We start from the raw sequence: 56,645 nt of genomic DNA, 5'->3' as shown, positions 1-56,645 counted from the left end.
CAGAGCTGGGACACCGCGTACAGGGTGATCCGCGAGGTGGCGAGGGGCGACGGATCCATCGGGCAGCTTCTCGGCTACCACTACCTGTGGGCGTGGGCCGCCAGACTCGTCGCCACCGACGAGCAGATCGCCGCGGTCGAGGAGCTCTACACCGTGGGCAACCTGCTGTTCGGCGGCGCGGTGAACCCCCGAGACAGCGACCTGACCGTGACCGAGGATGGCGACCAGCTCGTCTTCACCGGCCGCAAGTCGTTCTCCACCGGCGGCCAGGTCTCCGACCTCACCGTTCTCGAGGGAGTGCTCGACGGCACGGACACCCACATCTTCGCGATCGTGCCGACGGCGCAGCCCGGCATCGTCTTCGCCGGCGACTGGGACAACCTCGGCCAGCGCCTCACCGAGTCGGGATCGGTCGAGATCACGGGCGTGCGGGTCGACTGGGCCTCCGCCGCCGGTTTCGTGGGCAAGGTCTTCCAGCCGCTCACCTACAACACGCTCAACGTGCCGGCAATCCAGCTGGTGTTCGCCAACTTCTACCTCGGCATCGCGCAGGGCGCGCTCGAGACGGCGACCGCCTACACGCGCTCCAAGTCGCGGGCCTGGCCGTACGGCGGCGACGACAAGCAGCGCGCGAGCGACGAGTGGTACATCCTCGAGGGCTATGGCCAGCTGCAGTCGAAGCTGTGGGCGGATGAGGCGCTCATCGACCGGGCCGGCGCGGAGATCAGCGCCGTGCTGCACGACGCGCGGGAGAACCTCACCGAGCGCCGCCGGGGCGAGATCGCGGTGCAGGTCGCCGCCGCCAAACTCCGGATCGTCGAGGACGGCCTCGAGACGACGACGAAGGTCTTCGAGCTGACCGGGGCTCGGGCATCCGCCAACGCCGTCGGGCTCGACATCTTCTGGCGCAACCTGCGCACGCACAGCCTGCACGACCCGCTGCCGTACAAGAAGCGCGAGGTGGGCCAGTACGTGCTGCTCAATGAGGTGCCGGAACCGAGCTGGTACACCTAACCACCAACAAACCACCGAGCGGGGCGTCGCGGCGAACGCGGCGCCCCTCGCGGGCGGCACCAGCATACCTGCGGGAGAATGAGGGCATGGTCGCCTCCTCCCTTTCCGGCGGAGTCGGTTCCGCCGTGGTGCAGCTCGCCCGGCGGCGAGGAGCCCACGTGACCGGCACGGCCAAGCACGGCCAAGCACGACCAGGTGCGTGCCCTCGGCGCCGACGAGGTGATCGGGCGCGACGTCGACCCGGTCGCCGTGCTTGGCGCGAACAGCGTCGACATCGTGATCGACAACGTTGCCGGCCGCGGTTTCCCGGCGATGCTCGACCTTCTGAGGCGAGGCGGAACCTTCGTCTCCTCCTGGGCGATCGGTGGCCCCATCGTCGACCTCGACATGCGAACGTTCTACCTGGAGGACCTCACCCTGGTCGGCTGCACGGCCCGGGAGGAGCCGGTGTTCCCGGACCTGGTCTCCAGTATCGAACGCGGAGAGATACGGCCCCTCCTGGCGAAGAGCTTCCCGCTCCTGCAGATCGTCTCCGCCCAGCAGGAGCTCCTGGAGAAGTCGCACGTGGGAAACTCCGCGCTCGTGCCTCCCGGTCCTCCGTTCTAGGACCGCTGCGTGGCCGCGACTATCGCGGCGATTTGAGCCGGCACCGACTCGTCCTGCAGCGAGGTGGTGTCGCCGAGCGCACGGCCGTCCACGATGTCGGCGAGCAGCCTTCGCATGATCTTGCCGCTGCGGGTCTTCGGCAGGTCGGGCACCACGAAGACATCGCGGGGCCTGGCGATGGCCCCGATTTCGGTCGTGATGTGGGCACGCAGCCGTGCGGATATATCCTCCGGGAGGTCGGCCGAGGCGATGACAAAGGCCGCGATGGCCTCCCCCGTCGTCGGGTCGGACACGCCGACGACCCCGGCCTCGCCGACGAGCGGATGCGACACGAGCGCCGACTCGATCTCGATGGTCGAGAGCCGGTGGCCGGACACGTTGATCACGTCGTCGACCCTCCCGAGCAGCCAGATGTCGCCGTCGCCGTCGTACTTGGCACCGTCCCCGGAGAAGAAGTAACCCTGGCGGGCGAACCGGGTCCAGTAGGAGTCGCGGTAGCGCCCGGGGTTTCCCCACACCGTGCGCGCCATGCCGGGCCAGGTGCCGTCGATCACGAGCAGCCCGCCGGAGCCGTGCGGCACCTCGCGGCCGTCGCCGTCCACGACGAGTGCGCGCAGGCCGGGCAGGGCGCCGAGAGCCGACCCCGGCTTGAGCGTGGAGATGCCGGGCAGCGGCGCCATCACCGCGGCCCCCGTCTCCGACTGCCACCAGGTGTCCACGATCGGGGCGCGCCCCCCCGCCGATCTTCTCGTGGAACCAGACCCATGCCTCGGGATTGATGGCCTCGCCCACCGAGCCAAGGAGGCGGATGCTCGACAGGTCGTGGGCATCCGGGACCCCCTCCGGGAACCAGGTCATGAACGTGCGGATGAGCGTCGGGGCGGTGTAGTAGGTCGTGACGCCGTAGCGCTCGATGATCTCGAAGTGGCGGGCCCGGTTCGGCGTGTTCGGAGTGCCCTCGTAGATCACCGAGGTGATGCCGTTGGAGAGCGGCCCGTAGAGAACGTAGCTGTGGGCCGTTACCCAGGCAAGATCCGCAGTGCACCAGTACACGTCGGTGTCCTTCGCGTCGAAGACGGCCCAGTGGCTCCAGGACGCGTGCGTGAGGTAGCCGCCGGAGGTGTGGACCAGCCCCTTCGGCTTGCCCGTCGTGCCCGAGGTGTAGATGATGAACAGCGGCGTCTCCGCGTCGAAGAACTCCGGCTCGTGCACCTCCGGGGCCGTGTCGACGACGTCATGCCACCACACGTCCCTGCCCGGTGTCCACGGCACGTCGCCGCCTGTGCGGCGCACCACCAGCACGTGCTCCACGGACTCGACGCCCTCCACCGCGACATCCACCGCCGCCTTCACGGGCACCGCGGCCCCGCGCCGGTACTGCCCGTCGGTGGTCACGACGAGTTTCGCCCCGGTGTCTTCGATCCGGAAACGCAGCGCCTCGGCCGAGAAGCCGCCGAAGACGAGGGAGTGGATGGCGCCGATCCTGGCGATCGCGAGGGTGATGATCACGGTCTCCGGGATCACCGGCAGGTAGACGACCACCCGGTCGCCCTCCACGATCCCGAGCGCGGTGAGGGCGTTCGCCGCGCGGGACACCTCGCGCTGCAGCTCGGCGTAGTCGATGCTGCGGCGGTCCCCTGGCTCCCCCTCGAAGTGGAACGCGACCCTCGCGCCGTCGCCGGCGGCGACGTGGCGATCGACGCAGTTGACCGCGACGTTGAGCCGCCCGCCGGCGAACCACTCGGCGCGGGGAACGGATGCCTCGCCGCCGTCACTCGGCCGGGTCGGCGCCCAGGTGTGGTCGGTGTGCCACGGCTCCGCCCAGTCCAGCCGCCGCGCCTGCTCGGCCCAGAACTCGACGGGGTCGCCGGACGAGGCCTCGAGCCACTCCGCCGTGACATTCGCCGCCGCGGCGAATCCGACGGGTGCCGGGTAGCGGCGGTTCTCGGTAAGCAGGTTGCGAATCGTGTCTGACATCGCCTTCGACGCTAGCCGAGTCGCGTGCCCGGCCCGGGTGCGGATGACACGTCGGGTAACAGTGGCCCTGGCCAGCCGCTACGCGGAGTCGTCGCCGAGAAGCGCCTGGGCGTAGTTGCCGAGGGAGCGCTGGTACCGCGTCAAGTGCGGGGCGAGGGCGGTGAGCGCGAGGGACAACCCCTCCCGGTCACGGCCCAGGTCGGCGAGCGCGAGGGCGAGAAACCCGATCACCGCGTCTTCGAGCTCCTCCGAGCCGACGGCGAGTTCGGCCGTGAGCAACTCGACGCTCTCGGCGGCCCGGCCGATGTTGCGCAGCGAACTGGCGAGCTGGATCACCGCCTGCCGTCTGCGTGTGCCGTGCAGTCCGAGATCGAGGGCCTCCCGGTACAGGGGCACCGCGAGATCGGGGTGGTCGGTCGCGTCGAGGGCCCCTGCCCGCTCGAACTTGCCGACGGCACTGCCCTGCGGCAGTTCGGCGACCAGCCGGTCCATGCCGGTCAAGAACTCCTCCTCGGGGAGCTCATCGATCGACGCCCACTGTTCTGCCAACCGCTTCTCCCACTCGGCGCTGTTCATGCCGAGAGTCTGTCACAGGCCTCGCGCCCGAAGAAGGGCGGCCTCACCCTGTCGGGCGTCAGGCGCCGGCGCGCGCGCCGTCTGTGGTCCAGCAAACCACAGAGCGATCTCCAGTGGACCATGTCTGTCGAGACGGATACGAAACCCAGGATCGTCGCGACGGGGAGTCGAACCGGGCACCGCAGTCCGCGTGCGTCAGGGCGTCCAGAGTCACCTTGTCCGGGTATTCGACTCCCGCGTCGCCGGGCAGGAGCGACGTGAGGCTGAGCCGCCACTGCGGAGCCGCCGCGCAATCCGAGTAGGTGGGCGATGCGGCGAACGGACCGGAGTCGCCCGTCGAATCGACCGTGTCGAGGCACAACAGGAACGTGTCAGGGGCGGACGTGACGGCGCGCGTGAACTTTCGGATGTCGGTCGGGAGCGACGCGAGCCTCGGCCTGTCGTACGAGCTTCCGATCTCGAGAGCCGAGATGTCGCACCTCACCCAGCGCGCTCCCCCGGCCCAGGCCTTGACCGACGGAACGTAAAAGGCCGGCGCGAGCAGGTACTGGGTTTCGCGCTCCGCCGGCAGGAATGTCGACCTGGTCGACTCGCACAGTGAGTACGCCGCCGCCGCGATGTCGTCGCGCAGGTGCGGACTGCCACCGTTCGTCAGCCAGCTGCCCGTGAACTTCTCGGTGAGGGTCATCACCGCGAACGTGAAGGCCTGGTGCGGCTGCGTGCACGCGACCGGCTTGGCCCCGCTCCAGGTGGCCCACAAGCGCAATTGCGCGTGGGTCTCCTGCCAGCACTCGCCCGCCGACGGGGTCACCGATGACCCGGAGGACGCCCCGTTGATGCTGAGAGCCGTGAGAATCGTCGAACATCCGGTGAGCACGACGACCACACCCGCCGCACCGAGCGCGATCGCCCATTTTCGCCGCACAGAATTGCCCACACCGTTACCCCCGAATCGTGAGACTCACTCTGCTCTGCAGACTAGCCCAGATGCCGGGGGCTGCGGTCACCCCAGTGCGCGTGCCCCCCTTGTGAGAAGCCTTTGCCGCGACGTGCGCCGGAGCGGGAGACTTGAGGCGTTTCTGCACGAATAGTGCACGACCGACATGGGAGACATCGTGACGGAGAAGACGGCGATCGGGCCCACGGCGTGCGTAGTTGACTCACTGCACACGAGAGCCGCGAAATGATCCGCGGCTACTCGGCACAGCAGATGCGCGACGCGGAAGCACCGCACCTGGCCGCGGGCGAGCCGCTCATGCAGCGCGCCGCGGCCGGACTCGCCGATGAGGTGCGACACGCGCTGCCCGTCGGCGGGGGCCGGATGCTGCTGCCGGTGGGCACGGGCAACAACGGCGCGGACACGCTGTACGCGGGAGCCGAGCTCGCCGCCGGCGGCGCGGATGTCGCGATCGTCACGACCGGACCGCGCGTGCACGAGGACGGCTTGGCCTCGGCGCTCGCGGCCGGCGCCCACGTCGCTCCACTCGGCGAGACGGCGAGTCTCGCGGCGGGCGCCGATGTCGTCGTCGATGGAATCCTCGGCACGGGTACAAGCGCGAATCCGGCCCTCCGCGGCGACGCGCGCACCGTCGTGGAGGCGGTCCGCGGCGTGACGCCCCGACCGTTCGTGGTGGCCGTCGACATCCCGAGCGGCATCAACCCCGACGACGGCAGCGTGCCGGACCCTCTCGTGCTGGCCGCCGACGTGACGGTGACCTTTGGCGGCCACAAGGCGGGGCTGCTGCTGCCGCCCGCCGCCGGCCTCGCGGGTCGCGTGCGAGTGATCGACATCGGGCTCGGCCCGGATCTCGACGCGCTCCAGCCGACGGTGACACTGCCCGACTGACACAGCGGCGTTCGCCCCTCCGGGGTACCGCACTCCCGTTTTCGTTGAGCCAATTCGACTTGACATCATGTGCAATTGACACCTCGAAACGCGGGGCGCCCTCCCCCTGCACCGGGGCGCGGCTCATCCATCGCCAACGGCACAACGCGGGGCCGCGCAGCACACGACGCCGCGGGGCGGGAGCCACCGCCCTCCTCGAAGAACTCGACAAGCACCGGCGCAAGAACCCCGTGATCGACGCCGTGATCCTGGCCGGCGAGCGTGAGCCGGGTCGCACTCGGAATCGCCCCGACGAGGCCCTCGGCGGCTCGCGCGGCCCACGCGGGGCTCGCCCCGCGCATCATGGGACCCTCCTCACGACACTGTGAATGTTTGTCGAGAGAGTAGTCCCGTGCGCGGGATCGGCACCAGGGACTTATGACTGTCGCCATCCGCGCGCCGTCGTCGTCGGCTACCCGTTTGGTTGACGAACCGGCAGACTGGGGGCACCGTACCGAGAGGCGCCGCAATGGCAGAACAGACAGACACTCGCGTTGCCGTTTACATCGACTTCGACAACATCATCATTTCCCGCTACGACCAGCGGAGCAAACGCGGGCAGTTCCACAAGGACGAGGCTCGCAGTTTCGACGCCAGGGCGAACGCGGGAAGCGAGATCGCGAAACGGCTCGAGGATGCCACCGTCGACCTGAGCGCCGTGCTCGACTTCGCGTCGTCCTTCGGAACCATTGCCGTGAGCCGCGCATACGCCGACTGGTCGGTCGCCGTGAACGCGAGCTACCAGAAGCAACTCATCGAACGGGCTGTCGATCTCGTGCAGCTCTTTCCTACCGTCGCCTCGATGAAGAACGGGGCCGACATCCGGCTCGCCGTCGACGTGGTCGAAGACCTGTTCCGACTCTCCGACCTCACCCACGTGGTGATCGTGGCCGGCGACTCCGACTACATCGCGCTCGCCCAGCGCTGCAAGCAGTTGGGCCGATACGTGGTCGGCATCGGCGTGGCCGGCGCCACGAGCAAGGCCCTTGCCGCCGCCTGCAACGAATTCGCCGACTACGACGCGCTGCCCGGAGTCAAGTCCGCCGACGAGCAGTCCGGGCCCGCGCCGAGCGCCACACCGCCCACCGACGCCCCGACGCGCCGCGGTCGCCGCTCGAAGCCGCTGAGCGAGAAGGATGCCGCAACCGAACTCCTCGTGCGCGCCCTGCAACTCAGCCAGGCCAAGAACGACGACGAATGGCTGTCGAGCGCCGCCGCCAAGAGCCAGATGCTGCGGATGGACCCCACCTTCCAAGAGCGGTCCCTCGGCTACAAGTCGTTCACTGACTTCGTGCGGTCGCTCGAGGACCGCATCGAGCTCGACGAGAAGCATCCGTCCCGCCGGATGCGGCTGCGGCAGACGACCTGAGCGGCCAGGTCGCTCACCTGCAGCCGCGCTCGAACCTCCCCGGTCTTGCTCCCTAATCTGTGAGGTGCCCAGATTCGCCGCTCCGACCACGGATGAGGCGACACAAGCGGGCACCTCAAGAGCGAACACCCGGTGCACGGCTTCGAGCCGCGCTCTTCCCCTGGTCGATACGGCGGGTCTACCCTCGAACCGTGACAGCCGACCCGCACGCCTTCAGCGAGCCCCTCAATCGCGCCCATGCGCACGCCGTGGACTGGCTCGCGTCCGTGCCGACGCGACCAGTCGCCCCCCGCGCCACGGCTGACGAGCTCGCGAAGACGCTCGACGGGCCGCTTCCGGAGGGGCCTTCGGACCCGGCGGCCGTGGTCGACGAACTCGCCACCGTGGCCGAGCCGGGCCTCATGGCGATGCCATCCGGAAAGTTCTTCGGCTGGGTGATCGGCGGCACCCTGCCCGCGGCCCTGGCCGCCGACTGGCTCGTGACGGCGTGGGACCAGAACGCCGCCATGCGCTACGCCACGCCCGCGACGGCCGCCATCGAGCAGGCGGCCGGCGACTGGATTCTCGACCTCCTGGGCCTGCCGAGCGGCTCCGACGTGGGTTTCACCACCGGCGGCACGATGGCGAACTTCGTCGGTATCGCGGCCGGACGGCAGAGCGTGCTCGACGGCGCGGGGTGGGATCTCAACACCCTCGGGCTCGCGGGCGGGCCGCGGATCACGATATTCGCGGGGCGCGAGCGGCACGCCTCCGTCGATCTGGCCCTGCGCTATCTGGGACTCGGACTTCCCGTGCTGGTGGACGCCGACGCGGAGGGCCGAATCATCCCGGCCGCCCTCGCCGAGGCCATGCGCGACGTGACTGGGCCGGCGATCCTGTGCCTCCAGGCGGGCAATCTGCACTCCGGGGCGTTCGATCCGATGCGGGAGTGCGTGGCGATCGCCCACGAGCACGGCGCCTGGGTGCATGTGGACGGCGCATTCGGCCTGTGGGCCGCGGCGAGCCCGCTGTACCGCGACCACCTGGACGGGCTCGACACCGCCGACTCCTGGGCGACGGATGCCCACAAGACTCTCAACGTGCCGTACGACTGCGGCATCGCCATCGTGGCCAACCCCACTCCGGTGCGCGCGGCGCTCGGGGTGCAGACGAGCTACCTCATCAATGCGGACCACGGCCCGGGCGACCCCTTCGACAAGGTGCCCGAGCTGTCGCGCCGCGCCCGCGGTGTGCCGGTCTGGGCCGCGCTGCGCTCGCTCGGCCGCTCCGGCGTCGTGCGGCTCGTGGAGGGTCTCGCCGCCAACGCCCGCGCCCTCGCCGAGGGTCTCGTCCGGCTTCCCGGCGTGGAGGTGCTCAACGACGTCGTCTTCACGCAGGTGAGCCTCGCGTTCGGCGACGACGAGAACACCCGCCGGGTGACGAAGAACCTCATCGACAGCGGGCTCGTGTGGATGTCCGGCTCCCACTGGCGGGACCGCGACATCCTGCGCATCTCCGTCAGCAACTGGTCCACGGACGCCACCGACGTGTCGGACGCGATTTCCGCGGTCGAGTCGGCGATGGCCCAATAGACTCCAGCCACCAACAATGGCGACGCTTGCGAGGATGCGATGGTTCCCGACATCAACTACTGGGCAGTGATTCTGGCCACCCTCTCCACCATGATCGTCGGCTCGATCTGGTACACCCCCCGGGTGTTCGGCAGCTACTGGATGAAGGCCACGGGCGTCACCCCGAGCGGCGACGCCAGGGATGCCGTGGGTCCGATCGTCGCTACCGTGATCGTGAGCTTCATCACGTCCTGGGTGCTCGCCGGAGCAAGCTTCATCGCCTGGAAGTTCTACGGCGGCGGATTCCTCTCCAGCACGCTCGTCACCGGGATCCTGCTCTGGGCCGGTTTCACCGCCGCCCGCTTCATCACGCACGACGCGTTCGACCGGCGCCCGCGGGGTCTCACGGTGCTCAACGTCGCCCACGAGTGCGTGACGATCCTCGTGATGGCCCTCATCATCGGGGTCTGGCCGCCCGCGGGAGCCTAGCGGCTACTCGGCCAACCGCAGCGTCATGACGGCTCGACCGTGCGTCAGTCTCGCCGTCACCTCGAAGCCGGCCGACGCAAAGAGGGTGACCGTGCCGATGTAGAGGGTGTTGGGCGGCCGCCCCGGCCTCTCGGCGAGGTCGATCGGGTAGCCCTCGATCATCCGTGCGCCGTTGTCGCGCGCGAGCCGCACGGCGTGCTCGAGCAGCGTGTGCGCGAGACCGCGACCGCGGTATTCGCGGCGCACGACGAAGCAGGTCACCGCCCACACCGTGTCGTCGTCCATCGGCTCGGCGGTGCCGCGCATCACCACGGAGTTGTGCGCGAGGCGGGGCTGGTCGGTGCGCGGTGCGCTCCTGCACCATCCGGCCACCGCCCCGTCGACGTAGGCGACGAGGGGCGAGGCCGCCCGCGCGGCGGCGAGCTCGGCGCGCAACGCGTCGCGCTTCTCGTCCCGACTCATCGTGGGATACGCCGGATTGACGGCCCACTGGCACCAGCAGGTCGAGCCGTTGCCGCCGTGGGTGAGCGCGGCCTCGACGTCGGACCACGGCACATCCGTGGCCTGTTCGACGCGAATGGCGTTCATGCCGGCACGATACTCCCGAGCACCGTCATCGCACGCGCGGGCAGGCAAACGTGGTCGAATAGAGCCGATGCTCACCCCAGAACCCCCGCCGATCCGCTTCGTCGCCTCGCCAGATGGTCTCACAATCGCCACCTACGAATTCGGCGCGGTCGAACACCCGACAGTCATCGCGGTTCACGGTTTCGCCTCCGGCGCCCTGCTCAACTGGTTCTCGTCCGGCTGGGTGCGCTACCTGCTTCGCGCCGGCTTCCACGTGATCCTCCTTGACCAGCGCGGGCACGGCGCAACCGACAAGCCGCACGACCCGCACCGCTACACGATGCAGGCGCTGGTCGCGGACGTGGTCGCGGTACTGGACGCCTACCGAGTCGAGCGGGTGCACTACGTCGGCTATTCGCTCGGCGCCCGGGTCGGCTGGCACGCGGCGCTCCAACTGCCCGACCGGATCGACCGGGCCGTGCTGGGCGGCATCCCCTCCGGCGACCCCCTGACCAACTTTCGGCTCGATGAGGCGCGGGCCTTCGTCGCCGACGGCACGGAGATCGCCGATCGCCTCACCCGCAGCTACCTGACGATGGCGCAGAGCATCCCGGGCAACGACCTGGGGGCCCTGATCGCCCTCGTCGAGGGGATGCGCGGCGGCCAGCAGCCGGACCCGGCCAACCCGCCGAGGCAGCCCATCCTCTTCGCGACCGGAGTAGAGGATCGCATCATCGACGGTTCCCGCTCGCTCGCGGCCGCGGCGCCCAACGGGTCGTTCTTCGAGATTCCCGGAAGGCACCACTTCAACGCGCCAACGTCGCGGGCGTTCCGCGATGCGGCGGTTGCCTTCCTCACCGACCAGCGCGCATAACTCCGGCCGTTTCGCCGCGCCGCCACTCGCCCGTGCGGAAACGCGGGCGGAGGGAACCCCGCCGTGCACAACAGCCTGAGTTGTGCACGGCCGGCGCGGGTCTAGGCCTTGGCGACGCTCACGGTCACCGGCGTCGCGTTCGCGAAGAGGTCGAGCACGGGGCAGTGGGCGTCGACCGCCGCCCGCAGCTCCTGGTAGCGCGCGTCCGTCTCGGGTCCCGTGATGGTGATCTCGAGGCGCACCGCGGTGAAACCGGCGCGAACGGACTCCTCGATGCCGAACAGGCGGCGGGCGTCGAGGTCGCCCTCGGCCTTCACGTCGATCTCGTCCACCCGGATTCCGAGGGCCTGCGCGTAGAGGCGGTAGACAACGACCTGGCAGGAGATGAGCGCTCCGAGCGCGAACTCCACGGGGCTGGCGGCGATGTCGTCCCCGGCGAGCGCGGCAGGCTCATCCACCCGGAAGCTGTGCTTGCCGGCGGTGATAATCGATGCAACCGAGCCCTCGCCCGTGCCGCGTACTCGGTAGGTCAGCTGACCGTTCGCGACATCGGCGGCGATTCGCTCGCCCCAGGCGGTGCCGGCTTCGGTGAGCCGCGTGGCGCGCTCGTCGGCGGTGACGGAGGTTACGGGAGATGCGTCGAGGAGAGTCATGGGCCGACAGTACTGCGGATGCCGCGGCTCGCGTCGAGCGCCGCGTCACAGGGGGACTCGCGGCGTAACACCGCGCTATGCGGGCCGCCGGCGCGGGTCACCCCACCCGCCGGTTCGTGTGAGATTTCTCACCCGCCGGAGCACCGAATCCGGTCTCGTCCCCAGAATCCCGCTCTACCGTCGGATCGCGGACGGATGCCGCCCACCCGACAGAAGGACCCAGTTCATGAGCGAGCCAACGCAGTCAACCACCACCCGGGCCGAGAGGATCATTGCCGGATTGGGCATCGATTTGCCCTCCGGGTCGGCGCAACCCGGTCTCTTTCGGTTCCTGCTCGCGACGGCGGTGGCCGTGCTCGGGTCCCTCGCGGCGTGCGCCGCGCTCGTGGCCGTCGGCACGGCCGTTTTCCCCTCGACGATCGGCTACGAGCACTTCCAATTCGGCGACTACGCCAAACTGACCATCATCGGGGTCGTGATCGCGGCATTCGGCTGGCCGGTGACCACCTTCGTCTCCTCCCGCGCGCGCAAGCCATACCTCGTCCTCGCCACTCTGGTGTCGATCGTGGCGCTCGCCCCGGACGCCTGGCTTCTCTACCGCGGGCAGTCCGCCCAGGCCGTGCTTGTTCTCGTCGCCATGCATCTCGCGCTCGCCGTGATCACCTATTCATCGCTCGTGTTCGTCGCACCGCAGCGACGTGACGGCGCGGTTCGCCAGACAGCGTGACTACGCTCTAGCTGCCGGCGGGCTCCGGCACGCGGTGCAGCGCCTCCACGAGCGGCGCCAGTTCCGGAGTGCGCTCGGCCTCGGTGAGCGCCCGCTCGAGGGTTTCGTCGGCGGTGGGGCGCGCGGTCTCGAAGAGCGTGAGCAACCTCCGCGGCGAACTGCGCGCGTTCAGCTCCGGCCAGTTCTGGCTCTGGGCGGGAGCGGCGATCACCGCCGCGGCCGTCATGGTGATGGCCGTGGCGGCGACGCGCACGTCGACCAGGTCAGAAGCCCCCGAGGTCGACCTCGTCACGGTGCGACCGCCAGCCTGCGGACATCGCCCGGTCAACCGGCGATGGCCGCCGTGGCGCCCGTGGACCCAGGCAGACCGGAACCACGCCACAGCAGCCGCCGCAACAGCTGGCGTTCCCCGAGGGTCCAGACGGTGGTCGCCGCGAGGTAGAGCGTGGCCGCGAGCGGCACGAACGCCGCGAAGACCACGGTGATGAAGCCCAACCAGCTCAGCGCGCGACCGACCGACTCCGTGCCGGGGGCGGCATCCGGGTTCGGCAGCATGAGCTCGAGAGCGATCCGTCGCGACAACCACGCCACGGCGGCCATGACGGCGAACAGCCCGAGGTAGACGGCCGCGCCCGGCCACGGGGTGCCGCCGGACAGCAGGTGCACGAAAGACGTGCCGAGCGGCACCCCGAACAGGTGCTCGGCGAGCAGGCCGTTCGGATGCCCGTCGACGGTCGTGCGGAGGAACAGCGCGTACACGAGCGAGAGCACCGGCGCCTGGGCGAGGGCCGGCAGGATCCCCGCGAACTGGGACGACCTCTCGGCCTTGAAGAGCTCGGCCGTCTTTTGCTGGAGCAGCGCCGGGTTCTTCTTGTGCCTGCGCTGCAGGGCCTGCAGCTGGGGGGTCAGCCGGCGGCGCGTGCCCTCGGCCTTCACCTGGGAAACGCCGACGGGAATGAGGGCGAGACGCACGAGGATCGTGAGCGCGACGATGGCCAGCGCCGCGCTCGCGGCGCCGGCGACGGGGGTGAACAATGCGGCCAGACCCTCGACCGCCGCGTAGGCGACGTCGAAGATGGCGGCAATGGGGGCAAACGAAAAGAGGTCCATGAGAGTCCTTGCAGTCGAAACGGATGGGTGACCGGAACGGTCGCGCGGCATCCGCCTGAAAGCGGGGACTGCTACGCGGCCGGGACCAACCGCGAGGGCGCGCGGGGACGCGGACGGCCGGCGGTGCCGGGATGCTGCGGCGCCGGCATCCCGCTCAGAGCCTCGCGATGGGCGTGCGCCCGATCGCCCACGGTCATCTCCCGGGAGGCGAGGGCGAGCGACGCGTACCGAACGGCGATGAGCCCCGCGATGGCGAGGGCGGCGACGCCCGCGACGAGAACCGTCGATGGCGCCCCGGGCGCCGCAGCGAAGGCCACGAGCAGAAGGGTCGAGACCACGACCATTCGTTCGTACAGCGCGCGCATGAGTGTCCCTTGGAGGTGAGCTTTCACGCTAGCCCATGTCGTGCTCTCGCGGCGTACCCCGACGAGAGTATTCCGCTACCACCAAGCCCTACTCGCCAGGCCGGATAACATGACCAACACCAGGATGACCCCGAGGCCTATTGTTGCGCCGATCGGCAGACTGCGGCGCAGCCGTCGACCCCCCGGCGCCACAGTGTTCGCGTCGAAGTTCTCAGTGCGTTCGTCCCGATACCGCACCGACCGCGACAGCGTCTTCGCCCCGACGGTGTCAACGATTCGAAGCACTCGACCGTACGTCGAACGAGCCAGCAGATCGAACGGCTTCGGAGAGTAAACGTACATCCAGTCGTCGATCACTTCCACGTCGTAGGAGGAGGCTTCGTCCACGAGGAGTGCCATCAGGTCGGGCGTGAAGAGGTAGAGAGCGTCGCGCTCGTAGCCCCTCGGAGCAAACAGGGTGAAGGAGATATTGAAATCGCCCTCGAGAGCCAGAAGCTGTTTGCTCCGGAAGCTGGCAGGCAGATTACTTCCCGCGAAGCGATGCCGATTCGCCTTGGCTTCGAGCACCATGTGCGGCAGTCTTCGGTCGAGCCGGATCGCGAAGTATCCCCAGTGTCTCAGTGCCCTCTGTCCAACACCATTGCCCGAGTACTGGTGGTTTCCGATCTCGAAGTAGCGCCCCGACCTCGCAGAGAGGCAGTCATAGGCCAGGCGCGAATCCCCCACGTTGAAGATCGCCCCGGCCAGGGGCGGATTCGTGCGCTCGGGAACGAAACCCCAACCATTGGCTTGAGCGAAGAAAGCCAGCCGGTACCACGCCCTCCAGCGGTTGGAGAAGTTCACGTCGCGTCGGACGATGTCGAAGAGCAGCCGCGTCGCCACTACGGCCCCGGCGAGTGTCATGCCGCCGACCAAGAACAGGAGGACCCACCGGGCGGCGGGCGGTGCGGCGACGGCCGCCGGTGCGAGCGCGATGAACAGCATGAGCGCGAGCGCGAGCACGATGGAGCCTGCCCCGAGCGCGACCAGGACGACGATCACCGACCTCACGGTTCCGACGACGGTGTTCGGATAAGGAGTCGGCAACGCGCGAGCCCACCGCGTGAAGTTCGAGAGGTCGCTTCGCGACATCCGCGAGGTCAACGGCGCGAAGTCGATGTTCGACCCACTAATTTGAGGGCCTATCGTTTCGGCTGGCATCCTCCGATGGTCCCAAGTCTTCGGCCATGCGGCACGCCCCAGTTCGGGGAAAATCGCGCTCCGTCATGTCGATTCCGGGCTCCCCCGACCGTCGTAGTGACGAGTCGGCAACACGGCCGACCCGCCGATTCAAGGAGGAACAGATGTCCAATTTCGTTCTGGCGTTTCGCAGCAAGCCCGATGTGATGGCGACCGAGGAGGAGATCAGCGACTGGAACGCGTGGTTCCAGCAGCTGGGCGGCAGCGTGGTCGACATGGGCAATCGCATCGGCGAGGTGAAGCTGCTCGGCGAGGGAGCGGGCGCGAACCAGATCTCCGGCTACTCGGTGATCGACGCGTCCGACTTCTCGGGAGCGGTCGAAATCGCGAAGGGTTGCCCCGGCCTCAAGTACGGCGGCAGCGTCGAGGTGGGCCAGCCCATCGCGATGTGAACTACGCGACACCCGCGGATGCGCAACGGCCGGCTGGTTGCCCAGTCGGCCGTTGCGCCGTTCGCATCGCTCGCTCAGTCGGCCCATTCGCTCAGTCGGCTCGCTCAGTCGGACCATTCGCTCAGTCGGCGAGGATGAGATAGAGGGCGCGACGGGTCTCGTCGAGCTTCTCGATGGCGGCCGCGCGCTGTGCGTCGGTCGCCGAGTGGCGAAACTGCTGAACCACTCCCATGAGCTTGCCGACGCTCTCGAAGAACTGTCCGCCCGACTCGCTCTGGCCGGGGGTGGCATCCCAGGCCTTGGCGAAGTCGTCCTCATGCTCGGCCACGTGGGCCTTTCCGGCATCCGTCAGCTCGAACTCGGTCTTGCGACCGTCACCGTTGGAGACGATGAGGTCCTCGTCGACGAGCTGCTGCAGGGTGGGGTAGACCGAGCCCGGGCTCGGTCGCCAGGCTCCGCCGGTCTTCTCGGCGATCGCCTTGATGAGGCCGTAGCCGTTCGACGGACCCTCCGCCAGCAGCGAGAGGATCACCGAGCGGATGTCGCCCTTGCTGGCGCGACGCGGGCCGCGCGGGCCGAACCCGCCACCGAACCCCGGACCGAAGCCAGGGCCGCCGAAGCCACCGGGGCCGAAGCCGCCGAAGCCCGGACCGCCGGGGAAGCCGTGGCCTCGTCCGCCGCGCTGGGAGGGGTCGTGGTGGAAGCGACCCGATGGGTCGTGATGTGTTTCGTGTGTGTAGTGGTTGCGTTTCATGATCGCAGACACCCTTTCTGTCTGCTCAGGTCTATTCACTGAGCCATCGCAGAACTTCTGCGATGTGTTTACGATATATCGTTAAGACGAAAAGTACAAGCGGATGCCTCAAATCGCGCAAAGGATTCGCCCGAGGCTCCCTCGAGGGCTCCCGCTAGGCGATGAAGCTGAAGTGCTCCACGACCGGAAACTGGTGGTACGAGTCGTGCAGCAGGGTGCTCCACACCCGGAACGCCGGCGAAATCGTGAAGCCGGCCCCCCGCATCCGGGAGTTCTCCCACTGCACGATGAGCAGGTGCGTCGTCGGCGTCTCGACGCCGCGCGACAGGGTGAGCCCGAGGAATCCGGGGCTCGACTCGATGAGCTTTCGGGCCGCGGCGAAGGCCCGCTCGAAGTCGGCCTCCTCTCCCGGTCCAACGGGTATCAGGGCGTGTTCGACGATCATGGGGGCCTCCGGGTGCGGTTCGGGTAACGCGCTTCAAGGACTTGAGCGAACGCTACACCTGCCGCGCCCCGAGCGCGAGAGCCAGTGTCCCCGCGCGTACGACGCCGACGTCTTACGGCTGGTCGGGCTCCCGCTCCGGTTCGGTCTCGGGTTCGGGCTGGGGCGCCGGTTCAGGTCCCCATTCCGGCTCGGTCTCGATCTCCGGTTCCCGTCCCGGTTCCGTCTCGGTCTCCAGTTCGGCGAGCGCCTCGAGCGCTGCCTCCACCTCGGCGAGGGTCGGCAGGTCCGCGCCCGCTCGGGACACGGTGATGCCGGCAGCGGCCGCCGCCCGCCGCCCCATCTCGAGTAGTTCGGCCTCCGACACGGCGGCTGGGTCGATGTCGAGAAGAGAGTAGACGAGCGACGCCATGTAGGTGTCCCCCGCACCGATGGTGTCGACCACCGTCACCGTCGCGGACGGCACCTCGACTCGCAATTCCCTGGTCGTCAGGATGGATCCGGCGCCGCCGAGCGTCACAATCGCGAGGCGAGGTCCCAGGGCGAGCACCTGGGGCAGCACCTCGTCGACCGTCAGGTGCGGGTAGAGCCAGGCGGCATCCTCATCGCTCAGCTTCACGACACTCGCGAGGGAGGCCATCGCCTCGAATCGGCCGATGTTGTCGTCGCGGCTGCCAATGATGCTCGGGCGGATGTTGGGGTCGTAGGTGACGATCGTGCCCGTCGCGGCGGCCTTGAGCAGCGATCGCACGGTGTCCGCCCCCGGCGCGAGGAAACTGGCGATCGACCCGGTGTGGAGCACGCGCGATGGCGGCGTCGAGGCGTCGGCGGGGAGGCTCCAGTCGAGATCGAACACGTAGCTGGCGGCGCCGGTCGCCCCGATGGTGGCGGCGGCGGTCGACGTGCGTGCCGCGGACTGGGAACCAGGCGCGAGCCGCACACCCGCGAGGTGTTCGGTGATGAGGCGGCCGCGCTCGTCGTCCCCGAGATGGGTGAGGAAGGTCGTGTCGACGCCGAGCAACCCGAGCCCGTATGCGACATTGGCTGGGCTGCCGCCCGGCAGCTCGGTGGTCGCGTCGGCGGTGCGCACGATGTCGATGAGCGCCTCCCCGATAACGCAAACGGCGCGTGGCATCTCAGTCATGCCTCGACCCTATTGGGTGCGGAGGCGCAATGACGCATTGCGGAGGCGCTTGCCCGCGCGTGCCGACACGCTCGCGTCGCCCGCCGCTCCCGCGCTCCCGCCGCGTGCCAGCGCGCCGCTCCCCGCCGCGTGCCAGCGCGCCGGCCTGAGCAACCGAACCCGATCGCTCACTCGTCCGAGTCTCACATCCCCTCCCCCACAAAGCACCGCCCGATACAACATATGTACAGATTGGCGAGGGGCATTCAGATAGGTATTCGACTCTGGAAGGCTGTGTCCATGCTCAGCCTCGTAGACACGTTCACCGCATCCCTCGATGCCGTGCGCTCGGCGACGCGCAAGCTCCCCTCTGGCATCGAATCGATCCGGGCGCTGGATGACGCTGGCGTCCTCGAGGTGCAGCGCCTGCTGGCCGCGGCACGCCGCGACCTCGATGCCTGCGCTTCCCTCGTGGCGGGCGAGATCAGCTTCCGGTCCCGCCGAGAACTCGGATACTCGGGTCTCGCGCAACGCGAAGGGCTGCGCACCGCGCAGCTGCTCGTCCAGCGCGAGACGGGGTCCACCGCTCGCCAGGCAAACACTCTCGTCCAGGTCGGCGAAATGGTTCTCGATTCATTTGCCTCGGCGTGCCCGGAGATGCTCACCGTCCCCCGCGAGCCGTGGCTCACCGTGGTGGGAGCCGCCGTCGCCGCAGGCACGCTTTCGATGGATGCCGCCCAGGCGATCCGCTCCGGACTCGGAACCCCGTCGAACGAGGTCGACGGCATCTCGGCGGCCGGGCTGGCCGATGCCGCAAGCCGACTCCTCGTGAACTCGGCTGGCCTCGATGCCGACCAGTTCCTTCGGCGAGCGCGCGAACTCCGGGACGAACTCGACGAGGCTGGAGTCGCGACCCGCGAACGGGACATCTACCAGCAACGCGGCTGGCGTCGAACCAGGCGAGCCAATGGACTCTCCCGCTACATTCTCGACCCCGACATCGAATCCGCCGCCTTCTGGGACTCCCTCTACGACACCCTACTGTCACCGCGACGCGGCGGTCCTCGATTCGTCAGCGCCGCGGATAAGGCGTGGGCCGACACTATCGCGTCCGACGAGCGCACAACGGCCCAGCACGCCCACGACGCGATCACCCAGCTGATTCGAATCGGTGTTGCCGCAGATACTGCAGACAGCCGCCGCCTCATCGGATCCCGCACGCCATCCGTGCGAGTACTCGTCACCGAATCGGCACTGACCAAAGAGTCCGGTCATGGCCGCATTGAGGGATGCGACATCCCCGTGGCGATCGAGACCGTACAGCGTGCCATCTGCGACTCCGGCACCGTGGAGATCCGCTTCGATGAGGAGGGCCAGGCCCTCAATCTCGGCCGCGAACAGCGGCTCTTCGACAAACGGCAACGGATCGCGCTTGCCGCCCGCGACGGCGGATGCCTCTGGGGAGACTGCGATCGACCACCGAGCTGGACGGAAGCCCATCACATCGTCCATTGGAAACGCGACCGCGGCCGAACAGACATCGCCGACGGAACAAGTTGTAAATACGCCCCTACAGTAGTGAAGCTAAACAATTCGACTTGGCCTCCGGCTCTAGCGAAGCGGGCGAGTTCGAATATTGGGCGCCACTAAGTGAAGCTAAAGCGGCGACGTCGGCACAATCCAAGGTGAGAGTACTTCTTCAGTGCCCAGTCGAACACCATCGATCCGACTCCCAGGCCTGAGGAGCCGCTCTACTCTAATTAGTCCACGCGCGTGAGCCCCAATAGTCCGACGCAGAACAGCTGTGTCCCGAGACGAGAAGAAGTGCGGCCAGACCGCTTCGACTTGGCGTTGGATGGTGTCCCAGTCTGAGGGACTTACCGCGCGGCGAATCAAGGGCAGAACACGCTTGGCGCGGTAGAGGTCGGACAAAGTCCTCTCGTCATTTCCTAGAAGCGCAAGCAACGCCTCCCGGTGTATTGCCCAGCCTTCGAGCAGCTCCCTGTCCAATACGGCATCAGAAACCTGAGTTGGCGAAAGCTGAATTTGATGAAATTGTTCCGCGTGGCCCCAAAGTTCGTGCGAAACAGCAAGAAGAAGGCGTGACGCGGCAAAGCTGTCATTGTTCGCGAGATTGGAGAACCGCTTGGAAATGAGAATGACACGAGGTGTTCCGAGCGGTGTCGGCATAAACATAGCCATGTCGATAAGCGGTTCGAGAGCTTTCGGTGCCTCGATAATCGCCGACGTGAAGCTGTCCGCTCCTTGGACGCCTGACGTGTCTGCGAGTGCACGAGCGATGGCGATGGATATCTCCGCCACGGCTTCGTTGTGCGATCTGCCCTGTATGTTCCATCGTTCCTCCAGCCGCCCTGAGAGTCTTTGCAGATCACCTTCAAGTGGCGTGGCGGCCGCAAGGAAGCTATCCATTTCTCGCTCGATCTCACCTCGAGAAAGTTCCTCCCATTCGGGTGTAAAAGCGCCAGAACCGCTGACGTTGGTGCCCGCACGACGACTTGAGTGCGTTTCCTGGCTAAACGACGACCAGTCGACCGACTCACCACTGCGCACAGCAGATAGAAAGGAGGAGGGCCACGGAGTCGAACCGTTACTGGAGCGCTGGACGACATAGCCTATGAACGCATCCTCGAATCCATCGAAGACAGCGTAGTTACTGGCCCACCCCAGCAGACTTGCGACTTCGCGATACCCGACGAGGCATCGGCAGATGTACTCGGACTCTTCAGGCGTGCTACCGGCAAGCGCTTCTTCGAACTTTTGCGTCTCCCACCACGCGCCAAATGTAATTTGATCGATGATCTTGCTGAGGCTCATAGGCTCACGCGTTGATGGCTTCGACTAATACCATTTTCGAGATCTGCCTTTGGGTGAATACTCCACGGCAAATCCAATAGGCCAGCAGGCCTCCAAACGCGCCCACTGCGCCAAAAAGCCAGAGTCCTACTAACGCAACTGGGACCTGCGCGGCCCAAACCGCGGTCACGTTGCTCACAAAGTCAGAGCCTGTCCGGCCTGCCGCCCTCAAAATGCTCACGTTTGCATATGTCCACCCGATGACCGGACATATCGCGGCTACCAGAAGCATCAGGGCAAAAGCAATCTGGCGGACATCAGGATCTGGCGTAGCGATGAGGGCGATCGGCCAGGCTAGTCCTGCGAGCACCAAGCCCAGCCCGATGGAGACACTCACAAATCGCAGGCGGATTGCCTGGCGTTCCCTGATGGCGAAGTCAGGGTCGACATTGTGAGCATGACCGATCAGATACAGCGATGCCGCTGACAACGATGAGACAAGGACGAATGCAAGAAGATGCGTGCTCGTAGCGATTCGCGCGCCCGCAAGTCCGGTCACGCCTCCGAAAGCTAGTAGCGCGGTGAAGGCGATGTTACCGGCATAGTCAAGCGACGCGGAGCCGACTGCTGGCAACGACAACTTCCGCCAGCCTGCAAAATGAGATCTGGCGAGTGCGGAGCCCGACTCGGATGATAGGGACATGCTTCGAACCTGGTAGACGAGCCAAGGCACCACGACCAGTATCCCGATAGAGCTGGCCAGCCCGTCGCCGAATGCGCCCCACCGAGGAATCGGTCCAAACCCGTAGACGAATGGAAGGTCTAGCAGCAAATTCATGCCCGAGCTGATGACGAAAACGACTAGTGGAATTTTCAGTCGACCCCACGAGACCAACGTTATGGTGAAGGCACTTGTCGCAGCTTCGATCAATACGCTCGGTGAGCGACCAAGGAGATAAAGTCCGGCTTGAGTTGTGCTGCCCTCAAGAATTGAGCGACCAAACCACAAGAGCGCTAGTCCGCACAGCAGCAGCATGGCAAACGCGATAACGGCCAAAGGGAGCAGTGCCCGGAGTGTAATCGTCAAGCCTGAGACGGTTCGGGAGGAGTCAACATTCCCCGCAAGGCGGGGCTGCAATATTCGATACGCCATCAAACCCCCGAATAAGGCGTTCGCTGGAAGTTCGTAGATACTCGACCCGAGCGCGACTCCCGCCAACGCAGAACTCGAGAAGTGCCCAATGATTAGCGTGTCAGTGAGTCCGACTACCACCCCTCCGATCGAGCTCAGGGCGATCGGGCCGGCGTACCGAAGGAGTTCTCGGCTTGTAAACACCTATGCTGCTCCAGACCGCTTGGGACCGCCGAACGAAACGGTGTAAACAACTTCGTTGTCCAGATCAGGATCCAGTCCCATGATCTCGCAAGTCAGTGAGTCGTTCACAGCTGGGGACATATGTGGCGTGATGTCTCGTCGAGATAGCGACCAGAGCAGGTGGTTCACCACTTTCGCACCATCGATCCAGAGACCACGCAGTGCTCGTGCGTGACGATATCGCCACTGGTGACGGTGAATCTCTGACACATAAAGAACAGTGACTGCGGCTGTGATCGGTGCGGGTTGACCTACAAGAGCTATGCGCATCTCTTCTCGAAAGTTGCCTCGCGATAGGAGGATGAGACTTGAGTCGCGCAGGTCGTATCGGTAGATTCCTGCTTCCAAGCCAGTCACCTCGTACACCGCGCAGTAAACGTCGAGGGAAGGCCCAAAGTTGACCATCGCGTTTAGCGGGTCGCTCGCCAAGCTTGGCGTGCGGAATGCTACAAGCCTCTTTGTTGCTTCAGACAGGATCTCTGCTAGGTCATTGAGGTGAAGCGGGGTCCTGTCAGGAACCAGCGTCGTACGCCTACGGCGAAGCACTTCGCCGTCTGGAGCAACGAGCTTGTTTGGCGACTTTGGCAGTTGAACCTTGTCGATCGACATTGGGTAGCGCTCTGAAGGAAGTGGCGACGAGTTCGCGTACGTGGACAGGACTTCTGCATGCTGGTTGCGGAAGTCGTTCCCGACATCCGAGTATTCGAGATCGAGAGTTGAAATGTAGAACGGGATCGCGTCGCTCCATCCGTATTCGTCCCATTTCTCAAACTCGCCGAGGTCGACTTCTGAATCGGTTCGCGCGCCATTCAGGGTCCCGCCCGTGCTCACGTGCCGAGCGACCGAGAGCGAGTCGGCCTTGAATGAGCGCGAGGCACCGATATTGCGAATTTCCACACTTCCCGCGATCGCGCCCGGCCAAGCGCGGAATCTCATTCGCGACATCAGCTTCCAACTCGAATGAGCTCGGGCGGAAGCTCACTTTCGAGCCCGACAGAAACTAGATACGACGGACTCTCTATCGCAAGTGAAGGACTTTGAATTAGGTCCTTCACTGCGGAGTCCCTAAACCCGTGATGGCCGTGCGCGATCGAGCCAGCCCGATCACCGAGTGTCTCTAGCAATCCCCCAAGGTGCCCAGCGTCGTAGTAGACAGTGCGAAGCGTTCGAGCTTCCCGGTACCGATACATATTGCGCCCAAACTCTGTTGAGACTATGAAGACTAGACGAGGTGGGGCACCCAGCCTGAAGGCGCCAGGAAGATCAACTCGCAATCTCTCAGTCGAGGGAAGGTCGCGTAGGCGACCAAGTCGAGCTTCTCCTACGCCGACATGATAGGCACCCCGCGACAGACCAGGGACATCTAGCGCCAGTATGTACAGCTCGGAAGGGTGGCGACACCCACCTGACGGGCTGGTCCGCTTCATGTAGTCCGCGCCAGGAGTCCGTGACTGTTTCCACACGATGGGAAGAGCAGCCACAGACGCCATGTTCAGAATATGGTCGAGAAGGTTCGTTTCATTAATCGGATCGAGATCGCTGCTGAAGTAACCTAGCGCGTCGTCAATATCGGGAAGTGCAAGGTCGGGCGCTCCCTTGAGCGGGAGCATTCGTTGGTTATCGGGCTCGACCTCCGCGTACGCCGTCATACGTTTCTTGTCGACCTCCTGGCCACCACGTGAGTAGTCTTCGAACGGATAATCCCAAGTAGAGGCCAAGTAGTCGAAAGGCTCTCCCCATCCGATTTGAGCCCATCGCTGGAGCGTCTCAATGCGAGGCGCCACTTTCTGGGCGGGTTGCAAGACTTGCAAATCTTGCAATTTTTTGATCCGCAGCGATACCGACGTTGAATCAATGCTCGAAACATCGCTATCTGCTAGCGCCGCAATCACGTCTTCGTCTGCACGCGCGCTCAAGAATGCGATGGCGATCGCGGCCGTTAGACGGTCCACCCGCCACGACTTGTGCCTAGCCAAGTCATGAACCGACCATCCATTTTTGTCGTCAGAAAAGACGCGTACGCCGGGATTGGTAGTCAGAAATGCCAATTCGAGTTCCTTGATGTGGCACGGTCCGACGCAGTCTTGAACGTCGGACCGCGCGAAAACAACCGTGCGACTAAAGGTGAATGTTGCCCTGCTGGATGAGGGCGGGGCTCGCTGCCTCGATCTCTTCGATCACCAGATCGTTGTTCTGCTCGTTCATGTTCACCTCCCCGTATACGTGATTCGTCATTGACAAGTGCGAGCATACAGACTGGATTGTCTACTGCAAAACGACGGGGGTGCTCCAGCGGTGACTGCTCGTTCGGAGGACGCCAGAGTCACGAGGCCGCCGACTTTCTCCTCATCTCTCTCAAGCGACGAGATCGCTGATCAACGTGTCACCTTGATGGAGTAAAGAAAGTTTGAACACGATGGTTCGCTGACTGCGGTTGTTGGCCAGGTGGTTGCTTCATGGCTGATGATTGCCGTCGTGCGTCTTCGCTTCGTTTGGGGTGGTGCGGGGAGCGGAGCGGACCGCGCCGCCCCGATTTATCGTTCAGGGTCTTATTTTTCCCTTTTCCCCTTGTCTTTTCCGTGGACGAGAATCCTCTTGGCATCGCGTTCAACATCCATTTGATGGCAAGGCCCGCGTGCGGGGCGCGGCAGTACGTCGGCAATCGTCCGTCCTGAGCTCACAGCCGGGGCAAGTGCCGGATATCTCGGTGCCGGTGGTGTCGGCACGTCGTAGTGTTGTTGCCGTGGAGGCGCCGGTGGTAGTTCAGGCTCGCGGCGTTGCCGTGGAACAGTTAGCGGGTGTCCCGCATCGGTTGGCGCACGTGACCGGAGTCGCGGCTTCCACGGCGAGGGTGGTCGCGCTGGCTGGCTCGGATCATGCGGATGAGTTGATTGCTGCGGCGTGGGTGCACGACATCGGTTACGCCCAGCCGGTGGTTCGTTCCGGGTTTCACCCGTTGGATGGGGCGGTGTTCTTGCGTGGGGCGGGGTTCCCGGATTTGGTGGTTTCGCTGGTTGCCTACCATTCGGGTGCGGTGGTGGAGGCTGAGGAGCGTGGCCTGGCCGACGAGTTGCGGGTCTTCCCGGAGCCCCCGGCTGACTTGCTGGATGTGTTGACGTTTGCTGACATGACGACAAGTCGTGATGGGGACCCGGTGGACGTGGGGAGGCGCTTGGCAGAGATTCAGGCCCGATACGGTCCCGAGGATGTCGTATACCGGGCGATCAGCCGCTCGACATCGGATCTGTTGGCGGCGGTTCAGCGGGTGAGCGATCGGATTGCGGGAGCGTAGCGGCTATCCCAGGTATGGGGTGGGGCGGTGCTCTTGGTAGTGGGTGATCCGTAGCCGCATGGAGGGGTGCATGGTCAGGGTCTCGATCTGCTCGGCGGTGGCCCAGATGATGTCGGTGCTTTCGTCATCGAATTTCAGTTCCCCGCCGGTCAGGGTGGTGGTGTAGCAGAGGGAGAATTGTTGGCGCACTTCCCCGTCGGAGTATTCGATGACGTGGTGCGGGTTGGTGTACACGCCGATGAGTCCGGTGAGTTGCACCTCGAGCCCGGTTTCTTCTTTCACTTCCCGGATCGCGCAGTCTTCGATCGATTCGCCGAGTTCCATCCCACCGCCGGGCAACGCCCACAGGTCGTTGTCTTTGCGGCGGATGAGCACAATGCGCCCGTCGGGGTCGGTGACGATCGCGGTGGTGGAGGGAACAACACTGTTGGCTTTGGGTGCGTCGGGGTTGTTGAAGTGATCGATGCGGCTCATCAGGTTCCTTGTCGGGAGTGGGCGGGGTGGGCGGCAGCCCAGATTCGGTCGAACGATTCGGTGTAGGTATCCCACAGGTCGGGGTCGGTGGGGCGAGTGAGGATCAGGGCGGGGTTGTCGCTGGCGGGAGAGCCGTAGATGTGGTGGTTTGCGACGAGGGTGTCGTCGATCCGGAAAATGGAGGCGTACAGCGGGGTGCCGTGAACGCGAATCTGAATGCCGTCGGTGTGGGCGATCGGGGCTAACCGGTCGATGGTCATGGTGCACCGGCCGGGGAGACTGTTGCCGATCGCTTCCTCCTCGCCGCGTTTGTACACGTTCGCCGCGGCCGGGTCTCCGGCCAGGAACCGGACGGCGACTCCTCGCTCGGCAGCGTTGGTCATGAGCCGGTTGAAGCCGGGGATGGTGTCGAAAAGGAACGTGCCCCCGTACACGCAAATATCGATGTAGCTGGTGGCGGCGGTGAAAAGGTCACGCCAGACGGCGACGGGTATGTGGGAGCGGCTGGCATACACCGTCGCTGTGATGGTACCGCCGCCGGGTGCCGGAAGTGCGGGAAACCGGTCGGGCCACAGGTCGGCGGTGGTGCACTCCAACGCGTCTGCGACCTGGCGTGCATTGTCGGCCTGCGGTGTGGCTTGGCCGTCCATCCACCGTTGAATTGTCCGTTCGTCGAACTTGGTGACAGCGGCGAGTTTCGCTTTCGAAAAGCCCAGGGCTGCCATTCGGTACCGCAACGCAGTGTTGGGAATCGAATCGGTGCGCGGTTCGTCGTCGTCCATGCGCCCCCTTCTTGCTGGCCCGGCCGGTGTCGGCGGACATTCCCCGTGCCGATTTTGTCACATGCTCTGTCCGGCTCTGTCCGCAGATGTCCTTGGAACGCCGGTTTTGCGCCGATGGACTGAAGTTCCCACCCCAACCGGGTGGCAGATAAACCGAAACGGAGAAGCAGCATGAGACTGAATATCAACACCACCGGGGTCACCTTTTTGTGCACGAGGGCGGCGGAGCAGCGCACCGACCGTGACAGCGGGGCAGTGCGGATCGATAAAGAGACCGGGCTGCCGTTGTGGCGGGTGCAGGTCGCAGCCCTCGACACCACCGGGGGTGAAGTTCTCGCCGTCACCGTGGCGGGCCAACCGACGGTCGCTGTCGGCTCCCCGGTGTCAGTGGAGTCGCTGGTGGCGATCCCGTGGTCCCAGGGCGACCGTTCCGGTGTCGCATACCGGGCAGCGAGCATCCGCACTGGCAACAGCCCGACGGCTCCTGCTGGTGAACCGGCCAGCGGCACCTCGTCCGAGCGATCGTCCGCCTCGAAGTAGCACTCCTGGTTTCGGCCCGCCCGCCTGTGTTCCGTCGCACGGATCGCAGGCAGGGCGGGCCGACTTCCCTTCTGTTGTCGAATCCCTGTTCTGAAAGGTTCACCGCTCATGGTTACCAGCACCACCCCGCGACCCCCTGCCGCCAACAAGACGCCCGGTGATGAGCTGGCCGAAGCCCTCTTTCGGCTGATCGGATGGCTGCTGATGGCAGCCGCCAGACTGGTGTGGTGGGCGATCCTGTTCCCCATGCTCAGCCTCCCGGCAGCCCTCAGCATCTACCTCACCGTCGCCGACGGGCTCCGGGCAGGTGCCCTCACCGCGGTGGCTGCCATCGCAGCGTTGGTGTTGTGGCGGTTGGTCGGGGCTGCCTCATTCCGGGCAGCGATCACGACACGCATTCAGGCCCGGTGGCGGCGCTGGGCCGTATACACGCGGTGGTGGGCAGCACGGTGTGCACTGCATGGCCTCACCGCGACCCTCGACGGGAACACCCTGGTTCCCCGGCTATCCAAAGTCAGAATCGGGGCCGTGCAGGATGTTCTGACGGTTCGGATGCTGGTCGGTCAAACCCTCACCGACTGGTCCGAACAAGCCGACGCGTTCGCCCACACCTTCGGGGTGCGCTCCGTGACCGCTACGTCCGCTTCCCGCGGAATGGTCACCATCACCTTGCACCGACGCGACCTGCTCGCTAATCCAATCCTTGTGCCCGTTCCCTCTGCGGCTACGGTGGTGCGCCTTGACGCGGTCACGATCGGGGTCGCCGAGGCAGGCGAGCCATGGACGATCCCCGTGCTCGGCCGACACCTGCTGGTCGCGGGTGCAACGGGGGCGGGTAAAGGCAGTGTGCTGTGGTCGATCCTCACCGGGGTCGCCCCGGCAATCCGAGCCGGGCTGGTCAGTGTGTGGATGATCGACCCGAAAGGCGGAATGGAATTCGGCGCAGGCGCAGCCCTGTTCAGCCGGTTCAGTTACGACACCGGCGAGAACACCGTGACCCTGTTGCGGGATGCTGCCGCAGTCTTGACCGACCGTGCTGGTCGACTGCGGGGAACCGCCCGCCAGCACACCCCCACCGTTGCAGAACCGTTGATCCTGCTGGCCATCGATGAGCTGGCCGCGTTGACCGCCTACATGACCGACCGGAAAATCCGCACCGAGGTCGAGCAACTCCTGGGCCTGGTCCTGTCCCAAGGCCGGGCCGTCGGGGTCTGTGTGATCGCCTGTGTGCAAGACCCCTCGAAAGAAGTCCTTGCCCTGCGGCAACTGTTCCCCACCCGCATCGGCCTGCGGCTGACCGAAGCCACCCAAGTCGCAATGGTGTTGGGGCTCTCCGCCAGGGAACGCGGGGCGCTGTGCGATCTGATCCCCGACAGCCAACCCGGGGTCGGATACATGGCCGAAGACGGCACCGCGACCCTGACCCGCGCCCGCGCATTCCAGGTCACCGATGCCGACATCGACCGGCTCGCCAAAACATTCGCCCCACCAGAACCGGGCACTCCCGCGGCCGTCATCGACCCCGCCCACTGAGCGCACAGGTAGAGGCTAAGGAGCACTCGTCATGATCGCCGCAGAGACACCCCAGACTGATTTGCCTGACGCTCGAGTGATCGCAGAGGTGATCGCACGCGCTGGGTCTTTCGGGTATGAACAGTGGTGGTCCCGGATGACGGCGGCCGGGTACTGCGCGGCACCGATCAAACTGTTGCGCAGCGACCGCGCAGGTGAGAGCTCGGTTTTGGTGCGCTGTAAGAATCGGCGGGCGGTGGTGTGTCCGTCTTGCTCGGACCTGTACGCCGGGGACACCTGGCACCTTGTTCATGCCGGACTCGGCGGAGGCCACCACATCCCCGCCACCGTCGCCGCGCACCCGGCCGTGTTCCTCACCCTCACCGCCCCCAGCTACGGTCCCGTGCACACCACCCACACCAGCTCCGGCAAAGGCAGCGGCAGCGGCAGCGGCAGCGGCAGCGAAGGTGAGAGTGGGCCGTGCCGCCCGGCGTCGGGTTCGGGCACCTGTCCGCACGGGGTCGTCCGGTTCTGCATGGTCGTTCATTCCGAAACCGACTCGCGATTGGGTCAGCCGATCTGCCCGCAGTGTTACGACTACACCGGCCACGCCCTCTTCACCTGGAACGCGCCAACCCTGTGGGCACGATTCACTATCACGCTGCGTCGCCTCGTCCGACGGCAACTGGCAGTGCTCGGGGAGGAGCCGGGAAGTGTCCGGGTGTCGTTCGTGAAAATTGTGGAAATGCAACGCCGCGGTATCCCCCATTTCCACGCCGTCATCCGCCTCGACGCCGCACCCCTCCCCGGCGAGAACAACGAGCCCCACAATCCGCCAACAGGGCTGAGCGCCGACAATCTCGCCGCGCTGGCGCAGCGTGCCGCCCGTCTGGCCCATCTTGAGGTCCCGGGCACGGACGGGGAGCTGACACGGATCCGATTCGGCACCCAAATCGACACCCAACCTCTGACCATCCCGGAAGAACCGCGGGGCACCGCGAGCGGATCGGGTGGTCGGGCCGCCGCTGTGGGTATGGCTCGGCGGGTGGCGGGGTATCTGGCCAAATATGTGACCAAATCGGTGACCGACTTCGGGATCGCACCGCGCCGGTTCCCGCCCGAAGCGATCGACAGCCTGAGTGTCAGCCCCCATGTCGCGTTACTGCTGCACGCCCTCGCCGCGCTATCCCGCCCCGGCGGCGACACGGACACGGGAGGGAACGGTCCGCAACGCTGGTTGCATACCCTCGGTTACCGCGGGCACATCACCACCAAGTCCCGCCGCTACTCCACCACCATGGGTGCGCTCCGGGCGATCCGCGCCCAATTCCAGAAACTGCACACACGCGTCCCGTCGCAAGAGCAGCGCGCCGGGGGCGGGCAGTCCGCTGAACGTCCAGAGCTGCCCGAATGGGAGTATGCGGCGCACGGGCATCGAAACCTGGGGGAACGGTTTTTGGTCGTCTCCGCAGCACTGCGCATCCGGGAATCACGGTGGGCTGCCCGGCAACTCATCGACACGGTCGAGGCCGAAAGCCCGTGAACGGCAACAACCCGCTCGACCGCGACGCGCTGCGGGCATGGGTGGAACAATCCTGCGCCGAACAGGGAATCCCCGTCCACATCACCGACCCGGTCCTCATCGCCAGCGTCGGACGCCTGCTATCCGTGACCGGTTCCATAGTCACCCATCCGAGCTGACAATGCACGGCAGTGCTGGAAGCCATTGGCGCGTTGCCCGTGCCCGAGTGAGGGCCTAAACCCGCCACTGGGGCACGATCCGGGTGGGGTCGAATTCGCGGCCCCGTCGGGTAGCCGAGTTGACTGTTGCGTAGTCGAGGACTGCGCCGATGATGGCCGCTTGTCGGGAGAGATTCAAGGTGCCCCACCGGGTTTCCAGTTCGTTCCCGGTGCCGATGAGGCCGGTGAGAGTGTCGTCTCCGGTCAAATGGGCGAGTTGCCGGTCGACACGGTCGATTCGGGCTTCGATGGTCTCCCTAGCGGCTTTCCACTCTGCGGTGCTGATCCCTTTGGCAGCCCACAGTTCGGAGAGTTCGACCAGCTGCGCCTGGTCGCCCTGAAGTTCGGCACTGAGGACCGCGTACCGGTCATCGGTCGCGGCCCTGCCCGCCAGCACATCAACCATCGCGGTGCTGTTCAGCCGGTACAGGACCGCCTGGGTCACCCATTCCTCGACCGGGCCAGCAACGATCGTCATCGACCCGCAGCCGCCGTGGTCGGGCCCGGACATGCACACATACCGGCGGGTATCGACCCGCACCGAACTGAACAGTTTGCCGCCACATTTGCCGCACCGCAGCAACCCCGACAGCAGGTAGCGGCGCGGAACACGCCTCCCGGTCGCAGTCTTCCTGGCAAACATTGCGATCAACTGTTGATGCTCGGCCGGGCTGATGATCCCCGGCCATTGTGCTGCCCCGACGATGGTGCCATTGTGGGCGCGGAGCCCCGCAATCCGTGGGTTGGTCAGAACCTGCCGGATCGCACTCGTGGACCACTTCGCCCCCGTCACCGTGGCCACCTGCTGGTCCTGCAACCAGAGAGTCAGGGATGCCAACGATTCACCGGCAAGATACCGGGCAGCAACCTCCCTAATGATTGTGGCTTCCGCTTCGCGGACGGCGAGTTGGTCTTTCTCGTATCCGAACGGGCGGCGACCCCCGTTCGGTTTGCCTGCTTCCGCGTTCTCGATCGCTTTCCGCTTCAACCGCTCCGACTTCCGACCCGATTCCTTCGCCGCGACCGCCGCCAGCACGCGCGCCATGAACATGCCATCATCGTTGCCGAAATTGATATCCCCGGTCACCGCAACCAACTGGGTCACCTTCGCGGCCTCACAAACCTGGGTGAACTGCTCCAACTCGATCGGACGCCTAGTCAACCGGTCCGCGTTATACACAATCACCGCATCCCGGATCCCCGCCGTAATGTCTTCCAACATCCGCTGATACGCGGGACGATGTTTCCCACCGAACGCCGAAATATCGTTATCGACATACTCCTCCGCCACCACCCAGCCCCGTTCATTTGCGATCCGACGGCAATCCTCAAGCTGACGCTCAACCCCCAACCCCTCGCCGGTAACATCACGGGAAATGCGGGCATAAACAGCGACACGAGAGAAAGAAACCATAGGGACAGATTAGCGCAACAATGCGGACGGAGTTCTCCTCTGCCGCTACCATCACCTGCTGCTGCACAACAACCTCTGGCAGATACGGCGTGAGGGCTCAACGTACTGGCTGATTCCTCCGCCAACGGTGGATCCGCGCCAGGGCCCTCGTCTCATGCACTCGAAGAGTGCGGCGCTGCGCGACCTGCGGGGGCGGCGCCATGCCGGTTGACCCGCCGATCGCACCAGGAAACGCCGCACCGATCCTCGACGCCTTCAGGAGAGTCCCCACGCTGGCGACCGGCGGCTTCGCCTTCTTGCACTGGGCCCTACTGCTGGGCCCGCTCGAGTACCAGCTCGCGCACCCGGGCGGCATCCGCCGTGCCCTTCATCGCCTTCATGACGGCACCGATCACGGCGCCGGCGGCCTGAACCTTGCCGTCCCGGATCTTCTCGAGCACGTCGGGCTGCGCCGCGAGCGCCTCGTCGATGGCGGCGATGAGCGCACCGTCATCCGAGACCACGGCGAGCCCTCGGGAGGCGACGACCGCGCTGGGCGAACCCTCGCCCGCGACGACGCCTTCGAGCACCTGGCGCGCCAGGCGGTCGGTGAGCTCTCCCACCTCGATCAGCCCGATCAGTTCGCTCACATGGATCGAGGAAACGAGGGACGATGCATCCACCGAGGCGGCGTTCGCCAGTCGAGCGATCTCGCCCGTCCACCACTTCCTCGCCTGTGCCGGGGAAGCGCCGGCGGCCGTGGTCTCCTCGATCTCCACCAGGAGGCCGGAGTTCACGACGTCCTGGAACTCAAGCTCGGTGAAGCCCCACGCCTCCCTGAGCCGGCGGCGGCGGATCGCCGGCGCCTCCGGCAGGGCGGCCCGCAAGCTCTCGATGAGTTCCAGGGAGGGCTCCACCGGGAGCAGGTCGGGCTCGGGAAAGTAGCGGTAGTCGTCCGCGTCGCTCTTGGGGCGGCCCGCCGACGTGACGCCGGTGTCCTCGTGCCAATGCCGCGTCTCCTGGATGATTGTGCCCCCGGCGTCGAGAATGGCGGCCTGCCGCTGGATCTCGTAGCGGATGGAGCGCTCGACGCTGCGAAGGCTGTTGACGTTCTTCGTCTCGGTGCGCGTGCCGAGCGGCGGCGGATCCCCCGCGGCCAGGGCCTCGGCCACCGACTTGCGGGAGCGCAGCGAAATGTTCGCGTCGCAGCGCAGGTTTCCGCGCTCCATCTTCGCGTCGCTGATTCCGAGCGACCGCACGATGTCACGGATCGTCGAGACGTAGGCCTTCGCCAGCTCGGGCGCGTCGCGATCCGCTCCATAGATGATGTTGGTGACGATCTCCACGAGAGGCACACCGGCGCGGTTGTAGTCCACGAGCGAGTACTCGGCGCCCTGGATTCGGCCGGTCGAGCCGCCGACGTGCGTGAGCTTGCCGGCGTCCTCCTCCATGTGGGCGCGTTCGATCGAGATCTGGAACAGCCGGCCGTCGGAGAGTTCCACCTCGACGTTGCCGTCGTAGGCGATCGGCTCGTCGTACTGGCTGATCTGGTAGTTCTTGGCCAGGTCGGGGTAGAAGTAGTTCTTGCGCGCGAAACGGCTGGACGCACGGATGCTGCAGCCGAGCGCGAGGCCGAGACTGATGCTGTGGTGAATGGCCTTCTCGTTCACTACCGGCAGGGTGCCCGGAAGCCCGAGATCCACCGGAGTCACGTTCGTGTTGGGCTCGCCGCCGAAGAAGTTGGGAGCATCCGAGAACATCTTCGTGCGGGTGTTGAGCTCCACGTGCACCTCGAAGCCGAGCACCGGCTCGAACAGCTCGAGAGCCCTGTCATAGTCCATCAGTTCAGCTTTAGCCACCTGATGATTCTACGGGGAGCGCCCCCAGCCTGTTTGGCACGGCGGCCTCGAGCGGCTGCGCCGATTTCTCCGACCGCACGAAGGCGATGCCCGCGAGGATGAGCACGCCACCGACCAGTTGCAGCAGGGACAGGTTCTCGCCGAGCAGCAGCCAGGCGTAGAGGGCGGCCGCGACCACTTCGAGCAGTCCGGCGAACGAGGCGAGCCGGGAGCCCAGCATCCCGCTCGCGGTGATGCTCGCGGCATAGGCGAGCGCGGTACCGATGATGCCGACGATCACGAGCGGCACCCACCAGGGCGTGGCAGTGCCGAACATGCGCACCGTGCCGAACGTCACGGTGAACGGCACGATGCCGGCGAGTCCGGCGAGCCCGAGCACGAGCCCCCCGAAGACGAGCCCGGATGCCGCGAGCGCGACGGGCGGCAGGCCGTCGTTCGGGCGTGCAGCGACCACGTAGTAGACAGCGCAGCCGACCGCGGCGAGGGCGGCGAAGAGAAGCCCGACGATCTCGAGCGCTCCCCCAACGCCCGGCGACACCACGAGCACGAGCCCCACCAGCGCCACAACGGAGCCCACGAGCACGACGGCCTTCGGCATCCTGCGACTGGTCGCCCAGATGAAGGCGACAAGCAGCAGGGGCGCCAGGTATTCGATGAGGATCGCCGTGCCCACCGGGATGCGCTGGAGGGCCGCGAAGTACACGAGTTGGGTGCCGGCGACGCCCACCAGCGCCATCGCGAGAACGCGCCACCGCGCGCGCCAGAGCGCTGACCAGCGACCGCGGAGGGCGAAGAGAGCGAACGGCAGAAGCACGACGCCGCCGAGGAGCGCGCGAATCGTCACCGCCGACGCCGGGCTCCAGCCCGCCTCGAGGAGCGGCTTGACGAAGGCACCGGATACGCCGAACGCCGCCGCCGCGATGACCGCGATGACCAGGCCAAGGCTCGTCGACGACTGCTTCACGAAATCCTCCTTCGTCATGGTCTACATTGTCGTATGCCCCTGACATTACGACCACGAAAGGTGACGGGTCAATTTGCATCTAGCCCCTGACACCGAGGAGACGCTGGAGTTCGCCGTCGCACTCGCCAACACCGACCCCGCGGCGTCCAGGGGCGGCTCGGACGAGATCGGCACGGTCGGGCAACTCGCCGGATTTCTCTCCGACTGGTCATACTCCGGGCGGATCGACCACGATCCGGCGGAGCTGCGAGACGTGCTTCAGACCAGGGACCTGCTTCGGCGGTTGTGGGACCTCGACGTGGACGATGCCGTGCACGCGGTCAACGGGATGCTGGCCGAGGCCGGGGCTCTCCCGCACCTCGCGCGGCACGACGGATCCCCGTGGCACCTGCACGCCACGAGCCCGAACGCCCCGCTTGCCCAGCGGATCCGCGTCGAGGTCGCGCTCGCCTTCGTCGACGTGATCCGCTCGGGCGTGACGGGCCGGCTGAGGCGGTGCGCCGCCGACGGCTGCGGCGGCGTGCTCGTCGACCTGTCCCGAAACGGGTCGAAGCGGTTCTGCAGCGTGCGCTGCGGCAACCGGATGAACATGATCGCGTTCAGGGAACGCGCGTCACAGGAGTAGTCGCTACCGAGTTGTCGCTACCGTACGAGCTCCGGCACCTGGCTGATGAGGGTGCGACCCCACTTGTCTTCCAGGAGCGCCTCGATCGCGGCGCCCACCGAGTACAGGCGAACGTCTTGCCGGGCGGGGGCCATGATCTGCAGCCCGGTCGGAAGACCGTCCTCGGGGGCCAGCCCCATGGGAAGCCCCATGCCCGGGATGCCCGCGAGGTTCGCCGGGATCGTGGTCACGTCGTTGAGGTACATGGCGAGGGGATCCTCGATCTTCTCGCCGAGCTTGAACGCGGTGGTCGGGGCGGCCGGGCTCACGAGTACGTCTGCCTTGTCGAACGCGCTCGCGAAGTCGCGCTGGATGAGCGTGCGCACCTTCTGCGCGCTGCCGTAGTAAGCGTCGTAGTAGCCGGCGCTGAGGGCGTAGGTGCCGAGGATGATGCGGCGTTTCACCTCTGGGCCGAAACCGGCCTCGCGGGTGGCGGCCATCACATCCTCGACCGTCCCGCCCCCCACGGGGTTCACCCGGAGTCCGAAACGCACCGAGTCGAACTTGGCGAGGTTGCTGGAGGCCTCGGCCGGAAGAATCAGGTAGTAGGCGGCGACGGCGTACTCGAAGTTGGGTGCAGACACCTCCACGATCTCGGCGCCGTTCGCGGCGAGCAGCTCGAGGGTCTCGTGGAACCGCTGGCTCACTCCGGCCTGGAAGCCGGGGGCGTCGAGTTCCTTGACGACTCCGACGCGCACGCCGTCGAGGGACCGCCCCCTGGCACCGGCGCGGGCCGCGTCGGCGAAGCTGGGCCATTCGTCTCGAAGGGAGGTCGAATCGCGTGGATCATGCCCACCGATCACGTCGTGCAGGAGCGCGGCGTCGAGAACCGTTCGGGTTACCGGCCCCACCTGGTCGAGCGAGCTCGCGAGGGCGATCGCACCATAGCGGCTGACGCCGCCGTATGTGGGCTTGACGCCGACGCTTCCGGTGACGGCCGCGGGCTGGCGGATGGAGCCTCCGGTGTCCGAGCCGAGGGCGAGCGGCGCCTCGAATGCGGCGACCGCCGCCGCGGAGCCCCCGCCGGAACCGCCGGGGATCCGATCGAGGTCCCACGGGTTGTGGGTCGGGCCATAAGCGGAATGCTCGGTTGAGGAACCCATGGCGAACTCGTCCATGTTCGTCTTGCCGAGCGGCACGAGGTTGGCCTCGCGCAGCTTGCGCACGACCGTCGCGTCGTAGGGCGGAACCCAGCCCTGGAGGATCTTCGAACCGGCGGTCGACGGCATGTCGAGCGTGCACAACACGTCTTTGATCGCGATCGGGACGCCGGCGAGCGGGCCGAGGTCCTCGCCGATGCGGCGCAACACGTCGACGCCCTCCGCGGTGTCGATGGCGTCCGCGGAGATGTGCAGGAAGGCGTGGATGTCACCGTCGACCGCGGCGATGCGGTCGAGGTGGGCCCGCGTCACTTCGACGCTCGAGACCTCGCGGGACTGCAGCTTCTCGCTGAGCTCGGAGGCGGAGAGTCTGGTCAGGTCGGTCATTACTGCTCCTCGCCCAGGATCGCGGAAACCTTGAATCGGCTTCCGTCGTGCTCGGGTGCGCCGCTCAGCGCCTCCTCGGCGGAGAGGGTGTCGCCGATGACGTCCGGGCGGAACACGTTCACGAGCGGAATCGGATGGCTCGTCGCGGGCACGTCGGCCGTGGCGACCTCCTGAACCTTGTTGATCGCGTCGAGGATCACCCCGAGCTCGCCCGTGAGCTTCTCGATCTCTTCGGGAGTCAAGGCGATCCTGGACAGGTTGGCGAGGTGCGCGACGACGTCGTTCGTGATCATTTCGTGGACCTCAAGACAGCTTCAGACATTCGGCTCCGTGCACGTGTGAGCGCGTTCCAGCGCGGCGGGGATGACAGTCCAGTCTATTCCGGGCGGGGGGAGGTGATCGCGCGGCCGGACGCGCCGGTGCCGACACCTCGGCGGCGACGCCCCAGCGGCGACACGTCAGCGGCGACGCCTCAGCGGCGACACGTCAGCGGCGACGCCTCTGTGGCGACACGTCAGCGGCGACGCCTCAGTGTCGACTCAGCATCGACACCTCAGTCCGAGATGCCGAAGAGACCCTTGCCGTGCTTCACCAGCACGTCGAAGGCGTCACCGCAGGTGGCGGGCACCGGGGCACCGGGCTCGTACCTGGCCAACAGGAGTCCGAGCAGCCCGGTGGCGGGTGGACTCAGCGGCCGCAGGCGGTGCTCCACGTGCGGCGCGACGGCCGCCTCCGGATTCGCCGGCACGTAGGCGGGCACCGTCTGTGGCCAGAGGGCGGGCTGCCATGGCGACGGGAAGGCCGCGAGTTCTCGGGTTCGACCGTGGCGGGGTCATCGTGCTCGCCGACCACTACCGCTACCGGGCGCTCGCGATCGTGCGACTCGCATCCGCCAGGGTGCCGTCCGTGACGAGGGAACTCTCATCGATGCCGATCAGGGCGAGGTTGCGCATCGCCTCGGTGCCGGCGTCGAAATAGCCGAGGTGGCCGACGGCCGCCGCGAGAGGCTTGCGGGTGATCACATCAACACCGCCCGCCACGCTCATCTTCTTGGCCCCGAATGACGGCGAGCCGGGGTCGCTCCCGTAGAACGCGGTGTTCACCACCGGGTCCCACGCCGCCTCGCCCACGAACACGTTGTCGTTGCGCACGGAGAGTTTCGCCGCGGATTGGGTAGCGCCTCCCGGCGAACCCACGATGGCGAGCGCGTCCACGGTGACGCCGCCCTTGGCGAGCTCGATCATCGCCGCGGTCGAGCCGTACGAGTGGGTGACGAGGGTGACGAAGGGTTCCGAATCCTCGCGCACGGTCTGAATGCCGAGCAGTGCGTTCCCGAGCAGCCTCGCGCCCTCGTTGGCGCGATCGAGGGACCCGATGTCCAGGGCGCCGGGCGTGGTGTAGCCGATCCACGACACCGTGGCCGTGGTCTTGCCGACCATGGACTTGTCGGTCTTCGCCAGGCGCGCGATCCACGAGTTCTGCTCGGTGTTGAGGTCCTGGGCGATCGCGGTCCAGTCGTACATCTGCCCCTGCACGGTGAAGAACATCCCGGGCACGAGGTAGCTCACATAGTCCGCGGTCTCGAGATTGCCGACCACGACGGCGGCCCGAGCCTCGCCTCGGGGATCGAACGTGATCAGCTGGCGCGGCGGGTCGCCCGCCGAACGCTTCAGGGTCCGCTGCACCTGTTTGAGGATGTCGAGGTGGTGCCGGTCGGCGACGAGCGTCGCGCGGCCCGCGCCGGCGGCGATCGAGGCCTCGAGCCTCGAGATCGACTGGTGAAGATAGCGCCGGTTCGCGGCATCCCGCACGTCGAATGGCACCCCGTCGAGGTTGCCCACCAGTTGAGGGGCCGACCGGGCGAGTGCCTTCTGGCCCGACTTCGACAAGCCGGCCCACAGGGCAGAGGTCGATCGGGCCGACGGCGGGTTGGCGAGCAGCCGGCTCACCTTGGACGGGTTCTGGCCGATGAACCGGGAAATGTCCGAACCGGGAAGGAGGGCGAGCTGGTCGAGCAGTGCCGTGCCGCCGAGCTTGGGGAGAAGGGACGGATCCACCGCGCTGGGCAGCACCGTGACACCGCCCTGCTGCGCCGGGCTGAGGTACGGACCGATCGCCGTCGAGATTCCGGTCGGGTCTTGGATGGAGGGATCGGCGGTGGAAATCTGGGAAACCCGGTGATGCATTTCGTGCGCTACGAACGCCTCTGCGACACCGTTCAGGGTGCCCGAGTTGTGAATAGCTGCGACGTCAAACAGCAAAGGTGGTGAATCCAATCGTTGTTCCGGCGCCGACTGCTCACCGATTGCAACGCAAAATACCCGATATACCCCATATTAGGGGTCGATATGCCGCATAACCTAGGGTCGACCAGTCGTCAACCCCAGTGAGTCGGGCCCGCGGGTGCAAACACCAGAAGTTCTGAAACTCTCTTGATTGGTTGGGAGACCCTCGTCAGGGCTCCAGACCCGCCGGGCCGAACTCGAGAAGTCGCGCGAATTGGCCGGCATCGATGATGCGCACGCCCAGTTCCTCCGCCCTGGTGAGCTTCGACCCGGCGCCGGGGCCGGCGGCGACGAAGTCGGTCTTCTTCGACACGCTCGACGCCGCCTTGCCGCCGGCGGCGATGATCGCCTCGAGCGCGCCCTCGCGGCTGAATCCCTCGAGCGAACCGGTCGCCACGACTGTCAGTCCCTGGAGCGGGCCGCCGGCGGCGACCGCGGCCCCCGGTCCCGGGTGGCCGGGAATCGCGAACTGCACCCCGGCATCCGCCCAACGGTGGATGATCTCGAGATGCCAGTCCACCTGGAACCAGTCGATGAGCGCGTCCGCGATGATGCCGCCGACGCCATCGACGGAGGCGAGCTCGTCGCGGCCCGCCTCGCGGATCTCCTCGATCGAACCGAAGTACGCGGCGAGCGCGCGGGCGGCGACGGGGCCGACGTGCCGGATGCTGAGGGCGACGAGCATGCGCCACAGGTCCTTGGTCTTGGCGAGTTCGATCTGCTCGAGGAGCTTCGTGGCCGCGGTGGACGGCACGAAGTCCTCGTCCCCCGCGAACGGCCCGGCCGGGTCGAAGGGCGGATCGGGGTTCTTGCCGCTCTTCTTCCGCTTGCGTCGATACGGGGTCTCGACGCGGGCACTGCCGTCGTCGTTGAGCTTGACGAGTCCGGTCTCGCTGTCGCGCACCCGCACCCGGATCGGGAAGAGGTCCTCGAGGGTGAGGGCGAAGAGTCCAGCCTCGGTGACGAGCGGCGGCTCGGCGGGGAAGTCGGGCTGGGTGAGGGCGGCCGCGCCGACCTCGCCGAGGCCCTCGATGTCGAGCGCCCCGCGGCTGCCGACGTGTTCGACGCGCCCACGCACCTGCGCCGGGCAACTCCTGGCGTTCGGGCAGCGCAGGTCGATGTCGCCCTCCTTGGCCGGCGCGAGCTCGGTTCCGCACTCCGGGCAGTGGCTGGGCATGACGAACTCGCGTTCGGTGCCGTCGCGCAGTTCGACCACCGGGCCGAGCACCTCGGGAATCACGTCGCCCGCCTTGCGCAGCACGACCGTGTCACCGATCAGCACGCCCTTGGCCTTCACCACATCCTGGTTGTGCAGGGTGGCCTGGCGCACGACCGACCCGGCCACGCGCACGGGCTGCATGACGGCGAACGGGGTCACCCGACCGGTGCGGCCGACGCTCACGACGATGTCGAGCAGCTTCGTGTTCACCTGCTCCGGCGGGTACTTGTAGGCGATCGCCCAGCGCGGTGCGCGGCTCGTGGCGCCGAGCTCCTCGTGCAGGGCGAGCTCGTCGACCTTGATGACGATGCCGTCGATCTCGTGCTCCACGCTGTCGCGGTGCAGCCCGAAGTACGCGATGAACTCCGCGGCATCCTTCGCCGTCCTGGTCACTCGGTAGTGAGTGCTCGTCGGCAGCCCCCACGTCTTCAGCAGCTCGTAGGTCTCGGACTGGGAAGCCACCGGTGGGTTTGCCCACGCCCCGATGCCGTGCACGAGCATGCTCAGCCGGCTAAGCCGCTTGTACATGAGTTCGAGCCGCGCGGGAGACTTGTTCTCGGCCACCTGGCGGAGGGATCCGGATGCCGCGTTCCGCGGGTTCGCGAAGATGCGCTCGCCCGCCTCTGCCTGTTCGGCGTTGAGCGTGCGGAAGGTCACCACCTCGAAGAAGACCTCGCCGCGCACCTCGACGAGCGGCGGATGCCCCTCGCCGGCGAGACGGGTCGGGATGCTGGGGACGTAGGCGATGTTCTCCGTCACGTCCTCGCCGACGACGCCGTCGCCGCGAGTCGCCGCGCTCACCAGGGTGCCGTTCTCGTAGCGGAGGTTGATGGCGAGGCCGTCGATCTTGAGCTCGCACAGGTAGTCGACCCGGCGGGCGGAGTCGCGTTCGACCTTCGCGGCCCAGGACTCGAACTCCTCGATGGAGAAGACGTTGTCGAGGCTCAGCATCCGTTCGGCGTGCCGCACGGGGGTGAACAGCGTGGTCTCGGCGCGGCCGCCCACCGTCTGGGTGGGCGAATCCTGACTCTGCAGCTCGGGGAAGAGGCGCTCGAGTTCCTGCAGGCGGCGCAGCATGTGGTCGTACTCGTCGTCGCTGACGAGCACCTCGTCGCGCTCGTAGTACGCGTCGCGCAGTTCGAGGATGCGTGTGGTGAGCGCGACAGCCTCGGCACCCGCCTGGTGGAGTTCGTCGTCGTTCGGCACGGCTTTAGCTTAGGCAGAACCGCCGACGTGGCCGGCCCCCGCCCGGTTTCCTGCGCGGGATGGGAGGAACGGCGTCAGGCGACGGGGAGCGGAACGGCGGAGACCGTGCGGTCGATGGTGCACTGGCCGAGTACGCGCGTGCCGAGGTAGACGACGGCGGTCTGGCCCGCCGACACGCCGTTGAGGGGCACGCGCGGCGTGATCACGAGGGCGCCATCCCGCACCGCGGCGACCGCGGCGACCGGGTCGGCGTGCGCGCGAATCTGCACGTGGCAGTCGAACGGGATGTGCGGGTCGGCGGGCGGGAGCCCGGCCCAGCTGAACCGGTCCCCCGAGATCTCGGCGAGGTCGAGGGCCTCCTTGGGCCCGACGACGACCTCGTTGGTCGCCGGCTTGACCTCGAGCACGAAGCGGGGGCGGCCATCCGGGGATGGGACACCCAGATGCAGCCCCTTGCGCTGCCCGATCGTGAAGGCCAGCGCCCCGTCGTGGCTGCCCACGATGGAGCCGTCGCGCTCGCGGATCACACCCTCCTCGGCGCCGACCCGATCGGCGAGCCAGCCGCGGGTGTCGCCATCCGGGATGAAGCAGATGTCGTGCGAGTCGGGCTTGGTGGCCACGCTGAAGCCGCGTTCGGCCGCCTCGGCGCGCACCTCCGCCTTGCTCGGCGTTGCGCCGAGCGGGAACATGCTGTGGGCGAGCTGCTCGGCGGTGAGCACCCCGAGCACATAGGACTGGTCCTTGGCCCAGGCGGCCGCGCGGTGCAGCTCGCGGTTGCCGTTCTCGTCGGTGAGGATCGTGGCGTAGTGGCCGGTGGCCACGGCGTCGAAGCCCAGGTCGATGGCCTTCTCGAGCAGGGCGGCGAACTTGATCCGCTCGTTGCAGCGCATGCACGGGTTCGGCGTGCGACCGGCCGAGTATTCGGCGATGAAGTCATCGACGACGTCGAGCTTGAACCGCTCGGAGAAGTCCCACACGTAGTACGGGATTCCGATGATGTTGGCGGCCCGCTGCGCGTCCATCGAGTCTTCGACGGTGCAGCATCCGCGGCTTCCGGTGCGCAGGGTGCCGGGCATCCTGCTGAGCGCCAGATGCACGCCGACGACCTCGTGGCCGGCCTCGACCGCGCGCGCAGCGGCCACTGCCGAATCGACCCCGCCGCTCATTGCCGCCAAAACCTTCATGGTTTCGAGTCTAGGCGCCGCACTATACGGGGATGTCGGTGAGCGTCTTCTCGACAGTGCCGATGCGCGTCTCGATGTTCTCGCGTCTCGCGAGCATGGCCGCGCTGGCCGCGGTGTTCGCGTCGAGTGCCGCCGCCCAGACGCTGGTCGACACTAGAGTGAGGCAATGTCGAGATTGATGCTGGCCGTCTACGCCGTCGCATCGTTTGCCGCCTGGCTCGCCCAGTCGGTGGTCGGCGCGTTCGGCGGGGGCTATGGCGACCCGAACCGACTGCGAGCGCAAGCCCCGCCGCGACGTCGCACGCGCGCCCGCCGCCGAACGAGTCGCCGCTAGACCGTTCGCCGGTCAGCCGGACCGCCCGCTCCGATCGCCGCCGCCTCGATCGCCCGCTACGGCAGGTCAGGACTCGCGAGCTGCACGACAACCACGGACTGTCCAGGAGTCGACGGGTCCCCGCTCACCACCGCGAACCACGACTCGCTCGCGAGCGAACCGCTCGAGAGTGTGACGAGGTGCACCCCGCCGGTGTCCTTGCTCGACAGCTGCATCCACCCGGCGGCCTTGAGCTTCGTGACGATCGAGCCGGCGGTGGCGACCGGGTCGATCGACGGCGAGAGGGTGATGGCACGCAGCACGCCGAAGTAGCTCTGCGCCTTGGCGGTGGCAGCGACCAGCTGGTCGTGCTTGTCCGCGTAGACGATGGATGCCGTGGGCACGGCGGCCTCGATCGCGTCGCCGAGCCGTGTGGACTCCATGCCGGCGCTCGTCGCGTCGAACGGATCGGGGAACACCGGCCGCAGCGGCGAGGGGGCCACGGATGTGCTGGACGGCGACGGGGAGCCGGTTGGCGCGGTCGCCGTCGGTGTACACCCGGCGAGCGCGATCGCCACGCCTACCGCCGCGAGCAGCGTGAGGGGTCTGCGTTCAGGCACCGACTCGCACCTGCCGGTCGGCGAACCCCGCCCGGCCGGCCCGGCCGACGGCCTCGGGAAGTGCGGCGAGGAAGGCGTCGACGTCGTCCGTGGTCGTGGTGTGGCCCACCGTGATGCGGAGGGCGCCGCGGGCCTCCGTCTCGGTGAGGCCCAGCGCGAGGAGCACGTGCGACGGCTCGGGGATTCCCGCGCGGCACGCCGAGCCGGTGGAGACTGCGACGCCGGCGGCATCCAGGAGAAAGAGCAGGGAGTCTCCCTCGCAGCCCGGGAAGGTGAAGTGGGCGTTGTTGTCGAGGCGGTCGACCGGGTCGCCGCGCAGTACCGCCGAGGGCACGGCCGCCCGCACGCCGGCGATGACGCGGTCCCGAAGCGGGGCGACGGACGACACCGGATGCCGCGCCGCGACCCCGAACGCGATGGCCGCCGGCGCATCCTGGGTGCCCGATCGCACGTCGCGCTGCTGGCCGCCGCCGTGGATGAGCGGCACGAGGGTCGCGCCCCGCGCCAGCACGAGGGCGCCGATGCCGAGCGGGCCGCCGATCTTGTGGGCGGAGACGGAGAGCGCGGCGAGGCCGGTGGAGGCGAAGTCGATCGGCACGTGGCGATAGGCGGAGATCGCGTCGGCGTGCACGGGCACGCCATGCGCGGCGGCGAGCGCCGCCGCCTCCGCCACGGGCTGGATCGTGCCGACCTCGTTGTTCGCCCAGAGCAGGGTGAGCAGGGCGATGTCGTCGCGGTCCTCCAGCGCGGCGGCGAGAGCATCGAGGGAGAGGCGCCCGTTCGCGTCGAGCGGCAGCCACTCGACCACCGCGCCCTCGTACCGCTCGAGCCACTCGACCGTGTCGATGGTGGCGTGGTGCTCGCCGCGCGGAACCAGGATGCGTCGCAGCCCGGGCGAGGACTCGCGCCTGGCCCACCACAGTCCCTTCACCGCGAGGTTCACGGATTCGGTGCCGCCCGAGGTGAAGACGATCTCGATCGGGTCGCAGCCCAGGGATTCGGCGACCTGCTCGCGCGCCTCCTCCAGCATCCGCCTGGCATTCTGCCCCTGGCTGTGGATGGATGACGGGTTGCCGACGACGCCGAGGGCCGCGGTATACGCCGCGATCGCCTCGGGAAGCATGGGGGTCGTCGCCGCGTGATCGAGATAGACCGTCACAATCGCTCCTCACAAGTCCGTAACAAGTGTGACTCACGCGTTCATTACTCTAGGACTCGTGCCTGTGATTTATCCGATGCCCGTGAACGTCCCAGCGGCCACGCTCGACCCGACGCCCCTCGCCGATCCGCTGCGCGACTTGGGAGTGCGCTCGACCAGGGGCGGCGGCGAGATTCGCGTCTGGTCGGCGAACGCGACCTCGATCGAGCTCGCGCTGATCAGCGACAAGGACCCGAACTGGGCATCGGAGACCATCCCGCTGACCAGGGACGAGCACGGCGTCTGGTCCGGGGTCTCCCCCAACCTCGTGGCCGGCACGCGGTACGCGCTGCGGGCGACTGGGCCGAAGGGGCCGGGGCACGCGTTCGATCCGTCGCTCCGCCTCATCGATCCATACGCGAGGGGACTCGCCAGGACCCCGAACGGCGACTGGCGCTGCTACGTGCAGGACGACGCCTTCGATTGGGCTGGAAGCACCAAGCCGGCGATTCCGCTCGACCACACGGTGCTCTACGAGGCGCACGCGAGGGGCCTCTCCAAGCTCAACCCGGCCGTGCCGGAGGAGCTGCGCGGTACATACGCGGGTCTCGCCCACGAGACGGCGATCAGCTACCTGAAGGATCTCGGGGTCACGACGGTGCAGCTGCTTCCGGTGCAGCAGTTCGTGAGTGAGCAACGGCTGATCAAGCAGGGCCTCACCAACTACTGGGGCTACAACACGCTCAACTTCTTCACCCCGCACGCGGCGTATGCGAGCCGCGAGGCGCAGTTCGGCGGCACAGGGGCCGTGCTCCGCGAGTTCAAGGGCATGGTGAAGCTGCTGCACGAGGCCGGCCTCGAGGTCATTCTCGACGTCGTCTACAATCACACCTCCGAGGAGGGGCTCGGCGGCCCGACCACCTCGCTGCGCGGCCTCGACAACGCCTCGTACTACCGCCAGGACGCCAAGGGCAGATACATCGATGTCACCGGGTGTGGAAACACCGTGAACTTCGCCCTGCCGGCGGCGCAGCGCCTCGTGCTGGACAGCCTGCGGTACTGGGCGAACGAGGTGCAGATCGACGGCTTCCGCTTCGACCTCGCCGCCACCCTTGGACGCGATGCCAACATCAACTTCGACCGGAATCATCCGCTCCTCGAGGCGATCGTCACCGACCCGCAGCTCGCCGGCGTGAAGATGATCGCCGAGCCATGGGACGTGGGGATGGGCGGCTGGCAGGTCGGCAACTTCCGGGACGGCTGGTCCGAGTGGAATGACGACTACCGCGACCGCGTGCGCAACTTTTGGCTCTCCGACATCGCCGCCGCCCGGGCCAACGGCAGCGCGCCGATCGGCATCGGCCAGCTCGCGTCGAAGCTCTCCGGATCCGCCGGGGTCTTCACGCAGGAACGCGGGCCGCTCGCGTCGGTCAACTTCGTCACCGCGCACGACGGGTTCACCCTCGCCGACCTCACGGCATACAACCAGAAGCACAACCTCGGCAATGGCGAGAACAACCGCGACGGCACGGACAACAGCCACTCGTTCAATTACGGGGTGGAGGGGCCGTCCCACGACGCGGTCATCCTCGCTGCCCGGGAGAAGGCGATCCGCAACCTGCTCGGCACGCTCCTGCTCTCCGCCGGCCTGCCGATGATCACGGCCGGCGACGAGTTCGGCAGGAGCCAGCGGGGAAACAACAACGCCTACTGCCACGACAGCGAACTCACCTGGCTGCCGTGGGAGCACGAGGACTGGCAGGACGAGCTGCTTCAGGTGTCGCAGAAACTCCTGCGGTTGCGCCGCGAGAACCCGGCGCTTCGACCGGTACGGTTCGGAATCTTCGGCGAGACCGTGCCCTCCGCCACCCAGATGGACTGGTTCAACAAGGAGGGCGCCTCGATGTCGATCGAGGACTGGAACTCCCCCCAGGAGCGCACCCTGCAGTACCTCGCGGCGTCGACGCCCGAGTTCGAGGAGTTCAACCGAATCCTGCTGATCGTGCACGGCCTCGAGGCGGAGGAGACGGTCTGCCTGCCCCAGCACGAGGGTGTCACGTCCTACGAGTTGCTCTGGAACAGCGCAGATGACTCCGCGGCCAGCGAGGTGCATGCGCCGAGAACGTCGCTCACCCTCGCACCGGCCTCGATGCAGCTCTTCCGGGCACACTGATGCCCGCCAGTGTTCCCCTGTGTCTGGTGTGTGCCGGCGCGGCCGGTCACAGTCGCGCCGACGAGGAACAAACGCGGCGGGAGCGCTAGCCGTGGCCGGCACCCCGGCCACCGTCGCGCTGGCGGCCCTCGGCATCCCTTTCACGACCCATGAGTATTCCCACGACCCGACGGCGTCGTCGTTCGGGCTCGAGGCGGCCGAGGCTCTCGGCGTGCAGCCGGACCGCGTGTTCAAGACCCTTCTGGCCGAGGCCGACGGCACGCTCGTGGTCGGCATCGTGCCGGTCGTGGGCAAGCTCGACCTCAAGGCGCTGAGCTCGGCGGTCGGCGCGAAGAGGGCGGCGATGGCGGATGCCGCGGTCGCGGAACGCAAGACCGGCTACGTTGTGGGCGGCATCAGCCCGATCGGGCAGAAGACCCGCCTCACGACGGTGCTCGATGAGACCGCGGAGCTCTTCGACACGGTATTCGTCTCGGGTGGTCGCCGGGGGTTCGAGCTGGAGCTCTCTCCCGCCGACCTCGTCGCGGCGACCGGCGCCCTCGTCGCTGCGATCAGTCGCGACTGAGCCGGTTCGCCCGGCCGGAGCCTCCGGCGATGAGCAGGTAGGCGGCGACGCCGAGGAAAAGGCCGACTACGACGGGCACCACGAACCGAACCGTCGCTGCCGGCCGGCGGGTGGCGGGAGGGGTCGCGACGGGAATCGCGGTGACCGGAGAATCGGCGCCCGAAACATCGGCGCCCCGAACATCGGCGACCGAAACATCGGCACCCTAAACATCGGCATCGGGGCCGCGGCGACGGCCTCGCACTGCGCCGACGATCCCATTGATGAACATGTATGCGGCAAAGAGAAACAGGAGTCCCGCGAGCACCGGCACGATGACAGCCCTGGCGTCGCCGTTGAGCCAGAGGCTCAGGTAGCCGATGAGCGGCACGCTGTACCAGAGCCGGCCCACGATCTGCATCTCTTTGACCGGGTCGGCATCCGCGACCGCGTTGTTGTCGCCCTTGAAGGTGAACGTGCGCGTGCCGCTCGGCGTGAAGTCGATCCCGATCACCCGATGGGTGATGACGTCGGGTTTGCCCGACTCGATCTGGTAGGTGACGACATCCCCCACGGCGACCTGGTCCGGCGTGACCGGCCGCACCACGATGAGGGTGCCGGGCGGAAGGGTGGGTTCCATCGACTGGGTCAGCACAGTGCGCGGGATCGCCCCGGCGACCTTCGGCAGCACGATGAGCACCGTGCCGGCGCCCACGACCAGCAGCAGCACGGCAAGGCTCAGCGCAGTGCGCAGGTAGAACCACAGGCTTCGTTCGGGCGCCGGTACCGCGGTCGGCGCTGCGTCGAGAGTCGCGGCGGTCGGGCCTTCTTTCACTCGCCCGGCTCCCTCGTGCGGCGTCGCACCACCAGCAGCAGAAACCCGATGCCGAGGAGCCCGCCGCCGACCAGGAGCGGCACGGCGGGGTTGGCCCCCGTGAAGGCTAACGCACCGCTGATCACGCTGGCGATCGACCCGGCCGCGCTCGCCGGATTCGCCGCGCCTGCCGCGGCTGGGCCGGGCGAAGACACCGGGGTGCCAGGATCGCACGCCGCCGGAGCCTCATGGCGGGTGCCCTGGGTCACGGTGAGGAGTACGTTGAATCCGCCGGTCGTGCCCTGAGCGACCTTCGAGCCGACGTCGAGCATCGTGAGGGTGAGCGCGATCCGCGCACTTCCGTCGGGCGGCACGATCGACTGCGGGGCGAGCGTTGCACAGTTCGTGAGCGAGGCGAGCGTCACTGCAGCAGGAAGGGAGGCCGAGCCCGCTGCCCCATCCACCATGACGGACCTGCCGAGATCGGAGGACAATCCCCACACGTTGATGGCGCGCACGGTGAGAGTCACCGGTTCGGAGAGCGGGTTGTGCACCCACACCGCCTTCGAGACGGTGTCGCCGGGCACGGCACCCTGGAACTCGTCGAAGATGCCGCCGGGCAGCGTCGTGGACCAGACCACGCCGTCCCGACTGAGCAGAATCGGGCTCTGATCGGCGGCCTGTGCCGGGGCGGCCGAGACTGTGGCCGCGGCCGTGCCGGCGAGAATCGCGATGAGGATCGCGGCGAGCGCGACGCGCACCCGTGACCGACCGGTCACCCTCGCCGAGCGCATCAGAAGTCCGGGTTGCACTTGGGCGACCTGTCTTTGTCGTTCGCGACGGTGAACTTGTAGGTCGTCGGCGTCGGCGAGTTCCAGCCGTTCGCATAGCGCACGGTCACTCGCACGATCGAATCACCGGTGAGGCTCGTGCTCTGCGGCTGGGCGTAAGGCAGCGTGCGCGTCGTCGTGAGAATCGAGGTGCCGTTCGGGTAGTACCACTCGATGGAGTAGTCCTTGAACACGCTGCCGTTGAGCGTGGCCGGCGTCGCCGGCCAGGACAGGAGCGCGAGGTTGTTCGTGGCATCGGTCTTGCACGAGCTGAAGGCGGCGGACGGCACGATCTGCGAGGACTGCGAGAAGCTCGCGGTCGCCGAGGCGGTCCAGGCCGAGTAGGCGACCGGGGCGGCAAAGCCGACGACGGAGGCGACGATCACGGATGCCGCGGCCGTCACGAGCACCTGTCGAGAGAACCGCATCAGACGCTCGATCCCGTGAAGGTGAGCACAGTGGCCACCGACTGTCCGCCGATGACGACCGGAGCGGTCGCTCTCATCGTGGTCCGCACGCACAGGACCTCGCTCGTCCCGGCGGCAAGCGCGCGGCCTACCCCGAGGGTGGCCGTGGCGCACACTTTGAGGCATCCCGTACCCAAGTGGGGTACACGCGCGCCGGGGTACATCGACCGGTCGGGGTACATGCAGATCCGGGGTACAACGAGGGGGACACGCGAGGTCCGCCTGGGCGCAGAACGCGAAAAAGGCCCGCCCCGCGCCTGAGCGCGAGACGGGCCGGATTCAGTGAAGGCTAGTTGGCGACCGTGATGAGTCCGAGCTCCGCCGGGCTCGCCAGCAACGGATGCCGCGGCACGACGCGCACGTTGTAGCCGAAGCTTCCCGCCCTCGAGAGCACCACCGTGCCGGCGAACTGGACGGGATTCCCGGTGCCCTCCGTCGCGACGAGCTCGACGCGCTCCGGGTTCTCGAGCTGGTCGCCCTCGCGGGCACGACCGTAGACGACCTCCACGGCGACATCGTCTGGACTGAGCCCGTCGATGTTGACGTGCGCCCGCACGTGCAGCTCGTCGCCCACCTGGGGCACGGCATCCACGCCGCCGGACTCCACGTGTAACACGGAGATGCGCGGCCAGGCGGCCGTCACCTTCGTCTTCCACTCGGCGAGCGCGCGCGCCGGGGCGAAGGCGTCGGCCGAGATCGTGCGGGCCGCCGCCGCCGCCGGCAGGTACAGGCGCTCCACGTATTCGCGCACCATGCGGTCGGCGGAGAGTTCCGGCGACAGGGTCCTCAGCGTGTGGCGGATCGCCTCCACCCAGCGCACGGGCACGCCGTCGGCGTTGCGGTCGTAGAACCGCGGCGCGATCTGGTGTTCGATGAGGTCGTAGAGCGAGTCCGCCTCGAGCTTGTCCCGCTCCGCGGCGTCCCCGGCCGAATCGGCACTCGGGATGGCCCAGCCGTTCTCCTGGTCGTAGAACTCGGCCCACCATCCGTCGAGAATCGACAGGTTGAGGGAGCCGTTGAGGGCCGCCTTCATGCCGGACGTGCCGCACGCCTCGAGCGGGCGCAGCGGGTTGTTGAGCCACACGTCCGTTCCCGGATAGAGCAACTGCGCCATCCGGATGTCGTAGTTGGGCAGGAACACCATGCGCTTGCGCACATCCGGCTCCTGGGCGAACTCCACGAGCCGCTGGATCAGCCGCTTGCCCTCGTCGTCCGCGGGGTGCGACTTGCCCGCGATCACGATCTGCACCGGGCGCTTCGGGTCGAGCAGGATCGAGCGGAGGCGCTCCGGGTCGTGAAGCATGAGGGTCAGCCGCTTGTAGGTGGGCACGCGCCGCGCGAACCCGATTGTGAGCACCTCCGGGTCGAGCATGTCCGCGACCCATGCCGGGTCCCCGACGCCGGGGTTCTGCACGCCCCACGCCTTGGCCACCCGGTGCCTCGCGTCCTTCACCAGCTGGGCCCGCATCCCGTTGCGCACCCTCCACAGGTCGCCGTCGGCGACTGCGGGCGACGACCAGTCGGCGAGCGTCGTGTCCGACGTGCCGAGCTTCACCTCGGCGAGCGCCACGAGCGACGGGTCGGTCCAGGTGGGGGCGTGCACGCCGTTCGTCACCGACGTGATGGGCACGTCGACGTTGTCGAAACCGGGCCAGAGCGCACCGAACATGCCGCGGCTCACCTCGCCGTGCAGCCGGGACACCCCGTTGGCACGCTGGCCGAGGCGCAGTCCCATCACTGCCATGTTGAACGTGTTGGGAGTTCCGCCGTCGTAGTTCTCCGCGCCGAGCGCGAGGACATCGCCCACGTCGACCCCTGGCAGCAGGTCGGTGGAGAAATACTGCTCGATGAGGGCGGAGTCGAAGCGGTCGATTCCGGCCGGCACCGGCGTGTGGGTGGTGAAGACCGTGCCGGCCCGAACCACCTGGAGCGCCTCGTTGAACGACAGCCCCTCGCCGATGAGGTCGCTGATGCGCTCGAGCCCGAGGAAGCCGGCGTGGCCCTCGTTGGTGTGGAACAGTTCGGGAACCTCGGCGTCGGTGAGCTCGGAGAGCAGCTTGATGGCGCGCACTCCCCCGATCCCGAGCAGGAGTTCCTGCAGTAGGCGATGCTCGCCGCCGCCGCCATACAGGCGGTCGGTGACCGAGCGCAACGCGTCGTCGTTCTCCGGGATGTCCGTGTCGAGCAGCAGGAGGGGGATACGGCCGACCGCGACCTGCCAGATTCGCGCGTACAGCGCGCCGCCGCCGGGAAGGGCGAGCGCCACCTGGGCTGCGGTGCCATCCGGGTGGCGGAGCACCGAGAGCGGCAGGCCGTCCGGGTCGAGAACGGGGTAGGCCTCCTCCTGCCAGCCGTCAGGGGAGATCGACTGGGCGAAGTAGCCCGACCGGTAGAACAGCCCGACGCCGATGATGGGCACTCCGAGGTCGGACGCGCTCTTGAGGTGGTCGCCGGCGAGGATGCCGAGACCCCCGGAGTATTGCGGCAGTGCCGCCGCGATGCCGAATTCCGGGGAGAAGTAGCCGATCGCCTTCGGCGCGTCGCTCGAACAGGACTCCTGGTACCAGCGCGGCTCGCGGAGGTAGCGGTGGAGGTCGTCGCGCAGGGCGTTCGCCCGCGCCACGAATTCGCCATTCGCCGCGAGCTCGGCCAGGCGATCCGGTTCGATCTCGCCCAGCAGGGCTATGGGGTCGTGTTCGCTCGACTCCCACATCCCTGGTGAGATAAATTCGAACAGTTCCCGGGTGGGAAGGTGCCAGGACCAACGAAGGTTGGTCGCGAGCTCCTCGAGGGCGCAGAGCGAATCGGGCAGAACGGTGCGGACGGTAAATCGACGGATAGCCTTCACCGTTACACCCTAGGGGAGCGAGCCAACCGATGGATCCCGTTGTTTCAATCGACCCGCTCGCGACCCGAACTCTGACAACTCGAGAGCCATTCGTCAAGGGGGAGCGATTTCGCTGCCGAGACGCTACGGTCAGAGTGTGACAGTGGCATACGAACCAAAGATGGGCCGAATCCCGATCAGGGATCTCTCCCCCCAACAACCCGAGAACAATTGGCCGGCGAAGGCCTTCGTCGGCGAAGTGGTTCCCTTCGAGGCCACCGTGTTCAAGGAGGGTCACGACGTTCTCGGCGTCGAACTCCTGCTCACCGCCCCGGACGGCGTGCAGTCGAAGCACCGCATGGTGGAGGTCGGCAAGGGGCTCGACCACTGGCAGGCCCACGCGCTTCTCGATGCGCAGGGCACCTGGGTCTACCGCGTGCGGGCCTGGAACGACGAGTGGGCGACCTGGCTGCACAATGCCGAGATCAAGGTGCCGGCCGGCGTCGACGTGCCGCTCATGCTCCTCATGGGCAGTCAGCTTCTCGCCCGCGCGGCGAAGGCCGACCCGGAGAACAAGATTCTCAAAGATGCCGCGAAGGTGATCGCCAGCAAGAGCATCGCCCCGCTCGTGCGTCTCGCCGCCGCGACCGACCCCCGCGTGACCGCGGAGATCGAGAAGCGGCCGCTCGCCACCCTCGTCACCCAGAGCTCGCCGCTCGAGGTGCGCGTCGAACGGACGCGGGCCGGCGCCGGCAGCTGGTACGAGTTCTTCCCCCGCTCGGAGGGCGCCAGAAAGGCGAAGGACGGCACCTGGACCAGCGGCACCTTCCGCACGGCCGCCCGGCGGCTCCCGGCCGTGGCCGGCATGGGCTTCGACGTCATCTACCTGCCCCCCATCCACCCCATCGGCGTGAGCTTCCGCAAGGGGCCGAACAACACCCTCAACCCCGGCCCGGCCGATCCGGGATCGCCGTGGGCGATCGGGTCGAAGGAGGGCGGGCACGACGCCATCCACCCCGACCTCGGCACCGTCGTCGACTTCACCGCCTTCGTCGACACGGCCAGGAAGAGCGGCCTCGAGGTGGCGATCGACCTCGCCCTGCAGTGCTCGCCGGACCACCCGTGGGTCACCGAGCATCCCGAGTGGTTCACGACCCTGCCGGACGGCACGATCGCGTATGCGGAGAACCCGCCGAAGAAGTACCAGGACATCTACCCGCTCAACTTCGACAACGACCCGATCGGCATCCGCGAAGAGGTGCTGCGGGTCGTCAAGTACTGGATCGGGCTCGGCGTCAACATCTTCCGGGTGGACAATCCGCACACGAAGCCGCTGCAGTTCTGGGAGTGGCTCCTGCACGAGATCAACACCGAGTTTCCGGATGTCGTCTTCCTCGCCGAGGCGTTCACCCGGCCGGCGATGATGTACTCGCTCGGGCAGGTCGGCTTCCAGCAGTCGTATACCTACTTCACCTGGCGGAACACCAAACTCGAGCTCGAGGAGTTCCTCACCGGCCTCTCGCACGAGCTCTCGGATTTCTTCCGGCCGAACCTGTTCGTGAACACCCCGGACATCCTCACCGAGTACCTGCAGTTCGGCGGGCCGGCCGCGTACAAGATCCGCGCGGCGATCGCCGCGACGGCCTCCCCGTCGTGGGGCGTGTACGCGGGCTACGAGCTATACGAGAACGTCGCGCGGCCGGGCTCGGAAGAGAACATCGACAACGAGAAGTACGAGTACAAGGCCCGCGACTTCGCGAAGGCCGAGGCGGAAGGTCGATCGCTCGCGCCGTACATCACCCGGCTCAATACGATCAGGGCCGAGCATCCGGCCCTTCGCCAGCTGCGCAACCTCGACGTGCACTGGAGCGACGACGACTCGATCCTCGTCTACAGCAAGTACCTCGACGGCCGCTTCACACGCTCCGGCCGGGGAGACGCGCTCATCATCATCGCGAACGTCGACCCGCACTCGGTGCGCGAGACGACGGTGCACCTCGATCCGACCCGCTTCGGCCTCGAACCCGGGGAGGTCTTCGAGGTGACGGATCTCATCACGAAACAGAAGTTCAGTTGGGGCACAGACAACTACGTCAGGCTCGATGCCTTCACCGAACCGGTGCACATCCTGCGTGTCGAACTCCCGAGAGGCAAGTAAATGGCCAAGGACGTCGACAAGAAGTCGCCCAAGATCAGCGCGCCCGCGAAGGCGAAGGCGAAGCCGGCGGCATCGACGCTGCCCGAGCTGCACCCAGGCCTCGTGCGGTCTCTGGTGGATGCGGTGCACCCGCAGCCCCACGCGACCCTCGGCCAGCATCCGGTCGATGGCGGGTTCGTGATCCGCACGGTTCGGCCGCTCGCCGAGGCGGTCACCGCGATCCGCGCCGACGGTTCCCGCGTGCCCCTCGAGCATCTCGCCGACGGTCTCTGGCAGGGCCTGGCGCCCGGCGAGGGGCAGGCGTACACGCTGGAGACGAAATACGCGAACGGCCCGGACTGGGTCACCGACGACCCGTACCGGTTCGTTCCGTCGGTGGGCGACATCGACCTGTACCTGTGGGGCCAGGGTCGCCACGAGCAGCTCTGGCAGGTCTTCGGGGCGCACTTCCGCCCGCACGAGGACATCGAGGGAACGAGCTTCTCGGTCTGGGCTCCGCACGCCTCGGCCGCGCGGGTGCTCGGCGACTTCAACGGCTGGAACGGCGTCGGCCACGCCATGCGCCGACTCGACGACAACGGCGTGTGGGAGTTGTTCGTTCCCGGGCTCACCCCGGGCACGGCCTACAAGTTCGAGCTGCGCACCGCCCAGGGCAACTGGGTGACCCGGGCCGACCCGATGGCCCGGTACACCGAGGTGCCGCCGGCGACGGCCTCCAAGGTGGGGCAGACGCTCTTCGAGTGGAGCGACGGCGACTGGCTGTCGGCCCGCGCCGCCCGCGACCCGCACAACTCGCCGCTGAGCGTCTACGAGATCCATCTCGGGTCCTGGCGGCCGGGGCTCGGCTACCGCGAACTGGCCGACGAGCTCATCGACTACATCCACGAGACCGGCTTCACCCACGTGGAGTTCATGCCGCTCGCCGAGCACCCGTTCGGCGGGTCGTGGGGCTACCAGGTGACCGGGTACTTCGCCCCGACGAGCCGCTTCGGACATCCGGACGACCTCCGCTACCTGATCGACCGGCTGCACAACGCAAACATCGGCGTGATCATGGACTGGGTGCCCGCCCACTTCCCGAAGGACGAGTGGGCGCTCGCCAACTTCGACGGCCAGCCGCTCTACGAGCACTCGGACCCCCGCCGCGGCGAGCAGCCGGACTGGGGCACGCTCGTCTTCAACTTCGGCGATTCGCACGTGCGCAACTTCCTCGTCGCGAACGCTCTCTACTGGCTCGAGGACTTCCACATCGACGGCCTCCGCGTCGACGCCGTGGCCTCCATGCTCTACCTCGACTACTCGCGCGAAGAGGGCGAGTGGGAGCCGAACAAGTTCGGCGGCCGGGAGAACCTCGAGGCGATCGGCTTCCTGCAGGAGGTGAACGCCACGGCCTACAAGCGCAACCCGGGCATCCTGATGATCGCGGAGGAGTCGACGGCGTGGCCGGGTGTCACGAAACCTACCGACGCACCGGGTCTCGGGTTCGGCCTCAAGTGGAACATGGGTTGGATGCACGACAGCCTCGCGTACATGGAGGAAGACCCCATGTACCGCTCGTACCACCACAACGAGATCACCTTCAGCATGGTCTACGCGCACACCGAGAACTTCCTGCTGCCGATCAGCCACGACGAGGTCGTGCACGGCAAGGGCTCGCTGTTGCACAAGATGCCGGGTGACCAGTGGCAGAAGCTCGCGAACCTGCGCGCCTACCTCGCCTTCATGTGGGCGCACCCCGGCAAGCAGCTGCTGTTCATGGGCCAGGAGTTCGGGCAGCCGAGCGAGTGGTCTGAGCAGCGCGGGCTCGACTGGTGGATTCTCGACCAGCCGGTGCACCGCGGGCTGCTCACCATGGTGGGTCAGCTCAACCGGGTGTACCGCGACCAGCCCGCCCTCTGGTCACGCGACAACGACCCGGGCGGGTTCGAGTGGCTCGACGCGAGCGACGCGGCCCACAACGTGGTGTCGTTCCTGCGCTGGGACAACCACGGCAATCCGATCGCCGTGCTCATGAACTTCTCCGGAAACCCGGTTGGCCCGTACCGGGTCGGTCTGCCGTTCGCCGGCGAGTGGGCGGAGATCCTCAACACGGATGCCTCGGAGTACGGCGGATCGGGAGTGGGCAACTACGGCTCGGTGACCGCGGTCGAGGAGTCGTGGGCCGGGCGTCCGGCCTCGGTGGAGCTCACCCTCCCCCCGCTGGCCGGCCTCTGGCTCAAGCTCAAGCGCTAGGCACCGCGCACCCGCGCCGCCCCATCC

At 67.2% G+C, this 56,645-nt stretch carries 53 protein-coding genes and 1 pseudogene (1 of these 54 running past the window's edge); 21 read left to right on the top strand and 33 right to left on the bottom strand.

Annotation, left to right across the window (positions count from 1 at the left end; genetic code table 11):
* Both VIM54_RS12345 and VIM54_RS12340 read left to right on the top strand, forming a co-directional pair.
* A protein-coding gene (locus VIM54_RS12345) for an acyl-CoA dehydrogenase family protein (RefSeq protein ID WP_331901718.1) crosses the window boundary here: on the top strand, positions 1-1,014 show its 3' portion. It extends 231 nt beyond the left edge of the window; only the last 1,014 of its 1,245 coding nucleotides appear in the window; its start codon lies off the left edge, out of view; its stop codon occupies positions 1,012-1,014.
* Between the two features lie 195 nt (positions 1,015-1,209).
* Positions 1,210-1,620 (top strand): zinc-binding dehydrogenase, encoded by a 411-nt coding sequence (locus tag VIM54_RS12340; protein ID WP_331901716.1) that lies wholly within the window; start codon positions 1,210-1,212, stop codon positions 1,618-1,620.
* Here VIM54_RS12340 and acs read toward each other — a convergent pair.
* From acs to VIM54_RS12325, 3 genes and pseudogenes are all read right to left on the bottom strand, one after another.
* Positions 1,617-3,597, bottom strand: a pseudogene (gene acs, locus VIM54_RS12335) (acetate--CoA ligase). The gene VIM54_RS12340 and the pseudogene acs overlap by 4 nt on opposite strands.
* Positions 3,598-3,675: 78 nt before the next feature.
* Positions 3,676-4,173, bottom strand: a complete 498-nt coding sequence (locus tag VIM54_RS12330) for a tetratricopeptide repeat protein (protein WP_331901714.1) — start codon at positions 4,171-4,173, stop codon at positions 3,676-3,678.
* Between the two features lie 58 nt (positions 4,174-4,231).
* Complete coding sequence (locus VIM54_RS12325) at positions 4,232-5,110, bottom strand: septum formation family protein (RefSeq protein WP_331901712.1); 879 nt, start codon at positions 5,108-5,110, stop codon at positions 4,232-4,234.
* 246 nt (positions 5,111-5,356) lie between these two features.
* On the opposite strand from VIM54_RS12325, the gene VIM54_RS12320 reads away from it, so the two are divergent.
* The 4 genes from VIM54_RS12320 (at position 5,357) to VIM54_RS12305 (ending at position 9,466) form a co-directional block, all read left to right on the top strand.
* Positions 5,357-6,019 carry an NAD(P)H-hydrate epimerase gene (locus VIM54_RS12320; RefSeq protein WP_331901711.1) on the top strand — a complete coding sequence of 221 codons (663 nt, stop codon included), beginning with the start codon at positions 5,357-5,359 and terminating at the stop codon, positions 6,017-6,019.
* Positions 6,020-6,527: 508 nt separating this feature from the next.
* The gene (locus tag VIM54_RS12315; RefSeq protein ID WP_331901710.1) at positions 6,528-7,427 is read left to right on the top strand and encodes an NYN domain-containing protein; all 900 of its coding nucleotides are present in this window, start codon (positions 6,528-6,530) and stop codon (positions 7,425-7,427) included.
* Between the two features lie 191 nt (positions 7,428-7,618).
* The gene (locus VIM54_RS12310) at positions 7,619-8,998 is read left to right on the top strand and encodes a pyridoxal phosphate-dependent decarboxylase family protein (protein ID WP_331901709.1); all 1,380 of its coding nucleotides are present in this window, start codon (positions 7,619-7,621) and stop codon (positions 8,996-8,998) included.
* A 39-nt stretch (positions 8,999-9,037) separates the two neighbouring features.
* On the top strand, positions 9,038-9,466 hold the full coding sequence (locus VIM54_RS12305) for a DUF1761 domain-containing protein (protein WP_331901708.1): 429 nt from the start codon (positions 9,038-9,040) through the stop codon (positions 9,464-9,466).
* A 3-nt stretch (positions 9,467-9,469) separates the two neighbouring features.
* Here VIM54_RS12305 and VIM54_RS12300 read toward each other — a convergent pair whose 3' ends face one another.
* Positions 9,470-10,054 carry a GNAT family N-acetyltransferase gene (locus VIM54_RS12300; protein ID WP_331901707.1) on the bottom strand — a complete coding sequence of 195 codons (585 nt, stop codon included), beginning with the start codon at positions 10,052-10,054 and terminating at the stop codon, positions 9,470-9,472.
* Positions 10,055-10,121: 67 nt separating this feature from the next.
* On the opposite strand from VIM54_RS12300, the gene VIM54_RS12295 reads away from it, so the two are divergent.
* Positions 10,122-10,907 carry an alpha/beta hydrolase gene (locus VIM54_RS12295; RefSeq protein ID WP_331901706.1) on the top strand — a complete coding sequence of 262 codons (786 nt, stop codon included), beginning with the start codon at positions 10,122-10,124 and terminating at the stop codon, positions 10,905-10,907.
* Between the two features lie 101 nt (positions 10,908-11,008).
* Here VIM54_RS12295 and VIM54_RS12290 read toward each other — a convergent pair whose 3' ends face one another.
* A complete protein-coding gene (locus tag VIM54_RS12290; protein ID WP_331901704.1) occupies positions 11,009-11,560 on the bottom strand; it encodes an OsmC family protein in 552 nt (183 codons plus the stop codon).
* A gap of 226 nt (positions 11,561-11,786) precedes the next feature.
* Between VIM54_RS12290 and VIM54_RS12285 the strand changes: the two genes are divergently transcribed.
* Positions 11,787-12,287: a hypothetical protein gene (locus VIM54_RS12285; RefSeq protein WP_331901702.1), complete on the top strand. Its 501-nt coding sequence runs from the start codon at positions 11,787-11,789 to the stop codon at positions 12,285-12,287.
* A 7-nt stretch (positions 12,288-12,294) separates the two neighbouring features.
* On the opposite strand, the gene VIM54_RS12280 is transcribed toward VIM54_RS12285, so the two are convergent.
* From VIM54_RS12280 to VIM54_RS12265, 4 genes are all read right to left on the bottom strand, one after another.
* Positions 12,295-12,579, bottom strand: coding sequence for a hypothetical protein (locus tag VIM54_RS12280; RefSeq protein WP_331901700.1), 285 nt, complete (start codon positions 12,577-12,579; stop codon positions 12,295-12,297).
* Positions 12,580-12,611: 32 nt separating this feature from the next.
* Entirely contained in the window at positions 12,612-13,397 is a 786-nt protein-coding gene (locus VIM54_RS12275) for a YidC/Oxa1 family membrane protein insertase (RefSeq protein ID WP_331901699.1), read from the bottom strand.
* 71 nt (positions 13,398-13,468) lie between these two features.
* The gene (locus VIM54_RS12270; protein WP_331901697.1) at positions 13,469-13,762 is read right to left on the bottom strand and encodes a hypothetical protein; all 294 of its coding nucleotides are present in this window, start codon (positions 13,760-13,762) and stop codon (positions 13,469-13,471) included.
* Between the two features lie 75 nt (positions 13,763-13,837).
* Positions 13,838-14,803, bottom strand: coding sequence for a hypothetical protein (locus tag VIM54_RS12265; protein ID WP_331901696.1), 966 nt, complete (start codon positions 14,801-14,803; stop codon positions 13,838-13,840).
* A 302-nt stretch (positions 14,804-15,105) separates the two neighbouring features.
* Here VIM54_RS12265 and VIM54_RS12260 point away from each other — a divergent pair, with 302 nt between their 5' ends.
* Positions 15,106-15,393 carry a hypothetical protein gene (locus VIM54_RS12260; protein ID WP_331901694.1) on the top strand — a complete coding sequence of 96 codons (288 nt, stop codon included), beginning with the start codon at positions 15,106-15,108 and terminating at the stop codon, positions 15,391-15,393.
* 121 nt (positions 15,394-15,514) lie between these two features.
* Here VIM54_RS12260 and VIM54_RS12255 read toward each other — a convergent pair whose 3' ends face one another.
* The 3 genes from VIM54_RS12255 to VIM54_RS12245 all read right to left on the bottom strand — a co-directional run bounded on the left by VIM54_RS12255 (position 15,515) and on the right by VIM54_RS12245 (position 17,733).
* The gene (locus tag VIM54_RS12255; RefSeq protein WP_331901693.1) at positions 15,515-16,147 is read right to left on the bottom strand and encodes a PadR family transcriptional regulator; all 633 of its coding nucleotides are present in this window, start codon (positions 16,145-16,147) and stop codon (positions 15,515-15,517) included.
* 154 nt (positions 16,148-16,301) lie between these two features.
* A complete protein-coding gene (locus VIM54_RS12250) occupies positions 16,302-16,592 on the bottom strand; it encodes an antibiotic biosynthesis monooxygenase (protein WP_331901692.1) in 291 nt (96 codons plus the stop codon).
* Between the two features lie 112 nt (positions 16,593-16,704).
* On the bottom strand, positions 16,705-17,733 hold the full coding sequence (locus VIM54_RS12245) for a PfkB family carbohydrate kinase (protein WP_331901690.1): 1,029 nt from the start codon (positions 17,731-17,733) through the stop codon (positions 16,705-16,707).
* 279 nt (positions 17,734-18,012) lie between these two features.
* Here VIM54_RS12245 and VIM54_RS12240 point away from each other — a divergent pair, with 279 nt between their 5' ends.
* A complete protein-coding gene (locus VIM54_RS12240) occupies positions 18,013-19,362 on the top strand; it encodes a DUF222 domain-containing protein (protein WP_331901688.1) in 1,350 nt (449 codons plus the stop codon).
* Positions 19,363-19,368: 6 nt separating this feature from the next.
* Here the strand turns inward: VIM54_RS12240 and VIM54_RS12235 are convergent, their stop codons facing one another.
* The 3 genes from VIM54_RS12235 to VIM54_RS12225 are packed head-to-tail and all read right to left on the bottom strand — an operon-like array spanning position 19,369 to position 22,837.
* A complete protein-coding gene (locus VIM54_RS12235) occupies positions 19,369-20,547 on the bottom strand; it encodes a hypothetical protein (RefSeq protein WP_331901687.1) in 1,179 nt (392 codons plus the stop codon).
* Positions 20,548-20,551: 4 nt separating this feature from the next.
* Entirely contained in the window at positions 20,552-21,862 is a 1,311-nt protein-coding gene (locus VIM54_RS12230) for an MATE family efflux transporter (RefSeq protein ID WP_331901685.1), read from the bottom strand.
* Positions 21,863-22,837, bottom strand: a complete 975-nt coding sequence (locus tag VIM54_RS12225) for a hypothetical protein (protein ID WP_331901683.1) — start codon at positions 22,835-22,837, stop codon at positions 21,863-21,865.
* Positions 22,838-24,593: 1,756 nt separating this feature from the next.
* Between VIM54_RS12225 and VIM54_RS12220 the strand changes: the two genes are divergently transcribed.
* Positions 24,594-25,193, top strand: a complete 600-nt coding sequence (locus VIM54_RS12220; protein ID WP_331901681.1) for an HD domain-containing protein — start codon at positions 24,594-24,596, stop codon at positions 25,191-25,193.
* Positions 25,194-25,196: 3 nt separating this feature from the next.
* Here the strand turns inward: VIM54_RS12220 and VIM54_RS12215 are convergent, their stop codons facing one another.
* A complete protein-coding gene (locus VIM54_RS12215; protein ID WP_331901680.1) occupies positions 25,197-25,667 on the bottom strand; it encodes an NUDIX domain-containing protein in 471 nt (156 codons plus the stop codon).
* Complete coding sequence (locus tag VIM54_RS12210) at positions 25,667-26,449, bottom strand: helix-turn-helix domain-containing protein (protein WP_331901679.1); 783 nt, start codon at positions 26,447-26,449, stop codon at positions 25,667-25,669. The genes VIM54_RS12215 and VIM54_RS12210 overlap by 1 nt, the downstream gene beginning before the upstream one ends.
* Before the next feature lie 171 nt (positions 26,450-26,620).
* On the opposite strand from VIM54_RS12210, the gene VIM54_RS12205 reads away from it, so the two are divergent.
* From VIM54_RS12205 to VIM54_RS12190, 4 genes are all read left to right on the top strand, one after another.
* A complete protein-coding gene (locus tag VIM54_RS12205) occupies positions 26,621-26,989 on the top strand; it encodes a hypothetical protein (protein ID WP_331901678.1) in 369 nt (122 codons plus the stop codon).
* Between the two features lie 108 nt (positions 26,990-27,097).
* On the top strand, positions 27,098-28,522 hold the full coding sequence (locus tag VIM54_RS12200; RefSeq protein ID WP_331901677.1) for an FtsK/SpoIIIE domain-containing protein: 1,425 nt from the start codon (positions 27,098-27,100) through the stop codon (positions 28,520-28,522).
* 31 nt (positions 28,523-28,553) lie between these two features.
* A complete protein-coding gene (locus VIM54_RS12195; RefSeq protein WP_331901676.1) occupies positions 28,554-30,044 on the top strand; it encodes a replication initiator in 1,491 nt (496 codons plus the stop codon).
* Positions 30,041-30,202 (top strand): hypothetical protein, encoded by a 162-nt coding sequence (locus VIM54_RS12190; RefSeq protein ID WP_331901674.1) that lies wholly within the window; start codon positions 30,041-30,043, stop codon positions 30,200-30,202. Before VIM54_RS12195 ends, VIM54_RS12190 begins: the two co-directional genes overlap by 4 nt.
* 55 nt (positions 30,203-30,257) lie before the next feature.
* On the opposite strand, the gene VIM54_RS12185 is transcribed toward VIM54_RS12190, so the two are convergent.
* The 3 genes from VIM54_RS12185 to VIM54_RS12175 form a co-directional block, all read right to left on the bottom strand.
* Entirely contained in the window at positions 30,258-31,655 is a 1,398-nt protein-coding gene (locus VIM54_RS12185; RefSeq protein ID WP_331901672.1) for a recombinase family protein, read from the bottom strand.
* Between the two features lie 308 nt (positions 31,656-31,963).
* Positions 31,964-33,493 carry an Asp-tRNA(Asn)/Glu-tRNA(Gln) amidotransferase subunit GatB gene (gene gatB / locus VIM54_RS12180; protein ID WP_331901670.1) on the bottom strand — a complete coding sequence of 510 codons (1,530 nt, stop codon included), beginning with the start codon at positions 33,491-33,493 and terminating at the stop codon, positions 31,964-31,966.
* Positions 33,486-34,475, bottom strand: a complete 990-nt coding sequence (locus VIM54_RS12175) for a DMT family transporter (RefSeq protein WP_331901668.1) — start codon at positions 34,473-34,475, stop codon at positions 33,486-33,488. The genes gatB and VIM54_RS12175 overlap by 8 nt, the downstream gene beginning before the upstream one ends.
* 55 nt (positions 34,476-34,530) lie before the next feature.
* Between VIM54_RS12175 and VIM54_RS12170 the strand changes: the two genes are divergently transcribed.
* On the top strand, positions 34,531-35,082 hold the full coding sequence (locus VIM54_RS12170; protein WP_331901667.1) for a CGNR zinc finger domain-containing protein: 552 nt from the start codon (positions 34,531-34,533) through the stop codon (positions 35,080-35,082).
* Between the two features lie 17 nt (positions 35,083-35,099).
* Here the strand turns inward: VIM54_RS12170 and gatA are convergent, their stop codons facing one another.
* The 7 genes from gatA to VIM54_RS12135 form a co-directional block, all read right to left on the bottom strand.
* On the bottom strand, positions 35,100-36,608 hold the full coding sequence (gene gatA / locus VIM54_RS12165) for an Asp-tRNA(Asn)/Glu-tRNA(Gln) amidotransferase subunit GatA (RefSeq protein WP_331901666.1): 1,509 nt from the start codon (positions 36,606-36,608) through the stop codon (positions 35,100-35,102).
* Entirely contained in the window at positions 36,608-36,901 is a 294-nt protein-coding gene (gatC, locus tag VIM54_RS12160) for an Asp-tRNA(Asn)/Glu-tRNA(Gln) amidotransferase subunit GatC (protein ID WP_147783776.1), read from the bottom strand. Before gatC ends, gatA begins: the two co-directional genes overlap by 1 nt.
* A gap of 260 nt (positions 36,902-37,161) precedes the next feature.
* Positions 37,162-37,368 carry a hypothetical protein gene (locus tag VIM54_RS12155; RefSeq protein ID WP_331901663.1) on the bottom strand — a complete coding sequence of 69 codons (207 nt, stop codon included), beginning with the start codon at positions 37,366-37,368 and terminating at the stop codon, positions 37,162-37,164.
* 97 nt (positions 37,369-37,465) lie between these two features.
* Positions 37,466-38,794 carry an alpha/beta hydrolase gene (locus VIM54_RS12150; RefSeq protein WP_331901661.1) on the bottom strand — a complete coding sequence of 443 codons (1,329 nt, stop codon included), beginning with the start codon at positions 38,792-38,794 and terminating at the stop codon, positions 37,466-37,468.
* 268 nt (positions 38,795-39,062) lie between these two features.
* Positions 39,063-41,318, bottom strand: coding sequence for an NAD-dependent DNA ligase LigA (gene ligA, locus VIM54_RS12145; protein ID WP_331901659.1), 2,256 nt, complete (start codon positions 41,316-41,318; stop codon positions 39,063-39,065).
* 74 nt (positions 41,319-41,392) lie between these two features.
* Positions 41,393-42,502 (bottom strand): tRNA 2-thiouridine(34) synthase MnmA, encoded by a 1,110-nt coding sequence (gene mnmA / locus VIM54_RS12140; RefSeq protein WP_331901657.1) that lies wholly within the window; start codon positions 42,500-42,502, stop codon positions 41,393-41,395.
* 22 nt (positions 42,503-42,524) lie between these two features.
* Entirely contained in the window at positions 42,525-42,656 is a 132-nt protein-coding gene (locus VIM54_RS12135) for a hypothetical protein (protein WP_331901655.1), read from the bottom strand.
* 12 nt (positions 42,657-42,668) lie between these two features.
* Between VIM54_RS12135 and VIM54_RS12130 the strand changes: the two genes are divergently transcribed.
* Complete coding sequence (locus tag VIM54_RS12130) at positions 42,669-42,836, top strand: hypothetical protein (RefSeq protein WP_331901654.1); 168 nt, start codon at positions 42,669-42,671, stop codon at positions 42,834-42,836.
* Between the two features lie 56 nt (positions 42,837-42,892).
* On the opposite strand, the gene VIM54_RS12125 is transcribed toward VIM54_RS12130, so the two are convergent.
* On the bottom strand, positions 42,893-43,435 hold the full coding sequence (locus VIM54_RS12125) for a hypothetical protein (protein ID WP_331901652.1): 543 nt from the start codon (positions 43,433-43,435) through the stop codon (positions 42,893-42,895).
* Positions 43,428-44,594, bottom strand: coding sequence for a cysteine desulfurase family protein (locus VIM54_RS12120; protein ID WP_331901651.1), 1,167 nt, complete (start codon positions 44,592-44,594; stop codon positions 43,428-43,430). The genes VIM54_RS12125 and VIM54_RS12120 overlap by 8 nt, the downstream gene beginning before the upstream one ends.
* A gap of 76 nt (positions 44,595-44,670) precedes the next feature.
* Here VIM54_RS12120 and glgX point away from each other — a divergent pair, with 76 nt between their 5' ends.
* Entirely contained in the window at positions 44,671-46,746 is a 2,076-nt protein-coding gene (gene glgX, locus VIM54_RS12115; protein ID WP_414673222.1) for a glycogen debranching protein GlgX, read from the top strand.
* A gap of 91 nt (positions 46,747-46,837) precedes the next feature.
* Positions 46,838-47,311: a Cys-tRNA(Pro) deacylase gene (gene ybaK, locus VIM54_RS12110; RefSeq protein ID WP_331901648.1), complete on the top strand. Its 474-nt coding sequence runs from the start codon at positions 46,838-46,840 to the stop codon at positions 47,309-47,311.
* A gap of 205 nt (positions 47,312-47,516) precedes the next feature.
* Here ybaK and VIM54_RS12105 read toward each other — a convergent pair whose 3' ends face one another.
* From VIM54_RS12105 to glgP, 4 genes are all read right to left on the bottom strand, one after another.
* On the bottom strand, positions 47,517-48,125 hold the full coding sequence (locus VIM54_RS12105; RefSeq protein ID WP_331901646.1) for a signal peptidase I: 609 nt from the start codon (positions 48,123-48,125) through the stop codon (positions 47,517-47,519).
* A complete protein-coding gene (locus VIM54_RS12100) occupies positions 48,122-48,883 on the bottom strand; it encodes a hypothetical protein (RefSeq protein ID WP_331901645.1) in 762 nt (253 codons plus the stop codon). The genes VIM54_RS12105 and VIM54_RS12100 overlap by 4 nt, the downstream gene beginning before the upstream one ends.
* A gap of 14 nt (positions 48,884-48,897) precedes the next feature.
* A complete protein-coding gene (locus VIM54_RS12095; RefSeq protein WP_331901643.1) occupies positions 48,898-49,362 on the bottom strand; it encodes a hypothetical protein in 465 nt (154 codons plus the stop codon).
* Positions 49,363-49,690: 328 nt separating this feature from the next.
* The gene (gene glgP, locus VIM54_RS12090; protein ID WP_331901642.1) at positions 49,691-52,249 is read right to left on the bottom strand and encodes an alpha-glucan family phosphorylase; all 2,559 of its coding nucleotides are present in this window, start codon (positions 52,247-52,249) and stop codon (positions 49,691-49,693) included.
* A 160-nt stretch (positions 52,250-52,409) separates the two neighbouring features.
* Between glgP and VIM54_RS12085 the strand changes: the two genes are divergently transcribed.
* On the top strand, positions 52,410-54,386 hold the full coding sequence (locus VIM54_RS12085; RefSeq protein WP_331901762.1) for an alpha-1,4-glucan--maltose-1-phosphate maltosyltransferase: 1,977 nt from the start codon (positions 52,410-52,412) through the stop codon (positions 54,384-54,386).
* On the top strand, positions 54,387-56,618 hold the full coding sequence (glgB, locus tag VIM54_RS12080; RefSeq protein WP_331901640.1) for a 1,4-alpha-glucan branching protein GlgB: 2,232 nt from the start codon (positions 54,387-54,389) through the stop codon (positions 56,616-56,618).
* Positions 56,619-56,645: the final 27 nt, after the last annotated feature.

The sequence above is a fragment of the Lacisediminihabitans sp. genome (assembly GCF_036569425.1).
In the GTDB taxonomy this organism is placed as follows: Bacteria; Actinomycetota; Actinomycetes; order Actinomycetales; family Microbacteriaceae; genus Lacisediminihabitans.
This window is presented reverse-complemented; position numbering and strand designations above follow the sequence as displayed.

What these genes read in the sequence shown, in the direction of transcription:
- VIM54_RS12300 (WP_331901707.1), bottom strand. Translation starts at nt 10,054, where the DNA reads ATGAACGCCATTCGCGTCGAACAGGCCACGGATGTGCCGTGGTCCGAC.
- VIM54_RS12255 (WP_331901693.1), bottom strand. Translation starts at nt 16,147, where the DNA reads ATGAAACGCAACCACTACACACACGAAACACATCACGACCCATCGGGT.
- VIM54_RS12305 (WP_331901708.1), top strand. Translation starts at nt 9,038, where the DNA reads ATGGTTCCCGACATCAACTACTGGGCAGTGATTCTGGCCACCCTCTCC.
- gatC (WP_147783776.1), bottom strand. Translation starts at nt 36,901, where the DNA reads ATGATCACGAACGACGTCGTCGCGCACCTCGCCAACCTGTCCAGGATC.
- VIM54_RS12250 (WP_331901692.1), bottom strand. Translation starts at nt 16,592, where the DNA reads ATGATCGTCGAACACGCCCTGATACCCGTTGGACCGGGAGAGGAGGCC.
- VIM54_RS12095 (WP_331901643.1), bottom strand. Translation starts at nt 49,362, where the DNA reads ATGCGGTTCTCTCGACAGGTGCTCGTGACGGCCGCGGCATCCGTGATC.
- glgB (WP_331901640.1), top strand. Translation starts at nt 54,387, where the DNA reads ATGGCCAAGGACGTCGACAAGAAGTCGCCCAAGATCAGCGCGCCCGCG.
- VIM54_RS12260 (WP_331901694.1), top strand. Translation starts at nt 15,106, where the DNA reads ATGTCCAATTTCGTTCTGGCGTTTCGCAGCAAGCCCGATGTGATGGCG.
- VIM54_RS12175 (WP_331901668.1), bottom strand. Translation starts at nt 34,475, where the DNA reads ATGACGAAGGAGGATTTCGTGAAGCAGTCGTCGACGAGCCTTGGCCTG.
- VIM54_RS12185 (WP_331901672.1), bottom strand. Translation starts at nt 31,655, where the DNA reads ATGGTTTCTTTCTCTCGTGTCGCTGTTTATGCCCGCATTTCCCGTGAT.
- VIM54_RS12315 (WP_331901710.1), top strand. Translation starts at nt 6,528, where the DNA reads ATGGCAGAACAGACAGACACTCGCGTTGCCGTTTACATCGACTTCGAC.
- VIM54_RS12295 (WP_331901706.1), top strand. Translation starts at nt 10,122, where the DNA reads ATGCTCACCCCAGAACCCCCGCCGATCCGCTTCGTCGCCTCGCCAGAT.
- VIM54_RS12215 (WP_331901680.1), bottom strand. Translation starts at nt 25,667, where the DNA reads ATGAGCCGCATCGATCACTTCAACAACCCCGACGCACCCAAAGCCAAC.
- VIM54_RS12270 (WP_331901697.1), bottom strand. Translation starts at nt 13,762, where the DNA reads ATGCGCGCGCTGTACGAACGAATGGTCGTGGTCTCGACCCTTCTGCTC.
- VIM54_RS12195 (WP_331901676.1), top strand. Translation starts at nt 28,554, where the DNA reads ATGATCGCCGCAGAGACACCCCAGACTGATTTGCCTGACGCTCGAGTG.
- mnmA (WP_331901657.1), bottom strand. Translation starts at nt 42,502, where the DNA reads ATGAAGGTTTTGGCGGCAATGAGCGGCGGGGTCGATTCGGCAGTGGCC.
- VIM54_RS12210 (WP_331901679.1), bottom strand. Translation starts at nt 26,449, where the DNA reads ATGGACGACGACGAACCGCGCACCGATTCGATTCCCAACACTGCGTTG.
- VIM54_RS12245 (WP_331901690.1), bottom strand. Translation starts at nt 17,733, where the DNA reads ATGACTGAGATGCCACGCGCCGTTTGCGTTATCGGGGAGGCGCTCATC.
- VIM54_RS12235 (WP_331901687.1), bottom strand. Translation starts at nt 20,547, where the DNA reads ATGAGCCTCAGCAAGATCATCGATCAAATTACATTTGGCGCGTGGTGG.
- VIM54_RS12240 (WP_331901688.1), top strand. Translation starts at nt 18,013, where the DNA reads ATGCTCAGCCTCGTAGACACGTTCACCGCATCCCTCGATGCCGTGCGC.
- VIM54_RS12130 (WP_331901654.1), top strand. Translation starts at nt 42,669, where the DNA reads ATGTCGAGATTGATGCTGGCCGTCTACGCCGTCGCATCGTTTGCCGCC.
- gatA (WP_331901666.1), bottom strand. Translation starts at nt 36,608, where the DNA reads ATGACCGACCTGACCAGACTCTCCGCCTCCGAGCTCAGCGAGAAGCTG.
- VIM54_RS12085 (WP_331901762.1), top strand. Translation starts at nt 52,410, where the DNA reads ATGGGCCGAATCCCGATCAGGGATCTCTCCCCCCAACAACCCGAGAAC.
- VIM54_RS12200 (WP_331901677.1), top strand. Translation starts at nt 27,098, where the DNA reads ATGGTTACCAGCACCACCCCGCGACCCCCTGCCGCCAACAAGACGCCC.
- glgX (WP_414673222.1), top strand. Translation starts at nt 44,671, where the DNA reads ATGCCCGTGAACGTCCCAGCGGCCACGCTCGACCCGACGCCCCTCGCC.
- VIM54_RS12275 (WP_331901699.1), bottom strand. Translation starts at nt 13,397, where the DNA reads ATGGACCTCTTTTCGTTTGCCCCCATTGCCGCCATCTTCGACGTCGCC.
- VIM54_RS12320 (WP_331901711.1), top strand. Translation starts at nt 5,357, where the DNA reads ATGATCCGCGGCTACTCGGCACAGCAGATGCGCGACGCGGAAGCACCG.
- VIM54_RS12150 (WP_331901661.1), bottom strand. Translation starts at nt 38,794, where the DNA reads ATGCATCACCGGGTTTCCCAGATTTCCACCGCCGATCCCTCCATCCAA.
- VIM54_RS12330 (WP_331901714.1), bottom strand. Translation starts at nt 4,173, where the DNA reads ATGAACAGCGCCGAGTGGGAGAAGCGGTTGGCAGAACAGTGGGCGTCG.
- VIM54_RS12290 (WP_331901704.1), bottom strand. Translation starts at nt 11,560, where the DNA reads ATGACTCTCCTCGACGCATCTCCCGTAACCTCCGTCACCGCCGACGAG.
- VIM54_RS12225 (WP_331901683.1), bottom strand. Translation starts at nt 22,837, where the DNA reads ATGAGATTCCGCGCTTGGCCGGGCGCGATCGCGGGAAGTGTGGAAATT.
- VIM54_RS12285 (WP_331901702.1), top strand. Translation starts at nt 11,787, where the DNA reads ATGAGCGAGCCAACGCAGTCAACCACCACCCGGGCCGAGAGGATCATT.
- VIM54_RS12205 (WP_331901678.1), top strand. Translation starts at nt 26,621, where the DNA reads ATGAGACTGAATATCAACACCACCGGGGTCACCTTTTTGTGCACGAGG.